This is a genomic window from Nemorincola caseinilytica (assembly GCF_039540515.1).
Classification (GTDB): domain Bacteria; phylum Bacteroidota; class Bacteroidia; order Chitinophagales; family Chitinophagaceae; genus Nemorincola; species Nemorincola caseinilytica.
On the sequence record NZ_BAABFA010000015.1, the window covers coordinates 57,672 to 115,342 of the forward strand.

Consider the following 57,671-nt stretch of genomic DNA (forward strand, 5'->3'; position numbering starts at 1 on the left):
CATTTCTACTGGCAAAAAAACTATCGAAATATGGTGGGGCGCTGAATATCCTGATACATACGGATATATGCGGGCAGAAAATGGAATACGAAAAGCGGGTACTGACCCAACTGAGGGACACGGCCTGGACCACTACTATAGGCGAATACGGCAACTGGTGGCGGCAAAGGAACAAGATAAAGGTGAGCGTGGACCGTGTTGCCGGCCAGCCGGTAGTGAGTATCGATAATGGTGGGGAAAAAGTACAGGGGATAACCATACATGTTCCCGCCGGCTGGCAATTGCACGACAATGCGGGCAATGTGCATCAAACAGCAAATGCGATCGTCATCGATGAGTTGAGCAGCCCTATGATATTGAATTTCAGGGAGAAGAGATAAGGTGATGCTTCTGTACACAGGTGTGCTGCTGGTTATGGCCTTGTCAATATGCCTCATATTTTTGTCAGCATAGCGGAAAATCATTTTTTTTGTGTCGGGATCATGTGAACACTACAATGTCTAATACTATTAAGAAATATGCCATCATAGTAGCCGGTGGAAAGGGCGTAAGGATGGCCAGCTCGATACCTAAACAATTCATGCCGCTGATGGGTATACCGGTATTATGTCATTCTGTACTGGCATTCTCTCATGCCTTTCCCGATATCCGCATCATTCTCGTTACCCCGGCCGACCAGGTGAACGGTGTACACACCATACTGAAGTCGTATATAGGCGACCGGCAGGTGACCTGTGTGGCCGGTGGAGAAACAAGATTCCATAGTGTGCAGAGCGGCCTGAAGGCCATAAAGAACGATGGTGTGGTGTTCGTACACGATGGTGTGCGCCCGCTGGTATCGCAAGAGCTGATATACAGGTGCTACGAAAGCGCCCTGGACCACGGCAGCGCCATACCCGTAATGCCCGTAACAGATAGTATGCGGCTGGTAGACGAGGATGGCGACTCGCACCCCGTGAACCGCGATAACCTGCGCATAGTGCAAACGCCGCAGACCTTTATGAGCCACCTGATATTACCTGCCTTCGACCGTCCGTACGACCCTGCCTTTACCGATGAGGCTACCGTGGTAGAGGCTCATGGGCATAGAGTACGACTGGTAGCCGGCGACAGGGACAATATAAAGATCACCACACCGGGCGATATGGTGATAGCCGAAACATTGCTAAAGACCAGCTCCTGATGCTGCGCCGGGCACACTATATGATATGCCTGTGTATGATGCTGGCATGGGCTCGCCCGGGAAGTGTGTATGCGCAGGCCCAGCCCGTGCCCGACTCGTTAAGTGTGTTCAGCCAGCCTATTTCGCTCGATCCTGTGATGATAAAAAGTTCGTTCGATGTGAATGCCTTCATTCGCCGCGTAAAGAACGACACTACTTTTTACAAGGCCTTTCGCAGCATGCACCTGGTACCGTATACCTCTGTGAACGATATAGCGGTGTACGACAAGAAAGGGCGCGTAACGGCATCGCAGCACAGCAAGGCCCGGCAGGATATAGAGAACAACTGCCGCACCATGACGTTTACCGAGCAGCGTACCACGGGCGACTATTACAAAAAGAACGGCGAGAACAATTACTATACCACCGCCCTGTTCGACTACCTGTTCGTGACCAAAGGCAAGGTGTGCAACGAGGACGATATAGTGGCGGGCAAGATGCATGCCTATGGCGAGGGTCGGATGGAGAAAAGCAAATACGAGCTGAAGCAACTTATCTTCAACCCCGGCAGCAAAGTAGCCGGCATACCCTTTATGGCCGACAGGGCATCGATATTCGACGAGGATGAGGCGCGGAAATACGATTTCAAAATATCGCAGGTGGCACTGGATGGGGTGGACTGCTATATGTTCCGTATAACGCCGAAGAAGGGCTATGAACGTAAGGTGATATACAACGAGCTTACCACCTGGTTCCGCCGGAGCGACCACACCATACTGGCGCGCGACCATTCGCTTTCCTACAGCACATTGGTATACGACTTCGATGTAACGATGAAGGTGCGTACCGTGCAGATAGGCGAAAAAATATATCCCTCCTATATCTCTTACAACGGAGATTGGCATATATTCACCAAAAAAAGAGAAAGGGTAAAGTTCACGGTAGGCATCAGCTACTAGCATACAAGATGATGTTAAATGTTGACACACAGGGTTTGCAGGGCGCAATATCGATCTAACTTTACATCGCAATTCAGTGCAGAGAAGTATGAACAACGATAGATACGAATTCACCGACTATACGGTAGTAGGCTCTTCGCAGACACGCACAGCGCTATCCGTTTCCAAGAGGTTCATGGCAGGCGTTTTCGCCTGGATGTTCGTGGCCCTGGCCGTTTCGGCCATATTCGCCCTGCTATTCGCCGGTAATGCCTCACTGGCCTCTTCACTTGCCGAGGTAACAGAGCATGGCCGGTCGCTGAAACCATTGGGTTTTGCTGTGATGCTGGCGCCGCTCATATTTCCCTTTGTGCTGTTCGCCGGTTTCGAGCGCATGTCGTCGACCACGCTTGTGGGGCTGTTCGTGCTGTTCGCGGCTACTATGGGCATCAGCCTTAGCTTCATATTGCTTACCTATACGGCAGGCTCGGTAGTTACCTGTTTCGCCACTGCGGCCCTTATGTTCGGTGTAATGGCCGTTATGGGCTATACTACGGATAAAGACCTTACCACGTTCGGCTCCCTGCTGTCTATGGTGGCAGTAGGTATCTTTGTAGCCGCCCTTGTGAACTGGGTGCTGCATAGCCCCGCGCTCAACTATATCATCAGTCTGGTAGGTGTGGCCGTGTTCACCGGTCTTACTGCCTTTCATGTGCAGAAACTGAAAAGGATAGGCGCAGGTATAGAGTATGAAGGAACCCGCACTGTAGGTGCCGGCAAGCTGATGCTGCTGGGCGCTGTTACCCTTTACCTCGATTTCATCAATCTCTTCGTGCTGCTGCTGAACCTTTTTGGTGTAAGGCGCAACGACTAAGAGAACGACCTAGAAAGATATTTACAAGGCCCGGTCACTGACCGGGCCTTGTTGTTTCTGAGAAAATTTTAGAGAGGACGGCTCAATAGGTGCTTATCGTCACCATGTCGGGCACTATCATACATGGGCTGAAGAGGGAATTGGCTTCGCGCAGCATGCCCTCGGCATCGCGCTGGGTACGGTAGTCGCCCACCTTTACCCTGAAGGCCGGTGCAACATAGAACAGGTAAGTGCTCACACCCGGGTTGCGCCTCATGAACTCCGACTTTACTGCTATGGCCTTGTTCCTGTCGGGGCCGCTGTATATCTGCACCCTATAGCCCTTGCCGTTATATACCACCCGCGTATCGTGGTGAATAAGGGCTGTAGATGATGGCGGTGGGGTATTGGGAGTAGTAGTTAGCTTAGCAGCGGGGTCTGGAGCTTTGGGGGGCGGCTCGGGAGTAGATAGCCGCACATAGCTATGGTTCTTGCGCACCAGTACCGCCAGGCGGGCATCGCTATGTATCGCTACATCGCCGGGGTCATCGCCCTGGGCCATAGTGGCACAGGGTAAAAGTATAATGGCGGCTATATGCAGGAGCGGTTTCCTCATGGAACGGGCGCAAAAATAACCCATGCCCATGGGAAACGGGCATAACGTGATGTTATTAGCAGGGAATACCGGGGGAGATCAGGCGCCTGTGGCCACTTTGAATTCCTTCATCAGCTGCATACTGGAAGAGCAGCCGAGGCGGTTGGCACCGGCGTCTATAAGCTGGCGCGCGAACTCGTAATCGCGTATGCCGCCCGATGCCTTGATGCCTATACGCGCGGGCAGGAACTCGCGCATCATGCGTACGGCATGTATGGTAGCGCCGGTACCAGAGAAGCCCGTAGACGTTTTCATGAAGTCTATCTCATATTTGCCATATAGCTGGCAGCAGGCTATCAGTTCGCTATCAGTGAGCATGCCGCTCTCCACTATCACCTTCAGTATGCGGCCTGCCTGGTATACAGGGGCCATGCATGCTTCCAACTCGTGGGTCAGGTGTTTCCAGTCGCCGCTTTTCAGGGCGCACAGGTCTATCACCATGTCCAGCTCGTCGGCGCCCATGTGTATGGCTTCTTCTATTTCGCGCACTTTTACCTCGGTAGCATTATATCCCAGCGGGAAACCTATAACGGTGGCTACTTTTACTTTAGACCCGTCGAGGAGCTTTTTGGCGCCTGCTACATAACGGGGGGGTATACATACCGACACAAAGCCGGCCATAGAAGCTTCCACACATACTTTGTCTACCTCGGCTACGGTAGTGGTCTGCTTGAGTATCGTATGATCAATATACGAGGCTAGATTGAATGACATTGTAGTAAAGATCTCGTTTCTTTAAGAATCAGGGTCCGCAAATTTATATTTTTATTTGGTACTGCATATGATCTTACAAGATCTGTTTCGGATATTTTATCAGCCGGTGAAAGACGATATTTTACCGTTATAAACGTTGTGCATACATGTATTTTGTTGTGAATGAAGCGGATGTGTGGATGCTGATAAGCTGTAAAGGGAGCAAAAAATAAATGGGGCCGGTCTTTATGACCGGCCCCATGATGTTTTATTAAGTATGGAAATTATATTAGGAAAGGCTCATGCCACCATTCTTTATGATGTCATCGGCAAATTCGCTTGTCTTCAGCAGGGTAGCATCGTGCATCAGGTTGAAGAAGTCTATGGTCACCCTCTTGCGTTTGATGGTGGTGGCCAGGGAATCTTCTATCAGTTTGGCGGCCTCTGTCCAGCCCATGTACTCCAGCATCATCACACCGCTTAGCAGCAGCGATGACGGGTTCATGGTATTGGTATTGGCAAAACGTGGTGCTGTGCCGTGTGTGGCCTCGAATACCGCATGGCCGGTGAGGTAGTTGATGTTGGCGCCGGGCGATATACCTATGCCGCCCACTGCTGCTGCTGCTGCGTCAGATATATAGTCGCCATTCAGGTTCAGCGTGGCCACTACAGAGTAATCTTGCGGAGCCAGCAGCAACTGCTGCAGGAAGTTGTCGGCTATCACGTCTTTTATGATCAGCTTGCCCAGCGACTCTTCTTTCTTCAGTCTTGCGTTGGCGGCATCTTCGCCCTGTGTCTTCTTGGCGTTCTCCCACTGGCCCCAGGTATATACCCTGTCGCCGAACTCGCGCTCTGCCAGCGCATAGCCCCATACCTTGAAGCCACCCTCGGTGAACTTCATGATGTTGCCCTTGTGTACCAGGGTCACAGATGGCAGCTTATTGTCGAGCGCGTACTGTATGGCAGAGCGTATGAGCCTTTCAGAGCCTTCCTTGGATACAGGCTTTATACCAAAGGCCGAAGATGCAGGGAAGCGTACTTTCTTACCTACACCCAGCTCGTCCTTCATGAAGTTGAACAGTTTTTCGGCCTCGGGTGTGCCGTTCATGAACTCTATACCGGCATATATATCTTCCGTGTTCTCGCGGAAAATGGTCATGTTCACATTCTCGGGATGTACCACTGGCGAGGGCACACCTTTGTACCACTTCACAGGGCGCAGGCACACATACAGGTCCAGCTCCTGGCGCATGGCCACGTTCAGCGAGCGTATGCCACCACCCACGGGCGTAGTGAGCGGCCCTTTTATAGATACCAGGTATTCGCGTGCGGCATCCAGCGTAGCTGCGGGCAGCCATTCGCCGGTGGCGTTAAAGGCCTTCTCACCGGCCAGTACCTCCATCCATTCTATCTTGCGCTTGCCGGTATAGGCGTGGGCCACTGCAGCATCCAGTACTTTTTTACTTGCGCTCCATACATCGGGGCCTATGCCATCGCCCTCTATGAATGGAATGATAGGATTATCAGGTACGTTCAGCTGGCCGTTGGCCCCCATGGTTATCTTCTGTGGTGTCATAGTTGTGTTTGTTTTCGCGGTGCGAAGTTAAGCGATGTATGCTTTCTTGCGTTATATCTTTTTTAGGGTAAAAGAGAGCATGTGCCGGAGTGCGTGCTAGCCGTTGACCCTCAAAAAGTTAAAGTTGTGTTGATGTGGAAATAACCGTAAAATAAATTTCACGCCGTATAAAAAGATCCGTAAATTTACGATAGAGAGTGTTTCGGCCATGTTCGAGGAAAAAATAACCGATCTTCTGCATTACATGAGGTTTGAGAAGCGCTACGCTACCCATACCATTGCCGCATATACCCGCGACCTGACACAGTTTCGCCATCATCTTGCTACAGTATATAATATCGATGACCCGAAGGTGGTCACGCATTTTCATGTGCGTAGCTGGCTGGCGGCCCAGAAGAACGAGCAAAAAGATACTGCGCGTACGCTGAACAGGAAACTATCGAGCGTGAGCGTATTATACAAATACCTGCGCAAGACCGGCCATATAACGCATGACCCCGTGCGCAAGCTGCACGCCCAGCGCCTGCCCGAACGCCTGCCTACCTACATAAAGGAGCATGAGGCAGAACATATGCTGGAAGAGCTGCGATTTGCCGAGGGATATGCGGGCCTTACCGAGAGGCTGATATGCGAGTTGCTGTATGCTACAGGCATGCGCCGTGCCGAGCTGATGCAACTGAAGGAGAAAGATATAGAATGGGGGCTGAAACAGGTGCGTATACTAGGCAAGGGCAACAAGGAAAGGCTGATGCCCGTAAGTGAGGCCCTGCTGGATACTGTGCGCTACTACATACAGGCCAAAAGGGAGCTGCCGGAGTACGATACCACCGTGCTGCTGACGCTGGAGAGCGGCAAGCCCCTGTATGCCAACTATGTGTACCGTGTGGTAAAAAAGTACCTGGCGGCCAGCACCACCCTGGCAAAGAAGAGCCCGCATGTGCTGCGCCACTCATTTGCTACGCACCTGCTGAACAACGGTGCCAATATACAGGCCATAAAAGACCTGCTGGGCCATAGCAGCCTTGCAGCTACACAGATATACACTCATAATAATATAGATAAGCTAAAAGATATACACAGACAAAACCACCCGAGAGGGTGAGATCAATAACCATAAAATGAAAACGTATGAATGTACAGATCAGAACCGTGCATTTCGATGCCGACAGCAAGTTGCTTGAGCATGTGAACGCCAAGATAGAAAAGCTGAGGACCTTCCATGACAAGATAATTTCAGCGGAGGTATACCTGAAACTGGATAACTTCTCACAGCAGGTACGAGACAAGGTAGCGGAGATAAAGGTATATGTACCCAAACACTCTTACTTCGTGAAACACCAGAGCAAGACCTTCGAACAGTCTTTCGACCTTGCTTTCGACTCACTGGTGAACCAGGTGAAACGCCAAAAGGAAAAGCACCTGGTGCACTAAAAAATGTAGGATACAGATATATGAGAAGGCCGCCGGAAAGGGCGGCCTTCCTGATTCATGCCATTTTGTAAGTTCTATTGCAGCAGGTAGTATATGTTGGTGACCCATTTATTGCTATCGGGCTCATTGCCGGGATAGGTGGGATATTCCTCTACCACCAGCCAGTGTGTGCGCCCCATTACGGCCTCGTAGCGCATCAGTGCATCGTGCGCATGGCGCAGGCTGCCATAGCCGCCCTTGTGAACGGCCATATATGCCCGCGATGGCGGCAGTTGGGAGAAGATGATACCATTTACAGGTACCAGGGTGTTGCCCGTCACCACGCCAGCCATCACATCGGCCCGGTGGCGCAGGGTGTCCCACTGGTAGTAGATGCCCACATGCGGGCCTGTGATAGAGCTATCGGGCGTGTGCAGGAAAAGGCTGTAGGCATCGCCAAAGAAGGAGGTAAAATCGGCCCACTGCATACTGTCGCGTATACCGGCCACCATATAGCCGGGATGGTCTACTTCCTTTATGTCCACTATAGGCTCGGCATACTGCTCTATATATGTTTTCAGGTTGGCGAGGCTGTTCTCCAGGTCGCCGCCTATGTACCTGTCCAGATCCAGTACTACAAGGGTGGCATTGGCCAGGAACTCGAAATGCTTATGGAACGTCCAGGTTACGATAGTGTACAGGCCCGAATCTTTGGCCGATATATAGCCATCGGCCAGCATCTCTGCCGGGCGCGATACGGTGAAGGTATAGCGCATCATGGTACCCTCCACACCCTCGTTGCGAATAAGGCCCGCGCCTATCTTGCCATCGTCGCCTATCCAGGCCAGTATGCTGCCGGGCTGGCCCATAGTGCCGCTATAGTTGATCTTTGCCGCACTGTCGGTACGGAACATGGCGTTCCAGGCAGGCCAGCGGGTAAAGTCCACCACGTTGTCGAACACCACTTTGGCCGGGGCCTGTATCACTACGGTGCGGGTCACGGTCACATCGCGCGGCTCCAGGAAGGCCAGGCCCAGCAGCAGCACGCCGATGATGAATATGAGCCAGAACGAGAAACGCAGGAATTTCTTCATGCTGTAAAAATAAAGATACCTGTGGATATGACCTACCGGCACGCTTTTACCTGCCAGTACAATGTATTGGCCGTTTTTTTCGTTATTTGCAGCAGAATGGATGGGTATGGCACCGAAATTGCTCCCGTTCAGTATTGCCGGCGCAAATGATGCATGGCTCAGGCCGCGCCCCCCGATATTATGAAGTTATCTGTCATCGTTGTCAACTATAATGTGAAGTATTTCCTGGAGGTGTGCCTGCACTCTGTGCTGCGTGCCACCCGGAACAAAGCGGCAGAGGTGATAGTGGTAGACAACAACTCTACCGACGATAGCTGTGCCATGGTGCGCGAGCGGTTCCCCACGGTAAAGCTGATAGAGAACAAGGATAACAAGGGTTTTTCAAAGGCCAATAACCAGGCCGTGGCCATGGCGCAGGGCCAGTATATACTGTTCCTGAACCCCGATACGGTAATGCCCGAGCATTTCTTTGAGCATACCATTGCCTATATGGATGCCCACCCCGAGGCTGGTGCGCTGGGGCCCAGGCTCATAGATGGCAAGGGCCAGTTCGCTCCCGATTCCAAGAAGTCCTTCCCCTCGCTGTCGGTGGCCATATTCAAGACCACGGGTATCAACAAGCTGTTCAGCAGGTCGCCCTACATCAATAAATACTATGCGGTGCATATAGGCGAGCGACAGACGGCCGAAGTAGATGTACTATCGGGCTGCTGTATGCTGGTGCGCCGCACTGCTATGGACGAGGCCGGCGGCCCCTTCGATGAGGACTATTTTATGTACTGCGAGGATGTGGATCTTTCTTATCGCATACAGAAGGCAGGGTACAAGAATATCTACTACCCCGAGGTGGACCTGATACACTACAAGGGCGAAAGCACGCGCAAGATGACACTCTCTTATGTGCGCATCTTCAACGAGGCGCTGGTGACCTTTGTGAAGAAACACTATACCAAACGGCAGGCAGGGCTTTTCATACTTTTCATAAATGCGGGTATAGTATTGCGTGCCATACTGGGTACGGTGAAGAGAGGGCTGAAGGTATTGCACATGCCCCTCTTCGATGCCCTCATACTGCTGCTTACGCTATGGGGCATAAAGGAGTTCTGGGTGAGTGAGGTAAAGAACATGGCGCCCATTACGGGCAGTATAGTATATGCTACCTTCCCGGCCTATATACTGCTGTGGCTGTTGTCGCTCTATTTCAATGGCGCCTACGACCAGCCCTACCGTGCGCTGAAGGTGACACGGGGCATGATATTCGGCACTATAGTGATACTGGCGTACTATGGCCTGCTGCCGCCTGAGTACCGTTTTTCGCGCGCCATCATCATATTCTCGGGGTTTGCGGGTACGGTCATACTGCTGGGCCTGCACGAGCTGCTCTATCGCATGGGTGTGCTGCGCTACATACCCTACGATGCCCTGCCGCGCAAGGCCGTGATAGTGGCCGACGAACATGCCTATAAGCAGACCGCCGAGGTGCTGCGGCAGGTGAACTATGCGCCCGAGCTATCGGGCCGTATAAGCCCATCGGCAGATGGCCCGGGTGCGCTGGCCACTATAGGCGAGATGAAGCAACTGCTCTTTGTGACCAATGTGAACGAGGTGATATTCTGTATCAACGGGCTTACCTATGCCGATGTGTTCCGGCAGATGCAGCTTTGCGGTGGCGATTATGAATACAAGATACACCTGCCCGGCGGGCAGAGCTTTGTGGGCAGCAATTCCAGCGCCACATCGGGCGACCTCTATACCATAGACCGCCGTTTCAACCTGGCCGATTTTGCGCAGGTGCGCAATAAGCGTATGATAGATATAGCGGCCTCGGTGGTCTTCCTGCTGCTGTTCCCCATACTGCTGTTCCTGGTAAAAAGGCCGCTCACCTTCCTAGGGCATTGTTTCCGGGTGCTCTTCGGCAAGCTCACCTGGGTGGGGTATGTGCCGGGTGTAGCGGTACAGCACCTGCCGCGGCTGCGCCGGGGGGTCATTTATCCTTACAATATATTGCCGGGGTATGAGCCTGCCGATAAGGTGAAAACAGGTATGAACCTGCTATATGCCCAGCAATACACCCCCGGCACCGATGTGGGCCTGCTGCTGAAGAACTACAGGTACCTGGGCAGTTGATGCGAAAGCGGTATGCGCATATATGTATGAATGTGAACAGTATGCCGTTAAAATTTTGAATTGTAACATACCATTACTAACTTCAACCCGAAATAAGGATACCATACATGAGATCTCGCGGTTCTGTTCTTCTACTATTAGCTGTTTCTGGCATACTCGTAATGAGCTCATGTTCAAAAAAATACATCTGCCAGTGTAAGATACAGTATAGCGGCGTACCCGGTCTGCCCGATAGTTCGGTAAAGGAGTTCGATATATACAATAGCAAGAGCGCTGCAGAGTCGCTGTGCAAAGAAGAGTCTTATGAAAATACAGACCCTGCTACAGGTATAAAGGTAAAAGAGACCTGCGTACTGTATTGATACCGGGGTGCTGAACAAGATATAAAAAGTGAACGGCAGGCTATGTGATATAGCCTGCCGTTCGTGTGTTTGCGGGTATAGTAGGTACGTCACCCTTATCTCTTCCTGTATAGCTTGCTGGTGATGAGGCCCCATTTGTGGAACCTGTGGGTAAGCGATACACGCAGTACGCCACGGCCATACTTCATGCTGCGCTTGAAGTTGATGCTCGATGCCTCGGGGAAATACTTGGTAGGGCAGGTCACCTCGGCTATATCATAACCGTTCATGAATATCTGCGATATCATTTCGTTGTCGAAAACAAAGTCGTCGCTGTTGTGGGTGAAGTCTATGGAGCGTATCACCTCGGCAGAGAAAGCGCGGTAGCCGGTGTGGTACTCGCTCAGCTTCTGGCCCAGCATTATGTTCTCGAACAGGGTGAGCATGCGGTTGAAGACATACTTGTACATGGGCATACCGCCTTTCAGCGCGCCCTTGCCCAATATGCGCGATGCCAGTACCACTGGGTACAGGTCCATAGCTATGATGGACGATATGGCATGTATCAGCTTGGGGGTGTACTGGTAGTCGGGGTGCAGCATTATCACTATATCGGCATTCAGCTCCAGGGCTTTTTTGTAGCAGCTTTTCTGGTTGCCGCCATAGCCTTTGTTCACTTCGTGCTTTATGATGTGCTTTATACCCAGTCTTTTGCCCTCCTGTATGGTGCCATCGGGGCTGTTATCGTCCACCAGTACCACATCGTCCACAATATCGAATGGGATCTCGTTATATGTGCGTTCAAGGGTCTTTTCCGCCTTATAGGCCGGCAGTACGATCACTATTTTCTTACCGTTGAGCATAGCAGGCCGCAAAATTAGCATTTATCACGAAAAAACCCACATATAAAGATATGTGGGTCGAAGTTTATTGTGCTGTTTTATGGTGCTTTAGTGACGTATGCTCACCTTGCCTGTCTGTACCGTTTCGCCCGCAGGGCTAACTATGGTATACAGGTAAAGGCCTGCAGGCTGTGCCGTCAGGTCCAGCTTTTCGGTGCCCTTTACGGTCTGTGTGGCCACAACGCTGCCCGTTACCGAAGATACGGTACATGTATAGCCGCCCAGTGCAGGGCCTTCCAGGTACAGTATGCCTTCAGATGGGTTGGGGTATACCCTTACCACGTTGGCATTGTATGCCACGCCGCCTACCGACTGCGGGTCGCCCAGCATGCTCACATCATCTACATAGAGAATGCTGCTATCCAGGGCTTCGCCCGAAGTGCCGCCGCCACCGCTGGAGAATGTGATGCGGATGGTGTGCACATTATAGTCTGTGGTGGTATAGGTCACATTTGCGGTCACGGAGGTGTAAGACGAGGATGCATCTATGTTAACACCGCCGAGGCCTACTACAGAGTCTGTTTTAGAACCCACAGTGGCCAGCGCCTGTACATTGAAGAGACCTTTATCGTCGCCGCCAAAGGCACCGGTAGTAGCATCTTTACCCGGCATGTAGGCTACCCATGCGGTCACAGAGTTCACACGCAGGTTGGTACTGGTACCACCGGTGAAGGAAAGTGCGCTGGCAGGGTCGCCGCCACCGGCTATCACGCCTGGGTTGAATGTAGGCTCTGCATCCGATACCATACCCGGCATGAAGCCAAGTGTATCCTGTTTTACGGTGATGAGCTTTGCAGCTGCAGCGCCGCCATGTACAAAGGTGTTCTCTTCGAATAGTTGCCTGTTCCAGACGGCGGTCGCCGGGTCTGAACCTATGAATGGACCGAATGCCTGGCCTGCTGCTATGATCAGGGAGTCGAAACCATGCCACGCGTTAGGGGCTGCGATGGGTACAGGTGCTGCAGGAGGGGTGCCGCCCGCAGTGGCACTATGCCACGCTTCCATACCCGGGTTAATGATACCTTGTCCGAAGGACGCGGCAGAGACAAAAAGCGCCGAAAAAATGATAAATATCTTTTTCATTTATATGTATAATGGTTTGGGTGAATGATACTGCAAATTAATTATTTATCTGATCCAAACATTGCATAATGGCATTGAGATCGGGAATTTCTGAGGCATTTTCCAGTACCTCGGCATAGCGTACTATACCCTCTTTATCTATGACGAAGGCCGAACGCTTGGAAACACCATCCATGTCGTTGTAGAAGTGCTCGTAAAGGCTGTCGTAGGCCTTTGATGCGGTCTTATTGAAATCGCTGAGCAGGGTGAAGTTATACTGCTGCTCGGCCTTGAATTTGCCCAGCGAGAACAGGGAGTCTACCGATATGCCGTATACCACTGCATTTACATTGTTGTATGCCGCCATATTGTCGCGTATCATACACAGCTCCTTGGTACATGTATCCGTGAACGCCAGGGGGAAGAACAGCAGCACTACATTCTTGCCACGTTGTTCGCTCAGGGTCACTTTGTTCTTTTCCGTATCGCGCAGCGTAAAATCGGGCGCGGTCTGTCCTACTTGTATGGCCATGATCTTTTTTAGTAAAAGTAAAGGACACCATGTTAAAAACGTTATGATCTGCCCACATGAGGGCAAAAAAAAGCTGCACCGGGGAAGATGCAGCTTTTTTCACCTGGTACGGAATGATCAACCCTTGCCCTCCAGTTCCTTCACAGACTGGTCGGTCTGCTCTACCAGCAGGGTCAGGTTCTCGTACAGGCCATCGGTAGCGTTGTTCATGCATTGCTGTTCTATCATAGATGCCAGCTCTCCGGTACGTTTCATGCCCATTATCAGCCAGTTGGGCTTGAAGGCATGCACGCGCGACTTTATCTCGTTAAGGTCCTTCGAGTCCACGGCCTCCTTCAGCTTGGCCTTGAAGGCAGGTACGCCCTTCAGGTACATGTTTATGTACTTTTTGATGCGCTTCTCATCGCCCTCGCAGAATTTGTGCAGGTATACGGGGTCGGTTATGAGGCTGGCATCGGCCACAGGCTCGGGCGCCACTACCACATCTTCCTGTTTCTTTTCTTTCTTCCTGCCGGGTGGTGGCGGGTTGCCCTTGCGGCCTGTCAGCTCGGCCATGGTATTTATGAGCTGCCATGGTTTGAATGGCTTGGGTACATAGCCGTTCATACCACTGGCCAGGCAGGCATCTATATCGTTGCGCAGCGTACTGGCCGTGAGTGCTATGATGGGTATCTTGTTCTTGGGCGATGGCAGCTCGCGTATGGCGCGGGTAGAGTCGTGGCCGTTCATTACAGGCATTTGCACGTCCATCAGCACCACGTCATAGTCTTTGTCGCGTACGGCATGCCATGCTTCTTCGCCGTTCACCACATTGTCTATCTCTATATCGGCCTTCAGCATCAGGGTCTCGTTCACCACTATGCGGTTATACTCATTGTCATCGGCCACCAGCACCCTCAGTCCGTTCAGTATGCTGCCGTCGGCCTTCTTTTCTGCCGCCACACGGTCGTGCAATTTCTCTGGCGAGCCTATGGGGTAAGAGATGGTGAAATGGAAGGTAGTGCCACTGCCCAGCACACTATCTACCGATATGGTGCCGCCATGCAGCTCTACCAATTGGCGCGATATAGACAGACCCAGACCGGTACCGCCATATTTGCGGGTATCAGAGGCATTCACCTGCGCGAAGTTGCCAAAGAGGCTGCCCACCTTATCGGCAGGTATGCCTATGCCGGTATCTATGATGGCAAAGCGTATAGATACTCTTTCGGCATCTTTATGTACCTGTTTCAGCTCTATCTGTACACTGCCACGCTCTGTGAATTTGATGGCATTGCCGCCTATGTTTATCAGCACCTGGTTCAGGCGGAAGGGGTCGCCTATAACCACGTCGGTGATGTCTTTCTGAATGTCTACCACCAGTTGCAGTCCTTTCTCGTCGGCCTTGTGGGTAAGGGTATCCTTCACCTGGTTCACCATATCGGCAAGGGAGAAGTCTATCTTCTCCAGTTCCATCTTGCCGGCCTCTATCTTAGAGAGGTCCAGTATGTCGTTGATGATGTGGAGCAGTACCTCCGACGATTTGCTGATGGCCTGCAGATAACCTACCTGGTCGGGCCGGGGCGATTTTTGCAGCAGTATATCCGTCATGCCGCCTACGGCGTTCATGGGGGTACGTATCTCGTGGCTCATGTTGGCAAGGAACAATTGCTTGAACTTCTCAGAGTTCTCTGCACGAATGCGCTGCTTGTCGGCATTGTCTTTTTCGGCGGCTATCTGCCTGTTCTTCTCCTCCAGCGCCAGCTTGTTCTTGTGCATCATCTTGTTCCTGTTGTACATGCCGGTAAGCAGGAAACCCAGCATCACCAGCCCGCCCAGGTAGAAGAGGCGTTCTCTTTTTGCGGCCTTCAGTTTTGCGGCGCTCAGCGCATTGCTTTTTTCCAGCTCGGCTTTGGCCAGTGCGGCCTTGGCCTCTATATCGGCCTGCTTGCGCTCGTATTCAAAAGTTATCTGCTTCTGTTTCAGCTCTTCTTCCATGCGCAACTGCTCGCGTTCGCGTTCCGATGTGGCAGCGGCCTGCTTCATCTCGTATTCATGCCGCAGGGCGTTCATCTGCAGCTCTTTCTGAAAAGCCACTTCCTTTTGCTGGCCTTCCTGCCTCATGGTCTCCTGCTTCTTGTTGAAGACATACTGCATATCCTTGCGGGCTATCTCGCTGCTCTTCTCCTGGTTGTACATGCTCTCCAGGTAGGCATTGTGCTGCTTGTAGCTTTCGCGCGAGCCCTCTTTATCGCCCTGCTTGTACTGTACCTGCGACAGGTGCTCATATGCCTCTTGCAGGGCATCGTAGTCGCCTGTCTCTTTCAAAAGGTCTATACCGCGGGAGAGGTAGTAGAATGCACGCTGCAGCTTCACCTCTTCCGATAGCGCATTCAGCGAGTCGGGTATGGGGCCTTTGGTCTTGTTCTCGGCCAGTGCCTGGTAGCATTTGCCTATATATGCCTGGTCGGTACCGGATGCTGCTTTGTCGCCCATTTCATCGGCCAGCTTTAGTGCGCGCATCAGCAGTGGCAGCGCCTGCGAGTGGTTGCCCATGCTTATGTAGGCATCGCCTGCATACTGAAGGTTGTCGGCTATTATATCTTTTTTGCCTGTTTCCTCCGAGAGTTTCAGCGAGCGCAGAAAGCAATCCAGCGCACGCTGGTAGTCCTTTTGGTTGATGTAGATATTACCTGTTTTCTGAAGGGCCAGCGCGATACCGCGTTTATCGTTGATGGCCTCGTAGAATTTCTGCGACTGTAGCGCATAGTCCAGCGCCTGCGGGTAGTTGGCCTGCGCACTGTATACCGAACTGATATTGGTGAGGTTCTCTGCCACTATTCTTTTGTCGCTGGCGGCCTCACCCTTTCCCATGGCCTGTTTGAAGTACTCTATGGCCTTGCCGTGATCGCGGCGCATATGGTAGGTGATACCTATCTCCGATAGCAGCTCGGCCGTTTCGCGGTTGTCGCCCATGCTTTCGGTGATGCGTGTGCAGCGTGTATAATAATCTATAGCTTTCGGATAGTCTTTCAGTTTATACGAATACACATTGCCTATGTTGCGCATGGCTATGGCCTGTCCCTGCCTGTCGCCTGTTTCCTCGGCGGCTTTCAGGCTTCTCAGGTACAGTTCTACGGCCTTGTTATAGTCGCGTTTGTAGCTGTAGCAGTTGCCTACGGTATTGCTCAGTTTTATCACGCCCCTTTTCCAGCCCAGGCGGGCAGCGAGGTCCACGCCCTGTTGTCCGTAGCTGATGGCCCTGTCGGTATTGGATGTAAAGTAGGTATTGGCCAGCTGATATAGGATATTGGCCTTGTTACTGTCTTCCCTGGCCTTGGGTAACGCTTTTACCAGGGAGTCGGTATAAGATGCTCTTTGTGCCCTGGCGGTGATAGAGGCAGCAGCGCAGAGAGCTATGGTGAGCAAATATATGGATATGCGTTTCATGAGTTCGCTCTAAGTCGTTTTTTTGTATGTATTTCCAGAACGGCAATGCCCCTCAAAAAGCGTCTTTATGCTGGTATTACTGCATATAGAGCGGTGTGCGGACAAGGCAGTTCTGTGGATAGTTCGAAACGGTATTATTAGGATAACAAACTTAATATTTATTTGTTGCTTTTTCTCCTGTTTTTAAATATTTGCTAATATAATGGGGAAGGTGTTCGTACTTATAGTAATATCGTAAATGGAGCTTGCGCGCGACGGTCAGGAATGTCATTGGCAAAAAAAGCCGACCATATGTGAAGAAAACACACGATAAACGGCTGTACCTGCGTTATAAGGCATAGATATTGTTATGAACAATAAACAGAATATACTATGAGAACATTCATCGCCGGCACCGTATTTTTCTCTGCCATATTTTTCGGCTCATGCCGCAAGACCGATAGCCCTGAAGCGGGCCGTACATATATGGGCCAGGTAGTAGAGAACATATGCGGCAATATAGCTGTAGAATTTACCGACGGTACCAGGCTGGGGGAGACGTGGACCACATCGACAGGCACAAAGTATAAGAACATCTTTAAGGTGGCCAACCCATGTACATGGCGGCCCGGAGGGGGCAAGAGCCCGTTCGTGAAGTTCGTGTTCGTACCGCAGGTGCCTCAGACCTGTGCCCAATGCCTTTTGGCCGTAGAGATGCCTAGTACAGAGTATCATATACAGGTGGTAGAATGACCTCAGGCATCGTATAGCTGCAGGAATCGCTCCCGCGTCATCACCCATAGGTTCACCGGCTGCTCGAAGTTGAGCCAGCCCGGTGTAGTTATCTCCTGCCGCACGAATTCAAATCCTACTTTCCGAAGTGTGCTATTGGGTGCGGCATTGTGTACATATGGCTGGCAATAGAGCCGTTGCAGGCCATATGTATCGAAGAAATAGGGCAGGGTGAGGCGTACCAGGCCCACGCCCGTGCCCTGCTGCCTTGTGGTGGTATGCCACAGGTGCAGGTGCATATATGCCTCTTCCCCCGGTATTATCTTGTTGATGTTGCTATGGCCTGCGGGTACACCGTTTATGAGCCACACTATGCACCAAGACATCTTGTGCGGGTGCGGTGTAGCCAGTTGCTCTGTGAGCATGGTATGCCATTCGTGTTCCTGCGGCATCTTGTCCAGGTCTACGCCCATGCCCAGCAGAAAGTCGGGCTCGGCCGTGAGCCAGTAGTGGGTGATGAGCGGAATATCGCTTGCCTGTATCTCTCTTACCGATAGGTGCAGTGTGTTCATGGTGCCTTGTTATATGCAAAAATAATACCGACAGCGTTACGGCTGCCGGTATAGTGTATAAGAATGAGTAAGAAGCACATCATCGGTTTATCACCAGCCTTTGGTGTACCTGCCCACGGCTGGTGGTGACAATGGCGTGGTACATGCCATTGGCCAGGTGTGTGGGCAACCATACCATAGGTTCGTTTATCTCGGTGGTGAGCACTACCTGTCCCAACTGGTTCACAAGGCGCAGCACATCGGTGCGCTCTGCACCCGCTATGTATATCTGGTCGCGGGCGGGGTTGGGGTATATAGTGATGTTGGGCCTTTCGTTCACATCGGTGACGAATATGGCCGGTACCACTGTGATGGTGGTACAGAACGTATCGGTACATATGCGCTGGTTGATGCGCTTGGCATATACCGACAGGCAAACGGTATAGGTACCTGCACCGGTGAACACATGCGAGGGATTGTGCGCGGTAGATGTATCGCTGGTGCCCGATGTGGGATTGCCGAAGCGCCACAGCCACTTCACGGTATCGCCTGTGTTGTAAGAGAGCGTATCGAAGAATGATATGTCGTATCCTACGGTGTCATAAGCGAATGCGAATGTAGAATTGAGCTTGCCACATTTTTTAGCCACGAAGGAAAGGTCGCTGATGAGTATGGAACCCGCCGCAGAGCGATCGAAAAGGAATTTTACTTTCCTTACCTTCTTCAGATCTATACCGGTAAAGCTGCTTATGGGTATGCGTATGCTGTTGAACATCACCTTGGGCAGGTAGGTGGCATGTGTACCGGGTGGGTAGTAGAGCGCATAGCTATGGTCGTGTACCTTTTGGCTGCTTACGGCCCCGGCAGAGTCTATGAGCTGTACCGTATAGTCAAGGTCCAGGCCGGTAACGCTCTGGTCGTAGCGTATGGCCGCGCGGAACTGCAGTGCCTCCATGTAGGTAATGTCTTGCTGCGATGCCGGTATGTCGTTCTGGTACTGATCGGTGGCATTGTCCCAGCGCAGGCCCATTTGTGCCAGCCCCTTTTGGCCGGTAGCGCCCTTGTGCGGCTCTTTGTAGAAATTGGTGGCTATACCACATACAGGTATTGCCAGCCCGCCGCCGCATATGCCCGATGATACAAGGCCGCTGCTGGTCACAGCGCCGCCCATGGTATTATTGGTCTCGTTGTAGACAGTATCTATGCGGTTTATATCCCTGCGGTCGGTACGGCCAGGATGGTAGGAGACATATACATTGTCCGTATCCAGCATAGACGATGCCGGGGGTACCAGGTCCCGGGTCTCCAGTATGGGGGCAAAGGTGGTATCGCCACCCACATACATGCGGAAGAATGCGCTGGCGTAAGAGTTGTAAGCGGCTTTTTGCACGGTAGTATCTATACGGCCCGATGTGGCAGAGTTCGATCCGCAGAAGGCATGGGTGCTGCCATACAGGCTATTGGCATCGTCAGAGGTTCCGGCTATATAAGAGCCCGGTGTCCATGTAGTGTTATAGAAATTATGGTTGCCGCCTATCATCACTATGTTGTGCTTGGGCGCCTCGTCGGTAAGGTCGGTATAACGAGCGTCATCATAGAAGTGTACGCCCTGCAGGTCCGATACATCGCCATCGCAGTAGGGGGCTATGTTCAGCATGGGTATGCCGTTCAGTATCTTTCTTTTGAAGTCTACAGGCGCAAGGGTGATGATGGCCTTTATGCCATAGGGACTACCCAAAGACCTGTTGAGCAATGCGCCGAATACCACTCCCTCGCCACCGCGCGAGTGGCCCATCATGCCTACGCGCTGCAGGTCGAATTTGCCCACCAGTGAGGAGCCTATTTCGGCTGTAAGTGGCGATGTAGCGCCGGTATTGTAGGTGTTCAGCAGGTTCAGGTGGTGCTGAACCAGCTGACCGCGCGCAGGCATGCCATTATTGGCCATGGCGCCATCGCGTGCATTTATGGCATTGCATGATATGGATACTACTATGTAGCCATGACTGGCCATGAAGCGTGCATGGTAGTCGTACCCCTGGAAACTCTCTATAGGCAGGCGCCCTGTGGGGCACGGCCATGCCGATGATGCTGCGAGCGAAGTAGTATTGTAGCAAGTAGAATGCCTGCCATGCAGTAGTATGATAACAGGAAAGGGACCGCCCGTAAGGGTGGTAGGGTAGTGTATAGATGCCCGTGCTTCGGCAGGTATGGGCAGGCTATCCAGCGGTGCGACCGCATCGCCCAGGTCGTACTCTACCTTGGTGACGGCAAGCGGGCCCAGTATACCGGGGTCTGGTGTGGTCTGTGCCAGGGTGTGGAAGTGTACGCCCAAAAGCAGGACAATAGCGTACAGGCATCCGTAAAAGGAAATTATTTTTCTGCTGGTCATTCTGTTTGTTTTTGGAGAGAACAGGAACTATTGTTGGTATCTCGGTCTACTTCTGTGTTCTTTTATTGAGTTTCCCCAGAGACCAGCAGGGGCAAAGGTCTTGCTTACATACATCTCCGGCGGTCTCGCCATCTTCTATGTAGAGTTCGCCATAAGATAGGTATACAGGGGCGCCATTGGGGAGTGCTTTGTAGGCTGTGGCAGGTATGTGGAACCGCAGTGTGCCTTTGCCTTCTTCGTTCTCCTGGTCATACAGGTCGAACAGTTGATTGCCTATATAGAGTATGTGCTTGTTATTGCCCATGTAGAACTCCTTTGCCGAGGTGACCGTGACGTACACCATATTGCCCTTTTGTTTCACCGAGCTGATCTTGGCATTCTGTTTTGCCTGCGCGGCGGCATCGCCTTGCAGGAACAGCAGCAATATAGGAAGGAGGATGAAGTAGAATGTTCTTTTCATATTTGTAGAAGTATATCTAACAAATATAATAAAAACGAGCTATTGATATATTGTTCCCGGATATTTATTTGTGAACTGCGGTAGTAGTATCGCTCTCACTATCCTCTTCTTCAAAGCTCTCTTCTTCCAACGGAGCATTTGCCGCAGCGGCCCTTCGCAGTATCTGCCATTCTTCCTCTGTAAGTACAGGGGTATAGCTGCCGTTCTCCTTTATCAGGTCGCGTATGGCCACAACCCTGTTGCGCGAGTCGGGGTGAGAGCTTATCCATTCCATTTGCTTCGGAATGTCCTCCTGCATCTTTGCCATCTTGTTCATGAACACGGCAAAGCCTTCGGGGCTCACACGCGCTTTTTGCAGGCAGTTCACGGCAAAGGCATCGGCCTCGCTTTCCTGCCCCCGCTCGAAGGCGCTGGAAGATAATGTTTTGATGACCTGTGCCACGGTAGCGGTATTACCGCCCGAGGCCATAGATGCCAGCACACTGATGCCCAGCTCGCTGCCCAGGCGTTTTATCACATGGTCCAGCGTTATGTGCCCAATCTCGTGGGCCATCACGCCGCATAGCTCTTCTGCGCTGTCGCAGCGGGTTATAAGGCCTGTGTATATTATGAGATGGTTGCCGGGCAGGGCAAAGGCATTCACATCGCCCTTGCGCACCAGGTGTACCTGTATATTGGTAGGGGCATTGCTGCCACTGCTTATGCGGTCTCTTATCTTGTTCAGTATCACTTGTGTGCTATCGTCCTTTATCACATCTTCGGTACGCTCTATGGTGCGCATCACCAGTTCGCCTATCTTCTTCTCGGTGCGCTTGCTCATGTTCTGCAGGCGAAAGATGCGTACATAGTCTACCTTGCTGAGGCCGAACCACACCATCAGGAATATGGCCACGATGGCCATGAACTGGAATAAGGCTTTTTCCATCAGTAAGGGTTTTGCGGGGTTAATGGGCGCTCGTCATTGCGCCAGCGTGGCGGTGGGCATACCACATTGGTAAGAGAGCCCCAGAACCACAGTTCCACATGCTCTCCGCGGCGTGTACGCACGGCAGCAGATATAGTGGCTATGAATTCTACTATGTTAAAGGCCACCATGGTCATCATATAGGCTATATAGTCGTTGGTAAGTACCGTACTGCCGAAGATGAGCGATATGGTCCATGAGAAGCCTATGCTGTTGATGACCAGTACAGTGAGCTGCGAAAGCAGTGTCTGTGTGCAGTGCCAGCGAACGAACCATGTGCTGTTGCGGTTGCCGAAGTAGAACAGCAGGCTGGCCAGCAGGTTGATGATGGGCAGCGGCATACCCACCATTACCGCTATCAGCGACATCAGGTAGCCGTTCGATGCCTTTTCCAGTTCCATTTCCGAAGGGGTGTAGCCCGGTATCCTGCTCATAGGGTGTGTTTATAGATGTTCCATATCCAGTTGGCGGTCACAAGGGCCACCAACGGCAGCGCTACCCAGCGCCTGCACACAAATGCCTCTGCCTGTATGTAGCGATCGTAGAATGTGCTTTTCTTCTTTACCACATCATACAGCAGCCATACCGGCAGTATTATGAGGCCTGCGGCCAGTATGAAGCCCACCGGGTTGTCGTAGAGCGCTCCCTGCCAGTTCAGCGAAAATACCTTTATAACGGCATGTGTGCTGCCGCATGCCGGGCATGGCAGCCCTGTTGCGGCCCTGAAGGGACATACTATCACAGAGCCCATAGCATGTGGTGCGGCCACATTGGCCACTACCCATGCTATACCGGCTACAGAGGCCAGCAGCAGAAAGATGTATGAACGTTCCCTGTTCATAAGCGGTCATTACATCATTACCCGCTGCACCTTCTGAAAGTTCAGCTCGCGTGTGCGGCCCTGTATCAGGAACCAGTCCACTATCGTCCATATACCGAAACCGCCACAGGTAAGCAACTTGCCTATACCCATGCCGGTATCGCCTATCATGAACCTGTCTATGCCCAGGCTGCCGCACAGAATGGATATGATGAGTATAGTAGTGGGGTCTTTAAGACCCATGGATTGCAATACTATATACCTTGAATCATCCATACGGGCCAGCGATTCGCTGATATGCGGTATAAGGTGGCTTTCAAAATACTTTGCATTGGTCACCAGGTACATGTCTATTTTCTGCTGTTCCATTATGTCGGTTTTTGTGGTATGGAGTTCGGGCTTGTTAAGCCATCGTTGATCATGCTAATATACGGTAGTATCTTATACGTTGCGCTTTTTTTTACATACCTGTGCAATGAGAAAGGCCACCTGCAATGGGTGGCCTTACGGAAAGTATCTTTCTGTTAATGCTTACCAGCGCCTGTAGTATGCGCGGTGCCTGTGAGGGCGGTGGCAAGATGCATAATACCTGGGGCGTGCGGCCCAGCGCCTGCCATAGTATACTACACGCGGCGGTGGTGGGCAGTAGGCAGGGGCATAGTAGCCGGGCGGTGGGGGCGGGGGCGGACAGTAATTGCGGGTACGGTAGCCATACCGGCTGCCGCATTGTGCGGCGGCATCTCCGGCGGGTGCCATTGCAAGAAATAGGGCTATCAGCGCCATCACAACGATCTTCATGTTCATAGTAATTTTGTTTTGGTACTGCATGGTTCGACAGCCGCAGACCGCTATGGTTTAGATCGGCGGCAAAAAAATATTTTATCCACCTTTTGGCCGGTCGTTTTGGGCGCCGTTCAAATATGCCTTATCTTGACCCGGTATATACCCAATGTATATTGTATGAAGGTTTCGTTGCCGCTGCAAAGGATATTCCTCGTAGCTCTCATCTGCATAGTGACATTCGTTTGTTTCCGCTACACATTGGGCAACCAGTTCACCAATTGGGACGACGACTACTATGTGTCCAACAATAAGTACATCACCGCATTCACGCCCGAAAATCTAAAGGTGATCTTCACCGAGGATATCACCCGCAACAACTATCACCCGTTGTGCATCCTTTCGCTGGCGGTCAATTACCATTTCGCGGGGCTGGAGCCGTGGTCCTACTATTTTACCAATGTGCTTATACATATGGCCAATGTAGTGCTGGTCTTCCTGCTGTTCGTAGCGCTGTGCAGGCGCCTGCAACTGAGCGAGGGCGCGGCTACGTTCATGGCTTCCTTCGGAGCATTGTGGTTCGGCATACATCCTATGCATGTAGAGTCGGTAGCATGGATAGCAGAGCGCAAAGATGTGATGTATGCCTTCTTTTATGTGGCGGGCGTGTTCACCTACCTGCGCTATACCGACGGCGCAGGTAAAAAGTGGTATTGGGGCACGTTCGCGCTCTTTGTGGCCTCCTGCCTTTCCAAGCCTATGGCGGTGGTTTTCCCCATGTCCTTGTTGTGCATGGATGTACTGCTACAGCGAAAGGATATGAAAAAGCTGCTGGTAGAGAAGGTGGTCTTCTTCCTGTTCTCGCTCATCATAGGCGGGGCGGCATTCTACACACAGCACCGTACTGGCGCGGTGGCCTCGTTCAGTACGCTGTCGGTGGGTGAGCGCATCATGTATGCCGGCTATGGCTTCATCATGTACATTGCCAAGTTGTTCTACCCGGCACATCTGTCCACCTTTTATCCCTACCCATACCGCTATATAAGTGGTTCACTTCCGTTCATCTATTATGCTGCGCCCTTTGTAGCATTGGGTATGGCGCTGCTACCTGGCTGGCTGCTGTACAGGCGCAAAAGCCCATGGTTCAGGATATATGTTTTCGGTATGGGCTTTTTTATTGCCAATGTCATTTTTGTACTGCAGTTCATATCGGTAGGCGCGGCCATAATGGCCGACAGGTATTCTTATGTGGCCTATATAGGTCTGCTGTTCCTGGTGGCCTATGCTTTGCAAAAGCTCATCGAGTATAGGCCTTCGTTGCGGGGGGCTGTGGTAGGCATATCGCTCGTTGCATCGTCGGCGCTGGCATATGCCTGTGCAGAGCGCACCAAGGTATGGCACAACTCGCGCACCCTGCTTACCGATGCTATAGAGAAATATCCCTACCGGGCATTGCTGTCCTACAAATGGCGGGGGCACTATTACCTCAGTATAGGCGAGCTGGATAGCGCCATGATGGATTACGAGCTACTGCGCTCTATAAATATGGCCGATGCCAAGGTGCTGAACAATATAGAGCGTATAAAGGCACTAAAGGCCATACAGGGTGGTGTACCTATGCTACCCGAAAATGTGAGCGATACAGCCTACAGGCCCTATATGGATAGCGTGGTCATGTGCATGGCTGCGGGCGATACCCTGGGCGCACTGCGCAAATATGTATCGGCCCTGCGCATGAACCCGCAGATGGCCGAGAAGACACTGGCCGAAAGCAGCAACGAACTGGTACAGAGCCAGCACTACCAGCAGGCCATATGGCAGTACAACCTGCTAATGAAGATAACCAATACCAACCCGTTCTATTATTTTCTGCGGGGCTGTGCGCTGTTCGGTGCGGGTAGAATAAAGGCAGCGGTGCAGGATTGGGAGTTCGCTGCAAAGATGAACTCGAAAGATGTGCAACGGTCGGCCTCGTACAACCTAAGCGTAGCCTATGATACATTGGGTGAGCCGGAGAAGGCCTACTACCACATGAACCGTGCGCTGGAGCTGGGCTACAAACCATCGCCCGACTATGTAGAGAAACTACGAAAGAAAAGCGACGGGCGCACCCGATAAATACCAAACACTATGGAACCACTGAAGAACATGTACGATACGGCCGCCCTGCAGGGCATAGCCGATATAGCCGCTGCAAGCGTACAACCCTTCGACAGGCAGGTATTCCTGCAAGGTGTCTTTGCGCAGGGCTGGGAAGAGCTGGAACTGAAACAGCGTATGCGCCGTATAGCCACGGTGCTCAATAGCATGCTCAGTGGCAATTATAAGAACGATATAGAACAGGTATTGAAGTTCACCAATGCCGTTATCAAGGCTCAACCTGCCAATACGTTCATCTACATGTTCATCCCCGATATGGTGGAGCAGTACGGACAGGCACACCCGGCCATATCGCTGCAGGCTATGGAGCGCATCACACAGCTTATCAGTTGCGAGTTCGCCATCAGGCCATACCTCATCAGCGATCTGCAGGGTACATTGCAGCAAATGCTGGCGTGGGCCGAGCATCCACATGCATCGGTACGCAGACTGGCCAGCGAGGGCTGCAGGCCGCGCCTGCCATGGGGAATGGCCCTGCCCGCGCTGAAGAAGGACCCATCGCCCATATTGCCCATACTGGAACGGCTGAAGGATGATCCCTCGGAATTCGTACGCAGAAGTGTGGCCAATAACCTGAACGATATAACAAAGGATAACCCGCAGGTAGCACTGGATATAGCCCGTCGCTGGATGGGCCATAGCACCCATACCGACAAGATAGTGAAGCATGGCTGCCGCACGCTACTGAAGCGTGGCGATACTGCTGCCCTCGGCCTCTTCGGCCTGGCCCACGAGCCTGAGTGCAGTGTTACCGGCCTGCAGTTGCTAAAGAAAAGGATCAGCATAGGCGATCACCTGCATTTCTCGTTCTCATTAGTGAATGAGGGCACTGCTACAGTACCCCTCAGGGTAGAATATGCCATCACCTATGCCAAGGCCAACAATAAGCAGGGCAGAAAGGTCTTCAAGATAACAGAGAATACCTATGTGCCGGGAGCTGTGGTATCATTCAGCCGCAAGCAGTCCTTTGCCGATATGACCACCCGGAAACACTATGCGGGAAAGCACACCATAGAGATATTGGTGAACGGGAAACGCAAGGCCAGCGCCGAGCTTGTAGTAATGGGATGACGGCAGGCCGTTTATTTGCCCCTGCCCTGGAAAAGCACCATCATGGTGTACATCATTATCTTCACATCAAGCGCCAGGGAGCAGTTCTCTATGTACAGCAGGTCGTACTTCATGCGCTCTATCATCTCGCCCACGTTCTCGGCATAGCCGAACTGCACCATGCCCCAAGATGTGAGGCCGGGCTTTACTTTGTGCAGGTACTTGTATTGCGGGTGCGTTTCGCCTATGATGTCTATATAGTGCCTGCGCTCGGGGCGTGGCCCTACCAGCGACATATCGCCCTTCAGTATGTTCAGGAACTGGGGCAGCTCGTCCACACGCCATTTGCGCATGAAGCGGCCCCATGGTGTTATGCGCGGATCGTGCTTGCTCGATAATGCAGGACCTGCCTTCTCGGCCTCTACATACATAGACCTGAACTTGTAGATGTAGAATGGCCTGCCGAAGAGCCCTATACGCTCCTGCTTGTAAATGATACCGCCCTTTGATGACAGTTTCACCATTATGGCTGTGAAGATGAGGAAGGGCGACAGTATGATGAGCGCGAACGCAGACATGATGATGTCTATGAAGCGTTTCCATACCCGCTGCCAGTCGGGCATCAGGTCGGGGTGAATGTGTATCAGAACGGCATCGTACACATTGCTCGTCTTTACCGATCCCGATAGTATGTCGTAATAGTCTGGCAGTACCTTTACCACCACCGGCCTGTACGAGAGGCGGGTAAGGATGTTCTCCAGCAGATGGTGCTCCGATGAGTCCACTGCCACTATCACTTCCTCTATCTGGTGCTTGTCTATTATATCCTCCAGCTCAGATATGTGGCCCAGTTGCTGCAGGTATTTGCTCATACCATTGCTCGATTCCTTGTTCGAGTATATGAAGCCTGCAAAGATGTTGCCCAGTACTTTGGGGTTATCCAGCACCTGTTTGTATATATTTATGGCCTGCTGGTTGCCCCCTATTATCAGTGTTCGGAACCCTACCTTGCCTTTTACAAGGTTGCGCTTTACCCGGTACAGTATCCACATCCTGAAGGTGAGCGCGAACGTGGTATGTATGAGCAGGTAGCGGCTTATCGTATTCATGAAGTAATAGTAGTCGCCCGTATCGTTGCCGAAAACGATGACAGATACCACTATGCAGCCTAGTATAGAGGATATGAGCGTACGGTTCACCTCGTTCAGCCTCGATTTCCTGTACAGGTCGAAGTAGGTGCCGGATAGCAGGTAGGCCAGCAGCCAGCCCATAGGTATCACCACCAGCACATTCAGCAGATCGCGTGTGTGCAGCATCTTCAGGGTGTCGGTGTAGCTTGCCCCTGTGAGGAAGTGTTGCCTGTACATCCAGAAACACAGCCATGCCAGCGCTGCCGCTGCATAGTCCAGCGCAGCCAGTTGCCTGATGGCGTTCCGTTTCATTTTGTCTAGGCGCATGCTGTTAGAAGGTCACAAGTTTTATGTTGTCTATCAGCAGCCTGCCGCTCGTTCGCCCGTCCAGCGCGGCTTTTATGTACATGTTATAGCTGTCGGCCGGGTACTGGCTCACAAAGCCGGTCACGTTCAGGTAGAATTTATGCCAGCCGTCGCTGGGGTATATACCTGCCATGTAGGCGATGCCCGATGTGTAGGTAGTGCCCAGCTTGGCCTGCAGGCCAATGGCAAAGGGTGTGCTGGACCTGTAATCGAACTCTATGAATGCAGCCCCGGTGCGAATGGGAAATGCATGTATGGTGCTGTCTATAGAGCTGTCGGAGAACGTATTGAGGAATACTGCGCCGCTGGCGGTCCCCTCCAGTTTCAGCGAATCGGCTGTAACGGCCACCAGGCTGGTAGTACCACCCCATTTGGCGAATTTGGTGATACCTGCCTCGAAATCGGATATCACGGTCACCTTTACCGAATCGTAATAGCTGGTGCTGGGGGTGAGATATACTATTTTACCCGGTTGTTCGTTAAGGGTAGATATAGCCATTTTGTAGAAGGGGTAGGTGAGGGGGCGGTCGTTGCGGCCGTTCACCAGTATGCCGGGCGCCAGTTCCAGCTTGCCCGTAGGGCCGGTGGTGATCACCGGTATGGTGCATGGCAGGTCGAAGCTGCCTACCGACCGCCCGTCATAGTATACGGTCACATTGTTTATGTCATGCAGCTTTCCTCCATCCAGTACGAAGGAGTCTATATGTATGTATGTGGGTATCTTCTCCTGCGGGTTTATGATGTTACAACCCCAAGAGGCAGATATGACAAATGCAATAAGTAATATATATACAGATCTACGGTAGAACTCGAACATGGCAACTCATTCAAAGAGTATAACGTAATATTTTGTTAAACATTGTGTAGCTGGTTGTGCAAACTCATTTTTTTCAGCACCTGGTGGGCTACATCCATGGCCTGGTAGCCATCGTATACCGATACGCGCACAGGCCTGTCCTGCAATACAGCCGTTGTGAACTCGGAAAGTTCGGCATGTATGGCATTGAGGGGGGATATTTGGGGGGATTCTATGGAGAGTATCTTTTTTTCGCCATTCCCGAGGTCTATAGGCAGGTCCGTCAGCGATGAGGCATCTTCTTCGCCCTCTTTCAGCCTTATGATCTCGGTCTTTTTCTCCAGCAGGTCTATGCCTATGTATGCATCGCGCTGAAAGAGGCGCATCTTGCGCATCTTCTTCAGCGATATCCTGCTCGATGTGAGGTTGGCCACGCAGCCGTTGTCGAATTCGATACGGGCATTGGCTATATCGGCGGTCTCGCTCAGTACGGCCACGCCGCTGGCAGATATGCGCCTTACCGGTGAGCGTACCAAACACAATATAATGTCTATATCGTGTATCATGAGGTCCAGTATCACCGATACATCTGTACCACGGGGGTTGAACTGGGCCAGCCTGTGCGCCTCTATGAACATGGGATGTACCGTTTGGTCACCCAGCGCCAGGAACGCGGGATTGTACCGCTCTACATGGCCCACCTGGCACTTCACATTTGCCTCTTTTACAAGGTCTACCAGCTCACGGCCTTCCTCCAGTGTGTTGGCCAGTGGTTTTTCTATGAATACATGCTTGCCACCCAGCAGGCATTTCTTCGCTATCTCGTAGTGGGTGGTGGTGGTAGATATCACGTCAAGCGCGTCGCTGTCGGCTATCAGCTTGTCGGCATCGGTATACCTTTTTATACCGAAGCGGGCCTCTGTGGCAGCGGCCTGTGCGTCATCCGGATCGTAGAATCCCGTTATTTGCGCTTGTTCTATCTTTTGCCACTGTTCTATGTGTATCTTACCCAGGTGGCCGGCTCCGAATATCCCAGTTCTTAACATTTTTTCTATCGGGAGAGGTGACTGTATCTTCGCTTTTCTGAAAAGCTGCCGCGCAAGATAATAATAATAGTGTTCAGTTGTTCCCTTCATAACAATGTGCCCCATTTCACTACCATTTCAGTGCATAGAATGCATATATTTCGATGCATAGGCAGGGTTGCATTATATATATTTACACCGTGTTTATCTTCTAATATATTTTATAATAGGCAGATCCGGATGGTGCGGGGTTTTTTCGGATAGAAAAAGGGTGATATTCCCGTTCCGGAGCATTGTACAGATCTGTATTTTGCACCCTGATAGTAGCGTAATTAACCGATAGCAATATTTTTTGGCCAACGGAAGAATATATGATGGCCGATCGTTCAAAGAAATATTTTACAATTAAGAATAAATGACAATATTTGTCATTGTAACTTACAGGCATGGCTTTTTTTCGAATGATTTTTGCTTTTTCAATAACTTGGTTATCTTTACGCTGGCTAAAAGTGTGTAGTGTGTGCTCTGCTTGGACAAGTAGGCTTAAATGGTCGTCCTACCAGGCTTTTTCGTGAGGGAATTTTGTTGTCAATTATTTAGCATAGAGATATGCTGAGTGTATGATTATAGTATATATTTGCACAGCGATCCACTGTACAGATAGTGTGTAGTTTTTGCTGTTTTGGACCGAAGCATATTTTTAAATTAATAAAAGTTATACGTATGTACATAAAGAGACATCTGTTATTTGCCGTAGCTTTAGTTGCCGCAGCATCCTCTTTATCAACAAACTCTTTCGCGCAGGCCAATCCTAATTACCATAGGTCTCGCACCCGTCCTGTGATACCATTTAGGCACCTTACACTGGCTGCTCCTCCCGGCATGGTCTACATTCCAGGTGGTTCTGTTACTATCAAGTACAGCCAGTCGTCTACAGATACCAACAGCAAGAAAAGAGTGAGCCTTAGTTCGTTCTACATGGACAAGACCGAGATCACCAATCAGCAATACCGTATGTTCACAGAATGGGTGATAGACTCTATAGCCGTAGTGAACTACCTGAAGGATGACTGGTACTTCCTCGATCCCCCTCCTGTAAAGCCTGAGGACCAGAAGAAGATGGCCGCTTCGGATACCGTAGCTACTCCTGCAAAAGATACTGTACTGTCGGCGCTGGGTGGCGATATACCTACCGCAGCCCCTGTAGCTACCGATACTAATGCTGCCAAAACACCGGCCGTTGCTACATCTACCACCACTACAGCTACGGTTCCCGATACTTCGGGTCCCGTACGCAGGCGCATCAACTGGGCCAGGGTGAACCACAAGGATATCTTCGAGAACAATGATGACGAGATCAAGTCGAAGATAGCACCGATGTTCGATCCTGCTACAGGCAAGATAAAGGAAGAGCTGTATGTATACAACTTCACTTACCTGAGGGCCACCGGTACCAACAAGAACGTGAAGGTAGGCGAGTACAACACAGAGCCTATCAATATATTCCCCGATGAGAAGATCTGGTTCAAAGACCTGAACAACTCGCAGGTAGAGATACTGGTAGAGAACTACTTCACACAGCCGCCATTCGATGACTACCCTGTAGTAGGTGTGTCGTGGAAGCAGGCCCGCGCATTCGCAGCATGGAGAAGCCATACCAACAACGAGTATGCCGACATAGCCGAATACCTGAAATACTACCGCCTTCAGTACAGCCTGCCTTCTGAGGCCCAGTGGGTATATGCTGCCGGCAAAGACATAAAGAACTCTAACGAGCCCGTGGTAACACCCGAGCCCGAACCAGAAGCTACCAAGGTAGATAGCGCTGCAACCGCAGTAGCAGTAGACAGCACAGGAGCACCTATAGTAGCAGCACCTGTAGTAGATACTACTACTGTGGCCTCTACCGATGGCATACCTACTTCCAGCGAAGATGGTGACGAGCCTAAGGAGAAGAAAAAGAAGAAGAAAAAGAAAAAGGACGAGCCAAGCGAGGATGAAGTAGCTGAGATAACAATGTCTAAGAGCGAAAAAGATGGCCCCGCCCTGGTAGACCGCGACCGTGATGGCAACCTGCTGGTGAACTTCAAACAGGAAGAAGGTGACTACTCTGAGGATGGCGCCAACTTCACACTGCCTGTAATGTCTTACGCCCCCAACGAGTTCGGGGTATATAATATGGTAGGTAACGTATCGGAGTGGGTACTGGATGCATACAGCCCGTCGGCCTTCGCCTTCGTATCGGATGTGAACCCTGTACTGCTGTATGATGCCGATCCTAAAGATGCCGATGCGATGAAGCGTAAGGTAGTGCGTGGCGGTTCTTTCGTGAGCAACGCCAAGGCGCTGAGCCCCTTCACCCGCGACTTCGAACTGCAGGATAATGTACACTGCTACATAGGTTTCCGCTGCGTGATGTCTGCCCCCGAGATACTTACAAAGAAAGTGGCCACCCGCCGCAAGCTCACTGGCACTACAAGGCCTACGGCATCGCAGTCTGCACCTGCCGGCAAGACCACATCTACCAGCAAGGCCACGACCACTGCTAAGCCCGCTAACAAAAAGTAATTACCCCTAAATAGTTCAACCCCCGCATTAAAGGAACACATCGATCAAAATTCACAAAACACCAAACAAACAATCATCACTCACAAATCCAACAAGTATGAGCAATCAAAATTCAAAGAAGAAAATCGGGCTCAATTCCATCATCTCTTTCGGAGCCAGCGTCGTGATCCTCGGTCTTATGTTCAAGATCCTCCACTGGAAAGGTGGTGAAATAATGATCGGCCTTGGTCTTGCAACAGAGGCTTTGCTGTTCGCCATACTCGGTTGGGCTGCCAGGGAATCGGCAGATGATAAAAAAGAAGAAGCAGCAAACGGTGCTAACCTCAATGAACTGCTGTCTTCGGCCGTTACCCCTAAAGTAGTAGAAGGTCTTACAAAAGGTTTCCAGCAGTTCACGCAGACAGTACAGTCTGTGAACTCTATAGTTGGCTCTGCAGGTACTGCTACCAACTTCGTAAAAGAAATAGAAGTAGCTACCGGCGATGTGAAGAAATTCCGCGACAACATGACATCTGTATCTACAGGTTTCGATGCTTTCAACAAGTCGCTGCAGGCTGTTAGCCAAATGTCAGGTATATCTGTTACTATGATGAAAGAATTCGAAACTGCTGGTGCAGGTATGAAATCTTTCTCTAAGAACATAGGTGATATGAACGCCAATTTCGATCAGTTCAACAAGACGCTGTCTGCCATCAACCAGATGACAGCTGCTTCTCAGAACATGATGAAGGAGTTCGAAGCTGCCACGAACGGTATCAAGGCGTACAACAAGAATCTGTCTGATCTGGCCCGTATCTACCAGGCCCAGGTGGAGGCTTTCAGGAAGAACTAATTCTTCCCTGTTAGCAGGTTCTTATTTATCACTATTTTTTGTTCTAAAAAAACAGAGCTATTATTAAGATCATTTTAAAATATTAAAACTCATGGCAGGAGTAAATGAAACCCCCAGGCAGAAGATGATGGGTATATTATACCTCGTACTGTTGGGCCTTGCAGCTACAACGGTTACGGACCACGTCCTCGATGCCTTCAGAAATCTTACGGTAAGCCTTAAAACATCCTCTGAGAATGTACAGGTGAACGTAGACCAGGCTATGTCGGCCTTTGAGGCTGGCAAGCTGAAGAACGAACCAGACCGCGCAAGGCCGGTATGGGAAAAAGCACAAAAAGTAAAAGCGTCGATAGAGTCTCTGAATAAAATGATAGAAGAGATAAAGAACGAGCTTACTACAGCAGGCGGCGGCCTTGATGAGCAGGGTGATATCAAAGCCAGGGCAGATATAGATATCTCTCCCCGTATGATGGTGCGCAAAGGCCGTGCAAAAGAACTGCGCGCAAAGATAGAAGCTACCCGTAAAGAGATAATAGCACAGCTTCCTCCCTCGAAAGACGGAAAAGAGCCACAGCTGGCCCTCGATGCAAAAGATCCTGAAAGGGGTAAAGGTGGCGTGAAAAGCTCTTGGGAAGAGACCAACTTCGGTGACGGTATTCCCCTGACAGCGTCTATAACAGCACTTACGAAGATACAGGCAGACATGCGCAACACTGAAGCTGAGGCCGTAAAAAAGATCCTCGGTGAGGTGGACAAAGCGGTGATCAACCTTGACCAGTTCGATGCGGTTGCGATAGCTCCTACATCTTATGTGCTTGTAGGCCAGCAGTATACTGCCGAGGTGTTCCTTACAGCGTCTGACTCTAAGTCTAACCCCGAAGTTTCGGTAGGCGGCAGCCCGCTGAAGGTGCTTAACGGTAAAGGCCAGTATACTGTGTCTGCATCAAGGGAAGGCGAATTCAAATGGTCTGGTACCGTAAAGGTAAAGATGGCCAATGGCGAAATGAAGGAATACAAGACCAAAGAACAGACCTACACTGTAGCCCGTCCTTCTGCGGTAGTATCTCCCGATAAGATGAACGTGTTCTACATAGGTGTTCCTAACCCAGTATCGGTATCTGCTCCGGGCTTCTCTAAAGACAAGATAAAAGTGAGCATGAGCGCAGGTGAGATATCTGGTACCGGTGGCAACTACACTGTGAAGGTGAGCAGCCCGGGTAAAGTTACTGTTACCGTATCAGGTGTTCTGGATGGTGGTAAAACAGCCGTGCTGGGTACTACAGAATTCCGTATCAAGCGTATACCTCCTCCCCGTGTTAAGTTCAGCGGTAAGGCCGGTGGTCGCCTGTCTGTAGGCGAAGCGAAAGTTCAGAACAGGATATTCGCTGTACTGGAAGATTTCGACTTCGAAGCAGCATTCAACATACAGCACTTCAAGCTGTATATAGTGAAGCCTCGTGCCGATGCCCAGGTGTTCGAATCTACCAACAATGCCTTCACTCCTGCTATGACAGCAGCTATGGCCGGTGTAGTTTCAGGTACACGTCTTATCTTTGACGACGTATTCGCGACAGGTCCTGATGGCGTTAAACGCCCGCTCGATCCTATCACATTCAATATTCAATAGTGTTGTATAATATATTCGTGTTTCTATGAAAAAAAGTATCTTATATGTTTTGCTTGTCTTCCTGGCAGTAGGAGCAACCAGCACATACCTCGAGGCTCAGACTTCTCCGAAGAAGAAGAAGAAGAAAAAGGAGAACACGGTGAATCAGGACAGCCTGAGAGCCGCGCGTACTGCTGACAGTCTAGCCCAGATAGCCGCTGCTGCACCACCGCCTGCCCCACCGGCAGAGGAGGAGAATCCCTTTGCAGACCTGGTATCTGACGATACCGGCTTCCATGCCGATTTTTCGTTGGACTCTACCAAGCCTGTAGATGGTTATTACAAGCAGACCAACCTGAGGGGTGCCAAGCCTTTCGCTTTCCCTAAAGAGAACAAGAATAACATCAAGTTCTACAAACGTATATGGAGAGAGATAGACCTGACAGACTCATCGAATAAGATATTTGCCACTCCGGGTGAAACACTTATATCGCTGATAATGGACGCTCTGAAGTACAAGAAACTGATAGCTTACCAGGACGAAGGCTTCAAAAAGCAGCTTAGCTATGCTAAGGTGGTGAAGGCCTTCTCAGATAGCGCCCTTGTACCTGTGCTGGACTCTATAACAGGTGATGTACTTGGTTACAAGACCGTGTTCAACGACTTCAACCCCGACTCTGTTACCAAGTTCGAGATAAAAGAAGATATTTATTTCGACAAGACAAGGGGCCGTGTTATCACGCAGGTAATAGGTCTTTCTCCTGTTATAAAGCTGAAGTCGAGCCAGGGCGATTACATTGGCGATATGCACCCCTTCTGGTTGTACTATCCTCAGTGCCGCAACCTGTTCGCGGCCAGGGAAGTGATAGATCCGCAGCGCGATATCTACAACGAAAGCTATGACGATATGTTCGTTCAGCGCAGGTTCGTTTCCCGTATCGTGAAGGAGTCGAACCCTGCCGATCTCCGCATCAAGGATAAATATCCCAGCGATCTGGAAAGGCAGAAGAAAGAGTCTGACAGGATAGAAAGGGAAATAAATAATTATAAGAAGAATCTCTGGAAGTACTAAATTTGCCGGGACGAATAAACCATGGTGCGCATGAGAACTACTTTCCGAATATTACTAACAGCGTTGCTGCTTGCTTCCATATCATCGTATGGGCAGGTGAGAACGGACATCAGTTTGCGGGAACGCAACAATAGCCAGTATGGCCTTGGTGAGGACGGTTACAACGGCCGCAACTTCAGCATCGGTTTTGGCATTGGCTCCAGCAAGATGTACGGTGATTGGGCATATTCCAATCCGCAGCCTGTATACCTGGCATATTTCGAAAAGAATGCGACACCTACCATAAGCCTGGGCTGGACCATCTCCGTAGGTGACCTTTCCACGCGCGATCCCTTCACTTCGTACAGGAGCTTCAACCATTTTACGTCGGTCGATCAGCATATCACGTTCGAACTGGGTAGCCTTTTCGGTCTCGTATACCGCGACTTCAATGACTATTTCATGTTGAAACTGTTCGGGGGCCTGTATACAGGTGTAGGTCTGGGTATCATCAACAGTGATGTAAAGAGGATAGCCAACTTCAACACCAATATCCCGGGTTCTATACAGTCGGACAATCCTACCATGCTTACCAACAGTACAGCATTGTATGTGCCGTTCAACTTTGGTTACAACTTCTACATACCAAGGCTGTGGATATTCAAGGGTTGTGTGTTCAACGTGAACTACCAGTACACTATGACCATGTCTGATTACATAGATGGATACAAGCCGAACCTCGCGGCCAACAAGAAGAACGATATCTATTCCGTTGCATCTGTTGGTTTCAGGTTCTTCATCTTTCACCCGGCAGAGTTCTAGTAAAAAAATAGTGAACATCATATGGCAGCCGCTCCACCCGGGGCGGCTGTTCTGTTAAAATGTAGTGGGTAGCACCACTCTTTTGTATCGTAAAAATTATAAAAGTTATCTTTGCACCATGAAAAATCTGCGTGAGATAGCATTGCCCGAACTGGAAAGCATGATGGCCACCATTGGTGAGCCGAAGTTCAGGGCAAAGCAAGTGCACGAATGGGTATGGCAGAAATTCGCGGCCGACATAAATGATATGACCAACCTCCCTAAGACGTTGAGGGAGAAGCTGGCAGAACAGTACTTTATACCTAAGGTAAGGATAAACCACAGCCAGTACAGCAGCGATGGCACCATTAAGAACCGCCTGCAACTGCACGATGGCTACTATGTGGAAAGCGTACTGATACCTACCGACAAACGCATGACGGCTTGTGTATCGTCGCAGGTGGGTTGTTCGCTATCGTGCAAGTTCTGCGCTACCGGTTTCCTTACCCGCAAGCGCAATCTCGATTTCGATGAAATAGTAGATGAGGTGACCCTCCTCAACGAGCTTTCGCAGAAGCACTACAACAAAAAGCTATCGAACATAGTGTTCATGGGTATGGGTGAGCCATTGCTCAATTATAAGAACACACTGAAGGCCATAGAGCGCATCACCTCTCCCGAAGGACTGGGCATGAGCCCCAGGCGAATAACGGTATCTACCGCAGGTGTGGCCAAAATGATACGCCAGCTGGGCGACGACCAGGTCCGTTTCAAGCTGGCCCTGTCGCTGCATGCCCCTACGGATGCCAAGCGCAACGAGATAATGCCCATCAACGAGACCAACAACCTGAAAGCCCTCATAGATGCGCTTAATTACTTCTACAAGGCCACCGGCAGCGAGATAACGCTGGAATATATACTCTTCAAAGACTTCAACGACAGCCAGCGCGATGCCGAGGACCTCGTAAAGGTGTTCAGGCAGATACCGGCCGACCTTGTGAACATCATAGAGTACAACCCGATAGAGAACGCCCAGTTCGAAAAGCCTGATGAAGAACGTGTGGATGCCTTCATGCGCCACCTCACTGCAAATAAGGTGAATGTGCGCCTGCGCCGCAGCAGGGGGAAGGATATAGATGCCGCCTGTGGCCAGCTGGCCAACATCGATCATTAAGATAGGTATTATGTGTGCCTGCGCATGAATAAGACCCACTAACTGATTATTTTTACACGGTATGAATGCTGTTGCCAACATCCTCGATATACTGAAATACATATTGCCCTCGCTGGTAGTGCTTATAGCAGCTACTGCCATAGTGCGCCGCTTCCTTACCGCAGAGAACCAGAAAAGACAGATAGCCATATTCGGCGAATCGCAGGACATAACACTGCGCCTGCGCCTGCAGGCATATGAGCGCCTGGTAATGTTCCTGGAGCGAATGTCGCCGCGCCAGCTCATACCCCGGGTGTACGATCCCTCTATGTCGGTACGCGACCTGCAAACGGCAATGACCATCACCATCCGTTCGGAGTTCGAGCATAATCTGTCTCAGCAGATATACGTTTCGCGCAATGCGTGGGAAACAGTGAAAAGCGTGAAGGAGCAGGAGCTGGGCATGATAAATAAAGTGGCAGAGACACTGAACCCCGATGCCCCTGCCAAAGAGCTGCATATACGCATACTGGAGGTGATAGCTCATGCAAATACAGAGCTGCCATCGGAGATGGCACTGCAGATACTGAATACCGAGGTAAGAACAGTATTACAGTATGGTTCTGTCTGATAAGCATTTCTCATAGGCCTGTGCGCCTTTTCGTTGCGGCAGGTCGTAAATTTGAAAATAGTTCCGCTGTCGTTATGAAGATCGTTACCACTATATTACTGGCCATCCTTTCGCTCACCGCAGTACATGCACAGGTAAAGAACGACCTAAAAAGGCTGAAGCTACGAGGTGATGTAAAGACCGTTACAGAATATGAATATGCCGTGCCTGCCGATAGTAAGGAAGCAATAAAAGGCGACCTGAGGAGCAAGAGCATCAGCAAGTTCAGCAATGGGTATCGTACCGAGTTCGCTACCTATTCGCCTAAGGGCGACCTGCTTTCACGATCGGTATACAACTACAACGATAGTGGCCGCCTGGTAGATGTAAAACGTTACCGTGGCGATGGTGGACTGAACGTGACCACAGTATATACCTACGATAAGGCAGGCAATGAGACGGAGGAAAGCAATTACGATCCCTCGGGTATGCTGTTCATGACCGGCAAAAGCACTTACGACCTCAATGGTAACCGTATAGTGTATAACCGTTACAACCAGTTCGGGCACCTGTTCCTGCGGTCGAACATAAAATATGACAAGAAGGGTAACGAGGTACAGGAACGCGAATTCGACTCGCACGAGAGCCTGCAGTTCGTTACTACTTATGGATACGATGGTTATGACAAGCAGGGCAACTGGCTGCAGCGGGTAACGCTGAAGAACGATGTGCCACGCACCATTATAGAACGAGAGCTGACCTACTGACGGCACTATGTACCCGGTACGAATACATATCACTAGAGCGTTGACATTGCTGTGCTTATGCCTTCTTGTGCGTAATGTGCATGCACAGGATACCGTCTTTACCAATGGCCTTTACGGCCGAATAAAACAACTGACCGAATACAGCAATAGCGAAGGTGGCGACAATGGGGTAGAGGCCGGTGAGCGCGCCCATAAAGTGACCACGCTATTCGATGAAGAAGGAAATAGGACCGAAGAGCTGAGGTATGGGCATGACGGCATGCTCATATCGCGCCTGGTGTTCAAGTACAGCCCCAGTGGCAAACTGGCCGAGGAAAGGAACTATAACGAAAGCGGTAAATACCTGTATTCTAACATCTATCGCTACGATACGCGAGGCAACGAGATAATACGCAAGAACTACAAGGCAGGCAAGGAGTTGTTTCTGAAGGTGAGCATGACCTACGACGACCACAACAATGTGATAGAGGAGCTGACGCAAAGCCCGGGCGGCAGGACTCTGAGTAAGGCTATATGGCGATACGATACCGCCAACAATCCTGTGGCCGAGATCACTTTCGATGCCGATGAGGGAGTTACACGGAACTCTGTCTATGTCTACGATGCGCATGGGCATCTGATAGAGGACAAAAGCACCTACTATGGCATTATGCTGCGTACCACATATGCATACGATAGTACGGGCAACATAGTGGAGGAGTGCAGCTACAATGCCGAAGGTGTACCGGATAAAAAGATACGTTACAGCTACAACGATAGGGGGCATGAAACACAGCAGCTTATCTATTCTGCCAGTGGTGATCTGCAAAAGACCATCACTCTTAGAAATGACTATGACGCGCGGGGGAATATGGTGAAAAAAGTGCAGGTGGACGGTGGTAAAGAGACCATCGTAATGGTACGGGCGATAGTCTACTATTGAGGCTGGGCGCGGGTTTCGGCACTCTGCTGTATATGAGTGCAGGCGTGTTTTCGTCTATTTTTTAAAAAAATTTCCACAAAAGAAAATATTCCTTCCTCATTATCCCAAAAAGTATATTTTTGCAGCATAAAATTTTAAACGCATTAACTATGTCTGAAATTGCAAATCGCGTTAAGAAGATCATCGTGGACAAACTGGGTGTTGACGAATCTGAAGTGAATAATGAAGCTAGCTTCACCAACGACCTCGGAGCTGACTCTCTCGACACTGTGGAACTGATCATGGAATTCGAAAAAGAATTCAATATCTCTATCCCCGATGAGCAGGCTGAGACCATCACCACTGTGGGCCAGGCCATCACTTACCTGGAAGAGCACGTTAAGTAATTTTTTAGTACACACTTCACTGTAACAAGGATCGTTAGAATGAGCTTACCGTTAAAACGAGTTGTCGTTACGGGCCTGGGAGCCCTGACGCCATTAGGCAATGACATACCCTCATATTGGGATGGATTGGTTAATGGCGTTTCAGGTGCGGGCTTTATCAAGCAGTTCGACGTTACCAAGTTCAAAACGAAGTTCGCCTGCGAGCTAAAGGATTTCAATCCCGAAAATTACTTCGAACGCAAAGAGGCCAGGAAACTGGACCGCTTCTCACAGATAGCGCTCGTAGCTGCCGATGAGGCCGTACGTCATGCCAGGCTCACCGAGCCCGGCATAGACCACGATAGGGTAGGTGTTATATGGGGTTCGGGTATAGGCGGTATGATCACCTTCATCGAAGAGATGAAGAACTTCGCCAATGGCGATGGTACCCCCCGTTTCAATCCCTTCTTCATTCCTAAGCTCATACTGGATATAGCCTCAGGCCATATCTCTATGAAGTATGGTTTCCGCGGCCCCAACTTCGCTACGGTGAGCGCTTGTGCCTCCTCTACCAATGCACTCATAGATGCCCTCAACTATCTGCGCCTCGGCAAAGCCGATGCCATAGTGTGTGGTGGCTCTGAGGCCGTGGTGACAGAGGCCGGTATAGGTGGTTTTAACGCCATGAAGGCCCTCTCTGAGCGCAATGACGAACCCCATACGGCCAGCCGCCCGTTCGATCTGAACAGGGATGGCTTTGTACTGGGCGAAGGTGCAGGCGCTATAGTGCTGGAAGAGTATGAGCATGCCAAACGCCGCGGCGCTACCATAATAGCCGAGCTGGCAGGTGGCGGCCTCAGCGCCGATGCCTATCACCTTACGGCTCCGCATCCTGAAGGCCTGGGTGCATACAACGTAATGAAGAATGCCTTGGCCGATGCCGATATGAAACCCGAAGACATCGATTATATCAATGTTCACGGTACATCCACTCCGCTTGGCGATATCAGCGAGATAGCCGCTATACAGCGTGTGTTCGGCGAGCATGCATACAACATCAACATCAGTTCTACCAAGTCTATGACCGGACACCTGCTGGGTGCCGCCGGGGCTATAGAGGCCATAGCCAGCATACTGTCTACGGTACACGACATCATTCCGCCTACCATCAACCACTTTACCGATGATCCGGCATTCGACCCGAGGCTGAACTTCACGTTCAACAAGGCACAGAAGCGTGTGGTAAATGTAGCGCTTAGCAACACTTTCGGTTTTGGAGGACACAATGCTTCTGTCATCTTCAAAAAATTCTCGGAATAATTGAGGCGCTTCATCGATCGCATCTTAAAGAACTCCTCCTCTTCCGACAAGCAGTTGTTGCTGCAATTAGAGCACCTTGTTGGCTTTACCCCCAAGCACATAGAGTACTACAGGCTTGCACTCATGCATCGTTCACGTCCCGATGATGTGACCGATAGCAATGAACGTCTTGAGTTCCTTGGCGATGCCATCCTTGGCGCTATCATAGCCGAATACCTTTTCAAAAAATATCCCTACCAGCCCGAAGGGTACCTTACCGAGCTGCGCTCGCGTATAGTGCGCCGCGAGACCATGAACAATGTGGCCCTGCGCATGGGCCTCAACAAGCTGGTACAGTACAATCAGAACGACCGAGGCCTCAGCCGCAGCCATATCTTCGGCAATGCGCTGGAGGCGCTTATCGGCGCTGTCTACCTCGACCAGGGTTTTGCCAAGACACGCACCTTTATCCTGAAGCAGATCATCCGTGCCTACATAGACCTGGACACTATGGAAAGCACCGATACCAATTACAAGAACCAGCTCCTTAGCTGGGCACAGCGCAGCAATAAACAGCTTGTCTTTGAGACCGTGGACGAGCGTAATGAGGGCACCCGCAAGCTCTTTACCGTAGCCGTAGTGATAGACGGCGCACAGGTGGCCACAGGCACAGGCTTCAACAAGAAGGAGGCCGGCCAGGTGGCCGCACGCAATGCCATGGAAGCGCTGGGGGTATAGTGTTGTTTCTCATTGTCTTTCTTCCCGTTCCCCTGTATTTATCGGGTGTTAATTCTGTGTTGGTTAAAGTATACATAAAACGCACACCCTCATATATGCTATGTGTGTTTTTAATTACATTTGCTTTATCCCAAAAAATGCACATGACGTTACTCTCCATTTTGCTGCAGGTAGATACGGCGCTGAACACAGCGGCCGCTGCAGCCCCCCCGGCTCCCGAGAAAATATCGCTTTTCAACCTGCTGATGGAAGGTGGCGCGCTGATGATACCGCTGCTCCTCTGCTCGGGTATAATGGTCTATGTGTTCGTAGAGCGTCTCATGGTCATCCGCAAGGCATCAGCCATCGATCCTACCCTTATGGTGCGCATACAGCAGGCTGTTGCTACCGGCGATACATCGGGTGCGCTGGCTGCCTGCCGCAACAATGCCACCCCCGCTGCGCGTGTGCTGGAAAAAGGCATCAGCCGCTTGGGTAAACCGGTGGACCAGATAGAACGCTCTATGGAGAACACAGGCCGCCTGGAGGTGTACAAGCTGGAGAAGAATGTTTCTGTACTCTCTACCATAGCAGGTATAGCACCCATATTCGGGTTCCTGGGTACCATAGCCGGTATGATCATCCTGTTCTTCAATGTGCAGCACCAGGGTTTTTCATTAGAGACCATAGCGGGCGGTATCTATACCAAGATGGTCACATCTGCGGCCGGTCTTATCATTGGTCTGCTCTCCTATGTAGGCTATGCCTACCTCAATGCGCAGATCAATAAGGCCGTGCATGGCATAGAGGCCACATCGGTAGAGTTCCTGGACAGTATACAGCAAACCAACCACTAAGCCACAGCTACATGAACATAAAGAGACGTTTGGCGCACGACCCGATGGGGCACTCATCTGCCCTCAACGATATATTGTTCATACTGCTGCTGTTCTTCCTCATCATATCTACACTGGCCAACCCCAATGTGGTGAAGCTGAGCATACCCAAGGCCAAGAGCGACACAAAGGCCAAGCAGACCGTAGTAGTATCGGTGAACGATAAGCAGGAGTTCTTCGTAGGCACCAAGCCTGTGATAGTAGATTCCCTGAAGCCTGTTATAGCCGCTGCTATAGCCAAGTCGCAGGATGCAGAGCCTACCGTGGTGATAAATGCCGACAAAGCCGCCACTGCCGACAATATAGTGGCCATCATGCGTGCCGCTCACGAGCTGAAGCTACGCACTGTACTTGCTGTAGAGAACAATAGCAGGTAAACCCGTACCATTACCGTTTTTCAGTAGGGTAGAAGACGTTCTATGCCAGCGCCTTGTCGAAGAGTGCGATGGCATCGCCTACTATAAAGAAGCTGCCCGTTATGAGCAGTGCGTCCCCTTCTGCCATGGTCGCCTGTGCAGCTTCGGTAGCTGCTGCTACATCGGGGTATGCCTCGCCTGTTAGTCCGGCCAGCTCTGCTGCGGCTCTTAGTTCTGCCGCGGGCAAGGCGCGCTCTATCTGCGCATTGGTAAAGTAGTAGGTCGCATTTTTCGGGAAGAACGATAGGGCCTCTGCCACATCCTTATCCTTCACAAAGCCCAACACTATATGCTTGCGACCGGCATTCACCTGCGCGAACTGTGCCAGTGTTTCCTGCACGCCTGCGGGGTTATGTGCCACATCGCACACCACCAGGGGCTCTTGCTGCAATACATCCCAGCGACCACGCAGGCCGGTAAGGCGTTTCACATTTGCCAGTGCGGCTATAGCGCCCGGTATGCTCACTTTATACCCCTGGTGCGATAGCAGTTCTACACTCGTCAGCACCGTCTTTATGTTGTGCTGCTGGTAGTGGCCCAGCAGGTCGGTATGCAGGTCGTACATCTCGCGGCGGGCATTGTGTATAGCTTTGTAGTATTGGTACCGGGCATCCTGCCTTACACGCACCATACCCCATAGGGAGGACGCATGGTGCAGCACGCTCTGCCTATGCACCGAATGCTCGAAGAACACACGTTCTGTCTCTGGGTGTTGCTCGCCTATCACTGTAGGCACACCTCGCTTTATGATGCCTGCTTTCTCTGCGGCTATCTCTGCCAGTGTATTTCCCAGCAGGTCCTTATGGTCGTAGCTTATATTGGTGATGATGGATAGTATGGAGGTTATCACATTCGTACTATCCAGCCTGCCGCCCAGGCCTGTTTCTATCACTGCTATATCTACCTTTTCTTCGGCAAAGTAGGCAAATGCCATGGCCACCGTTATCTCGAAGAATGATGGCTGTATCTCTTCTATACTGTCTTTTATGCGGTCTGTGAATGCTACCACCCATTCTTTGCTCACTGGCAGGCCGTTCACACGAATGCGTTCGCGAAAGTCTACCAGGTGGGGCGATGTGTATAGCCCCGTCTTGTAACCTGCCTGCTGCAGCACTGCCGCCAGCGAGTGGCTCACACTGCCCTTGCCGTTGGTGCCGGCTATGTGTATGGCTTTGAAGGTGTGGTGAGGGTCGCCCAGCGCTGCGCATAGCTTTATGGTATTGGTAAGGTCGGGCTTGAGGGCCGCCTTGCCTATGCGCGAGAACATGGGCAGGCGTTCGTACAGATATCGGAGTGTGTCACCGTAGCCGGTATTGTCCATAAGAAAGATCAGTGGCGTGTTTTGAAGATGATGGTCACATCGCCGAACTGTTGCGGCTCGGAGCCATCGCTTTTGCTGAATTTCGCGGCCGATAGTTTTTCCAGCGCTATGCGCGTAAGGTGTGCGCCCGATGAGCTTTTTACACGCTTGTCCACTATGTTGCCATTGCGGTCTACGGTCACATGTATCACCACCTTGCCGCTCTCGCTGAATTCCGCTTCGAATTTATCGGGGTATATATGCCTGCCCGACAGGGTATGGCCTATGCCTCCCGTGCCATTGCCGGGTGTACCTGTATAGTTCTCGGCCCCGGGTGTGCCACTTGGTACACCCCTGTCGCCGGAGCCGGTGGTATTGCCTTCGCTTTTACCGGCCATATCCTGCTGTGCGCTGTTGCCGCCCTCACCCCTGTCCCCGGCATAGGTATAGCGTGGCGACTGCCTGGCCGCTCCCGCCTCGGTAGCATTGTCCCTGCCGTTCTTCTTGCTCATGTTCTCTACGGCGGGGGCATCGCCCTGGTCGGTCTGCATTATGTTCTGCGGCACACTGCTGCGTGCGGCAGTGGTCTTGTATACCACTGTTGCCTGGTACTCGGCAGGGTCTTTGCGCGACATTGGCTGGTCTGTGCCGCTGCCGTCCTCGCTCGTGCCCAGGTTCACCTCCAGGCCACCGCCTATATCGGTCGTCTGCACGGTGGGTATGGTATAGCTGAAGAAGAAGAAAAGCAGCAGCAGCAAGGCATGTATGCCTATGCTCCATGCCAGGGCCTTGTTGTTCACCGCCGGTTGCTTGGTATGTTGCAATGATATCTGCATCAGAAGTTGTGGATCTGTAGACAAAAATAGCGGAAAATGAATATAACTGGTGGTACAACGGCGCCAGGCCGGGTATATTAACAAAATGTGGCGACGAACCCTATGTTATTGGTTGCTCCGGCCATTCTTTTTTCTCTCCCTTTCCGGCCTATGTTCCCTATATTTGCACTCCGCATAAGATAAGGTCAGAAAAATATCTTTGATACTTTTTTGAAATAATAAAATTTACCTTACCTTTGCACTCCATTTTAATTTTATTACGAACGTAAGCAATGCCTACAATACAGCAATTAGTACGCAAAGGCCGTGAGCAGATACGGACAAAATCAAAATCACGCGCGTTGGACGCATGCCCGCAGCGCCGCGGTGTATGTACCCGTGTGTACACTACCACTCCCAAGAAGCCGAACTCGGCCCTCCGTAAGGTAGCCAAGGTGCGCCTTACCAACAAGGTAGAGGTGATAGCATACATACCAGGTGAGGGTCACAACCTGCAGGAGCACTCGATAGTGCTTATCCGCGGTGGTCGTGTGAAGGACCTTCCGGGTGTACGTTACCACATCGTACGCGGTGCGCTCGATACTGCCGGTGTAAAAGACCGCAAGCAGAGCCGCTCTAAGTACGGTACCAAGAAAGACAAAGGCAAGGGTGGCGCAAAACCAGCAGGTAAAAAATAATTATTAACTATATTTAATACTATCTGATCGTCAGATGAGAAAGGCACAAGCAAAAAAACTTCCGTTAGCTCCGGATCCGAAATTCAACGATAAGAACGTAACACGTTTCGTTAACTGCCTCATGTGGGGTGGCAACAAAACAGTTGTGCTCAGCGCGTTCTACGATTCTCTCGAGAAAGTGTCGAAAATGACCAACGAAGATGGTTACGAGGTGTGGAAGAAAGCCCTTACCAATGTGACCCCAGCTGTAGAGGTGCGCAGCCGCAGGATAGGTGGCGCTACTTTCCAGATACCTTCTGAAGTTCGCCCCGACCGCAAGATATCGCTGAGCATGAAATGGCTCATCCGTTTCTCTCGCGAGCGCAACGGTAAGACCATCGCCGACAAGCTGGCCAACGAGATAGTTGCAGCTTCTAAGGGTGAAGGCGGCGCTTTCAAGAAGAAAGAAGATACGCACCGTATGGCCGAGGCCAACAAGGCGTTCTCGCACTTCAAGATCTAACAGTATAACCAGATCATATTATCAAGGTCCCCGCTTTCTGCGGGGTTCTTTGTTTTTGTATACATAGCCTTGCATTACCGACCGATCTTTTATTTACTTTTGTTAGATGCGCTTACTCACCGCTATTTTACTTGCCCTTCTATTATCGTTCGGCCCTGCCATGGCGCAGCAACGCACCCCAGGCAACGTTTGGACCCTTCAGCAATGTGTGCGATATGCCATAGACCACAACATCACTATTCGCCAGGATTCGCTCAATGCCCGCCTTGCCCGCTACGCACTGCGGCAGAGCGAACTGTCGCAGATACCCTCGCTGAATGCCAGTGCATCGTATGGCCGCAGCTTCGGTCGTTCCATCAACCCTACTACCAACCAGTTCGTAGAATCTACCTACGACTTCCTGGGTCCATCGGCCAGCAGCAATGTGCTGCTCTTCGGCTGGATGCAGGTGCGCAACACCATAGCCCGCAACAAATACAGCCTGGAGGCCGCCCTTGCCGACCTGGACCAGCGACGCGATGATATAGCCCTCAATGTGGCCAATGGCTACCTGGCGGCCCTGCTGGCGCAGGAACAGATAAATGTGGCCCGCAGCCAGGTAGACCTCTCCATGGCCCTGCTGGACCAGACACGCGCATTTGCCGGTGCAGGCCGCCTGCCCGAGCTGAACGTGGCCCAGCAGGAATCGCAACTGGCTACCGACAGCGCTAACCTTATCAATGCGATAGCCAGCTATAACTCTTCTATACTAGACCTGAAGACCCTGCTGAACCTGGACTTTGGCGAGCCCATGGTGCTGCAGGCACCGGAAGTAGCTGCCGACGACCAGTTGCGGATAACCGTGACCCAGCCCGAGGAGATATTCCTTACCGCCCGTTCGCACTTCGGCTCTATAAGGGGCAACCAATTGCGTGTGGCGGCTGCCGAAAAGGGGCTTGCTGCAGCCAAAAGCGGCCTTTACCCACAGCTCAGCCTGTCTTACCAGGTAGGTACTAACTTCGCCAGCAATTTTCAGCGTATAGCAGGATATGGCGATACCCTGGTAGCACCTACTGCCAACTTCCTGCAGTTCAACAACGACCGAATACCCATTTTTCAATACATACAGATGCCAACTGTAGAGAACACTCCCTTCGGCGACCAGATCAAGAACAACGTTCGCCAGTCTGTGGTGCTGAACCTGAACGTACCCATCTTCAATGGCTGGCAAACACGCTATGGTGTAAAGCAGGCACAGGTGAACCTTGCCAGCGCCCAACTGGCAGAGTACAATGCCGAGCTGGTACTGAAACAGAGCGTATACAAGGCCCATAACGATGCCTTCAATGCAGTACAGCGCTACAATGCTGCCAGGCGTGCCGATGATGCCGCAAAACGTGCCCTCGATTTTGCTAAGAAACGGTACGACCTGGGCCTCACCAGCACCGTAGACCTGCTGGTGACCAAGAACTCTGAATTTGCCGCTGCATCTAACCTGGTAGGGGCAAAATATCAGTTGCTGTTCAGGCTGAAGGTGATAGAGTATTACCAGGGCAAAGAGCTAAAATTGTGATACTATGGAAGAACTGAAGTATGTATTGCTGAACGCTACCAGCGAGGCCGGGAAGATAATACTGAGCTATTTCAACGGTATCTTCCGCATCGATCATAAGGATGGTATCAACAACCTTGTTACCGAGGTGGATAAGCTCGCCGAGTCGCGCATCATAGACATCATTCGTGCTTCCTTTCCCGACCATAGTATCATAGGCGAAGAGTCCGGCTCCTTCATTCAAGAGGCGTCCGAATACCAATGGATCATAGACCCCATAGATGGCACTGTGAACTTTGCACATGGCATACCGCTGTGCTGCGTGAGCATAGGCCTGCTGCACAAGGGTAGCGTAATAATGGGTGCAGTATATAACCCCATGATGAACGAGCTCTTCTTTGCTGAAAAAGGCAAGGGCGCTTCGCTGAACGGCCAGCCGATAAAGGTATCGGGGAAGAAGGACTTCAGGACCGCTTTCCTTGTTACAGGTTTCCCCTACAAATGGCCCGAGACCACGCTGGAACATCCCGTAAAGGTATTCGAGCGGCTGGTGCTTGAGGGGCTTCCCATACGCCGCCTGGGCTCTGCCGCTATAGACCTGTGCTGGGTGGCTTGTGGCCGGTTCGATGGTTTTTGGGAGTACAACCTAAGTGCCTGGGATGTGGCCGCAGGCTACCTCATAGTGCTGGAGGCCGGTGGAACCATCACCGACTTCGATGGCAAGATAGGCGATGTCTTCGACCGGCAGACCCTTGCCACCAACGGCCATATCCACAACGATCTGCTCAGTGCCATAAGAAGGGGTGGGCAATGACCGCATTGGTCTATTATGCTAAGTTGTGATTACTTTTACTACCAAATTCTTAGTTATTACTAATCATAAAAGATGAGTGTTCCACAGATAAGAATAAAAGTTGAAGATTTTAGGGCTGTATCTAATGCCGATATCATTATAGATGGTATAACGATCGTGGCAGGAGAGAATGGCAGCGGGAAAAGTACTTTATCAAAGTTGTTGTATTATTTATTTAAAACAGCATGTAATTATGAAGTATTAGTAACCGGAGAGTTGAACCGTAATTTGAGGGATATTTTTAGATTTGTCGAGATAGCTATCTCAGAACTGCATATTTCAAATAATAAAGTACTGCGTAATGAGCTTAGGAAGGAACTTCATGATCTATACGACATAGAGCGTTTTTCTGAAGAGCAAATGGAAAGATGGAGCCATTTGATCAACTCTGTCAAAAATTCTTATGTTTCTATAGTTGACGAGAAAGAGAAAATACTATCAGAACGACCAAGAAGGTTACTTTATATTATAAATGATATTTTAGAAAGAGAAAGTGGAGAAAAAGAAAATAAAAAGATAGAAAGTCTATCATCTTCATTTGAGAAAATCGATGAAATTCTAAGATCTCATTTTAAAAAGGCATTGGGGAAGGTCAAATCTCGACCAACTTCGTTATTTGCAGAGGCATTATCAGGCGTTTTCTCAGAAGGAATACTACCCAAACATCTAGAAGTACTAGAGTATAACGAGCCTATCTTCTCAAAAGATAAGAGTAATTTATCAATACCGTTCTCTATACAGAATGTGATCTATACAGATACACCAATGGTCATTGGAATGGAGGATGCAGAGGTTGAATATTGGAATGATCTTAATGATTTGTTGAGAAAAAGAGGCAAGTCAATATCTTCTGACTTGTCGCAAATAATTAGTAAGGAAGTTATAAAAGGAGAGGTCTCATTAGACGAGAGCCCATCGGGAAGAGATTTTATATACAAACGCACCGATGGCATAACTTATGATCTATTGGATTGTGCTACTGGTATCAAGTCCTTCGCAATATTGCAGCTTTTATTAAAGAATGGGGCGTTGAATGATAAAACCCTACTTATTATAGACGAGCCGGAAGTTCATTTACATCCGCAATGGATCGTAGAGTATGCCAGAATGATTGTTTTGCTTAATAAGCAACTTGGTGTAAAATTCTTCATTGCCAGTCACGATCCAGATTTCGTTGGTGCAATAAGATACATATCTGAAAAGCAGGGAAATTTGGATAAGGTCAATTATTACTTTGCAGACAAAAAAGGCGGTAACTATGTATATGATTATATGCATCTAGGTATAGATATCGAACCAATCTTTAAGTCATTCAATAGAGCTATTGAGCGTATAGATCAATATGGAGCATAGGTTCAAGTATTGCCCAAAAACCACTTCAGAATCTTTTTTAGTGGTCGCCTTATCAAGATGTCTATTATCATTTGATGATGCTATATCTAAGAACGATGAAAATAATAAGATCGCGTTACCACAATTTATAAAGGGTGAAACTGTAATAGATATGGATCTTGTTGAAGCAGATCAGGCATTTCAGCAAGGACGAGACCGTAATAGATCAATGGATCTGGCTTTTGCGGTTGAAGATGTTGATAGTAGTGAAAGATGTTTGGTATTAGTTGAGCTTAAGTTGAACCATATTGATGTTAGGCGAAACTTAAAACAAATCGAACTGGAGAATAAAATAGCAGGGTCACTACTTGTTTTGAAGAATGGTATTGCTATATATCCTACTTTCTTTTTCATCTTTGCAGATGATCTTATTCAGCAAGCAATTAATAAGTTGTTTAGATTTTACCCTGATCCCGCCGTTCGACAAACCCGAAAAGCAGAAACGATCCAAGGGTTGAAAAAGTTATTTTTCGACTATTGATATTTTAAAGTTCAATTTGCACTTTTACGCCTCATTCACTCCCACGATGCGCGATAAACTGGTTGCCTTTTTGCTGAAGCCGCAGACATTGCTTGTCGTATTCATAGGGCTGGCCGTCATAGCGGGTGTGCAGCAGATACTGCTGGGTACACATCCCTTCATCATGCCCAAACCGGGTACATTTCCCGAGGACATCATGAACAAGCCAGAGTATATGAACCAGTTCATAGGGCGGCAAATGACCGAGTACAACAACTACCTTATCTTCAAGTACTCTTACTTCCACCTGCTGGATGGTACGAACCTTTATGGCCTTTACCCCGACCGGCATTGGGATTTTTATAAGTACAGCCCCACTTTTGCCATGCTCATGGGTACTATGGCCTACCTGCCCGATGTCATAGGCATTTGCATATGGGATATCCTCAATGCCATAGCGGTGTTCTTCGCTATACGCATGCTTCCCTTCAAGACACGCACACAGAGCCTGCTGCTATGGTTCGTGGCGCTGGAGCTGCTCACCTGCCTGCAGAACACGCAGAGCAATGGCCTGATGTGCGGCCTGATGATAGCAGGCTATGCCTGTATGCACCGTGGCAAACCCCTGTGGGCCACGCTATGGCTGGTGCTGGCGGCCTACATCAAGGTTTATAGCCTCATAGGTTTCTCCTTCTTCCTGCTGTACCCGGGCAGGGTGCGCTTTGCGCTCTATGCAGCTATGTGGATGGTAGTACTGTGGGCATTGCCGCTACTGGTCACTCCTTTCAATACCCTCTTATGGCAGTACCAGAACTGGAAGGACCTGATAGCTGCCGATGCAGTTGCCGCCACAGGCATTTCGGTGGCCGGCTGGCTGGAGACATGGTTCGGTATGAGGGATGTGAAGACCATGGTGAGCATAGCGGGTATAGTACTATACATGGTGCAGTTCATAAGGTGGGATGTGTATCGCAACGAGGCCTACCGCCTGCTCATACTCGCATCTATGCTGGTATGGGTGGTCATCTTCAACCACAAGGCCGAATCGCCTACTTTCATCATTACTGTGGCAGGTGTGGGTATCTGGTTCTTCACGCAGCCGCGTACCATGTGGCGTACCGTTGTATTTGCCCTGGTGTTCATCTTCACCAGCCTCGGTACTACCGATATCTTCCCGCCCGTAGTGCGCAACAATTTCATTTATCCCTACGATATAAAGGTGGTGCCCTGCATCATAGCATGGGTGGCTATATTGGTAGATATTCTTCGCCTGCGCAAAGATGCCATGGTAAGAAGCTGGGCTGAATAGATATTACTCGGCGCATGTCTGCCGTATCATTATTGCTGCATGCCACCATCGCCCTCAGAGAGGGTAGGGGAGATGCCCCCATCGGGTAGTAGGTTCAGGTCCACATCCATGCCGGCTATACCTTCTATCGAGCCCTTTATGTGTGCTGCGTTCAGCAATACCTTTTCCAGTTGTTTCTCTCGCGCCTTCCATAGTTTTTCCATCTGGTCGCGCTCGCGCTGTATAGAGTTGCGCATACTTACAAAACCCTCGCTTATGGCATGCCACTGCTGGGCGAATTCGCCGCTGGTAAGGTAGTTGTACAGCAGGGTCATCTTATCGCCCTTGTTCTCCTGGCTTTTGCTGGCGCCATATACTTTCATCACCAGCTCGCGCAGTATGGTCACCATTATCACCGCATCGCGGAAGGTGCATATCCAGATGCCCTCTTTCTGGCCAAAACTCGTAATGCCGTCGGGCATGGCCTGGCTCACTATCACGCCTATCTCTGCACCCTCCGATCGCATGTCTGCCTTCAGCTTCTCTATCCAGTCCTTGCCAAAGTCCTTTGTGCGCTTGCTCTCGAAAATGATCTTGCCGCACTCCTGCCCATAGTTGTTGCGCACCGTCAGTATGCAGTCGGCGCCGCGTTTACCCTTGCCTACTTCGCTTACTACATCAAAGGGGAATGCACTGCGCAGCAACTCTTCCAGCGCCAGTTCCTGTACCTCGCCCTGCAGCTGCATCGATCCCTGTTCGCTCTTGCGTTTCATCTCCTCTATCAGCCTGCGCTGGTCCTCCAGTTGCTTGTCGCGCTCCTTCAGCTTCATTTCGAATTCTGTGACATGCAGGCGGTTCCTTTCTTCCTCTTCTTTCTTTACGGCCTCTGTCAGTCGCTCGCGTTCCTCGGCCAGGCGGCGCTGCATATTCAGTTCCAGTTCCTGCTCTTTGGCCCGCAGTTCTTCCATTTTTTTCAGAAAGCCTAGTTCCTTTTCCCGCGCCTCGGCCAGCTTATTTTCCTTGTTCCTGTTCTCTTCTTCCAGCAGGCGCATCTGTACCTCGTGGTCGGCAGCTATCTTTTTTTCCAGCTCGCTGCGCAGGGTAGTGGCCAGCGCTTTTTTCTCCTCTTCTGCCTTTCTTGCCTGCTCCTGCTGCTCATTTTGCCATTGTAGTTCTTTTTGCCTGTATTGCTCATCCTTTTGACGCGATAGGTCCTGCCATTTCTGGTTATACTCGCGTGTTAGCTCATCTTTTACCGATTGGGCTATGGCCGCTGTGGGCTCGAACTGGTGACTGCAATTGGGGCAAACTACTAATGTGGACATGATAACCTCAAAAGTAAACAGGAAATGGCTAAAAACGTGGGTGGCATGAGTGCCGTTGCAGGTGGAATATCCCTAATTTACCGGCCACAGGTATATGCCTGTATCGTTTTTGCTGTATTTTAGAGGCAAATGCGCCTTTCCCGGTTATTCATACTTGTACTCCTGTGTCTCTGCCATGCTGCTACCGCTCAGTCAGAGAAAAAAGCCGTCCTGTATTTCGGCAAGGCGCTGGATCTGCATGCAAAGAAAAAATATCCCGAAGCATGTGCGGTACTGGAGCAGAGCCTGGAGAACGACCCTGTAAATGCCGATGCATACAGCCTGCTGGGCCAATGGTACTTCGAGGCGCACGACTTCGAGCGGGCGGTGGGTACATTTCGCAAGGCATCGGGCAAATGCAGGGACGGCCGTTCGCGTTTTGCCAAGCCACTGGCCAAAAGTCTCATCTATTCCGGCAGGCCTGACGAGGCCATGCCACTCATAGACAACTTCGCCACCATTCGCGACAGTACCGACTGGAACCAGCTTCGCACACAGGCCATATTCGTACGCTCGGCCATGCTGCGGTCGTGGGGTGTATGGCCGCAGAACCTGGGTATACGCATCAATACCGATGCTCCCGAGCTGTTTCCCTCTATGGCGGTAGATACGCAGAGCCTTTTCTTCACCCGCCGTATGAACAACATGGACGAGGACCTCTACTTTACCATGGCCGATTCCTGCGGCGGATGGTTCAGAGCATACAATGCAGGCTCACCGCCCAATAGTACCAGCCAGGAGTCGTCGCAGTTCATATCGGCCGACGGACACTACCTGTTCTTTACCCGATGCGAGAACCGGAGTGAGAACGGCTGGGCCGAGGGTGGTTGTGATATGTTCATGGCCTATCGTGTAGCGTTCGATTCGCCCTGGACACAGCCACAGCCCTTTGGCAAGACCATCAATACCCCCGACTATGAAGGCATGCCCTCTGTATCGCCCGATAACCGGGAACTCTACTTTGTAAGCGACAGGCGCGGCGGCTATGGCGGCTACGACATATGGATATCGCGTTTTGAGAACGGCTTGTGGCAACTGCCGGTGAATGCAGGCCCCGGAGTGAACACTGTCGGCAATGAGATAACCCCCTACATAGCTACAGATAACAGCACCCTTTTCTTTGCCAGTGACAGCAGGCCGGGTTTCGGAGGGGCGGACATCTTTGTATCGCGCAGGAAGGGCACCGGTAAATGGGGCCCTGCCGAGAACCTGGGCCATCCCATAAATACGGCGCATGATGAGAAGAGCCAGTTCGTATCGCTGAACGGAAGGACGCTTTTCTTCGCGTCCGACCGTAACGGGCCTTCGGGCAACTATGATATCTACCACACGCAGTTACCGGCTATTATGGGGCCCACACCCATGAGCTACCTGCAGGGTATAGTTGTAGACAGCATCACCCGCGACAGGCTGAACTCTGCCGCCATACTGGTATGCAATGCCGCGACAGGAGATACCCTATATGAACTGCGCAGCAATCGGGGCGATGCCAGCTATGTGATAACGCTGGAGCCGCTGAAACGGTATGCGCTGCATACTGCGCGTACAGGCTATCAGCCGGTAAGCGATACCGTGATGCTGGACTCGGCGCATATAGCCCAGCCGCTTACCTATAACATAGCTATGCTGGTGATAGGGTACAACCCGCTGAAACCGATAAATGACAGCGTTGTAGGGTCTGTGCATTTCGATGTGATGGTGACAGAGCTGAACCCGGCGGATAAAGCCACGCTGAAAGGTGTGATGGAGCCGTGGATGGAAGAAAAGGAGATAACCATACTGGTGAATGCCTATACCGATAATACGGGTACACCAATGATAAATGAGGGCCTATCGTACAAGCGGGCCAACATCATAGCGCAGGAGATAGTAGCATTGGGATTCGATGCTTCCACCGTGTCGGCAAAAGGGTGGGGAGAGGCCAATGCCATAGCTCCCAATGATACCGAGGAGGGCAGACGGCAGAACCGAAGAGTAGAGATAGTGATAAGGCGTTGAGTGCCCTGTAAGAATGTGTGCCGATAGTTGTTTTTAATTTCTTAATAACAAGTCATTTATCCCATTTCTTTTGATAACTTAGCCTAATAAGTATACTTTCACGGTCGCAACCTTCCTCCGGCATTTTTTGAGAATAAGGATAGTATATATCATATCGGTCATTTGGATCGCAGGTCTTGTGGCCTGTAAGGGTACCGGCGATACAAAGCAGGTAGGGCTTAGCCAGTTCGACAGCGTCTGTACGGCAGCAGAAAAGCTCTCAGATTCGGGCCGGAGCGAGCAGGGGATGATAATGATACAGGAGGCGTATAAGACCCTGAACGACCTTTCGATAGAAGATCATATCAAGTATTTCACTACCAGCAATGTTTATTACAACCACTTCAGCCAGCACGACCGGTCTATAGAGATAGCTGATAGTATGCTGGCCGTACTGAACCGGGCCGAAGAGTCGCGTGCGGTGGCCATGGCCCGTATAGTGGCCTACAATATAAAAGCCGATGCGCTCTTTGCCAAAGGCATGTACAACGATGCCTACAACTACTATTTTGTAGCACAGAAGCTGGCACTGGACAGTAAGGACTCCTGCTCGCTGCGTACATATACCTACAGCCTGGCGATGACCCTCTACCGCCAGCAGCGTTTTCAGCAATCGGCAATGCGCTTTAAGGAGGCATATGCACAGTCGCAGCCATGCGCCGAAGATTTCAATCTCTTCTATTTCAAACAGGAAGTGTTGGATAATACCGGGCTTTGCTATAATGCCCTGGGCAAATACGATAGTGCGCTGGTATATTATCGCATGGCATTGCAGTACATAGATACATCGCGGGGGAAATATACTTTCAAATTGCCGGTAGTATTCGAAGCTGCTAAGGCAGTAGTGTACGGCAATATGGCCGAAGTATATGTGCATCAAGGCAAATACGATTCTGCCAAGACATTGTACAAGTATAGTATCAATATAAACCTGCAGAAAGGTTATACCAATTCGGATGCGCTCATAGACCAGGTGAAGCTGGCCGACCTTTACTTCAAAACAGGAGATGTGCGTGGCTCGAAGGATGTGATGGATATGATAGCGACCGAGCTGGATACCATACCCAATGCCCGCGTAGAGATGCTGTGGCACAAGCTGATGTGGCGATACAGCGAGCATGTGCGCGACTCCCTGAACGGCTTCAGGCACCTGCGCATGTATACCATAAAGAACGAGGAGTATATAAATGCGCATAAGGACCTGATGGAGACCGACCTGGACATGCGCGTGAAGGACCTGGAGAAACAGTACCGGATAAACCTGCTGACCAAAGACAAGAAACAGCAACGCACCTATATGGTGATAGTGACCGCGCTGGCCATTACCTTCATAGCCCTGGTACTGCTGGTATGGCGCAATGCGCGCCGGTCTCGCAGGAACCTAAAGCTGCTGACCGAGCTGAACAACAAGATAAATGAGCAGAAAGAGCAGCTGGAAGATGCACTGGAAGA

55 protein-coding genes and 1 pseudogene (2 of these 56 cut by a window edge) are annotated in these 57,671 nt (G+C 50.8%); 34 read left to right on the forward strand and 22 right to left on the reverse strand.

The window, feature by feature from the left end; all coding sequences use genetic code 11:
- The 4 genes from ABD843_RS11430 to ABD843_RS11445 all read left to right on the forward strand — a co-directional run.
- Positions 1 to 380 carry the end of a polysaccharide deacetylase family protein gene (locus ABD843_RS11430; protein WP_345083228.1) on the forward strand. Its footprint begins 1,519 nt before the window's first position, so 380 of the gene's 1,899 nt are visible here — the last part of the coding sequence; its start codon lies beyond the left edge, outside the window; it ends in the stop codon at positions 378 to 380.
- 116 nt (positions 381 to 496) lie between these two features.
- Positions 497 to 1,183: a 2-C-methyl-D-erythritol 4-phosphate cytidylyltransferase gene (locus ABD843_RS11435; RefSeq protein WP_345083230.1), complete on the forward strand. Its 687-nt coding sequence runs from the start codon at positions 497 to 499 to the stop codon at positions 1,181 to 1,183.
- Positions 1,183 to 2,121 carry a hypothetical protein gene (locus ABD843_RS11440; RefSeq protein WP_345083233.1) on the forward strand — a complete coding sequence of 313 codons (939 nt, stop codon included), beginning with the start codon at positions 1,183 to 1,185 and terminating at the stop codon, positions 2,119 to 2,121. The genes ABD843_RS11435 and ABD843_RS11440 overlap by 1 nt, the downstream gene beginning before the upstream one ends.
- A gap of 88 nt (positions 2,122 to 2,209) precedes the next feature.
- Positions 2,210 to 2,974, forward strand: coding sequence for a Bax inhibitor-1/YccA family protein (locus ABD843_RS11445; protein WP_345083235.1), 765 nt, complete (start codon positions 2,210 to 2,212; stop codon positions 2,972 to 2,974).
- An 82-nt stretch (positions 2,975 to 3,056) separates the two neighbouring features.
- Here ABD843_RS11445 and ABD843_RS11450 read toward each other — a convergent pair whose 3' ends face one another.
- The 3 genes and pseudogenes from ABD843_RS11450 to icd all read right to left on the reverse strand — a co-directional run.
- A complete protein-coding gene (locus ABD843_RS11450) occupies positions 3,057 to 3,569 on the reverse strand; it encodes an SPOR domain-containing protein (RefSeq protein ID WP_345083237.1) in 513 nt (170 codons plus the stop codon).
- Between the two features lie 78 nt (positions 3,570 to 3,647).
- The gene (deoC, locus tag ABD843_RS11455; RefSeq protein WP_345083239.1) at positions 3,648 to 4,322 is read right to left on the reverse strand and encodes a deoxyribose-phosphate aldolase; all 675 of its coding nucleotides are present in this window, start codon (positions 4,320 to 4,322) and stop codon (positions 3,648 to 3,650) included.
- A 268-nt stretch (positions 4,323 to 4,590) separates the two neighbouring features.
- A pseudogene (icd, locus tag ABD843_RS11460) lies at positions 4,591 to 5,880 on the reverse strand (NADP-dependent isocitrate dehydrogenase); the annotation flags it as partial.
- Positions 5,881 to 6,085: 205 nt separating this feature from the next.
- Here icd and ABD843_RS11465 point away from each other — a divergent pair.
- Both ABD843_RS11465 and ABD843_RS11470 read left to right on the forward strand, forming a co-directional pair.
- Entirely contained in the window at positions 6,086 to 6,979 is an 894-nt protein-coding gene (locus tag ABD843_RS11465; protein ID WP_345083241.1) for a tyrosine-type recombinase/integrase, read from the forward strand.
- A gap of 26 nt (positions 6,980 to 7,005) precedes the next feature.
- Positions 7,006 to 7,308: an HPF/RaiA family ribosome-associated protein gene (locus ABD843_RS11470; protein ID WP_345083243.1), complete on the forward strand. Its 303-nt coding sequence runs from the start codon at positions 7,006 to 7,008 to the stop codon at positions 7,306 to 7,308.
- Positions 7,309 to 7,382: 74 nt separating this feature from the next.
- Here ABD843_RS11470 and ABD843_RS11475 read toward each other — a convergent pair whose 3' ends face one another.
- The gene (locus tag ABD843_RS11475; RefSeq protein ID WP_345083244.1) at positions 7,383 to 8,381 is read right to left on the reverse strand and encodes an SRPBCC family protein; all 999 of its coding nucleotides are present in this window, start codon (positions 8,379 to 8,381) and stop codon (positions 7,383 to 7,385) included.
- 180 nt (positions 8,382 to 8,561) lie between these two features.
- Between ABD843_RS11475 and ABD843_RS11480 the strand changes: the two genes are divergently transcribed.
- On the forward strand, positions 8,562 to 10,508 hold the full coding sequence (locus ABD843_RS11480; RefSeq protein ID WP_345083246.1) for a glycosyltransferase family 2 protein: 1,947 nt from the start codon (positions 8,562 to 8,564) through the stop codon (positions 10,506 to 10,508).
- Between the two features lie 161 nt (positions 10,509 to 10,669).
- A complete protein-coding gene (locus ABD843_RS11485; RefSeq protein ID WP_345083248.1) occupies positions 10,670 to 10,870 on the forward strand; it encodes a hypothetical protein in 201 nt (66 codons plus the stop codon).
- A gap of 95 nt (positions 10,871 to 10,965) precedes the next feature.
- On the opposite strand, the gene ABD843_RS11490 is transcribed toward ABD843_RS11485, so the two are convergent.
- The 4 genes from ABD843_RS11490 to ABD843_RS11505 all read right to left on the reverse strand — a co-directional run bounded on the left by ABD843_RS11490 (position 10,966) and on the right by ABD843_RS11505 (position 16,774).
- Positions 10,966 to 11,712 (reverse strand): glycosyltransferase family 2 protein, encoded by a 747-nt coding sequence (locus tag ABD843_RS11490; protein WP_345083250.1) that lies wholly within the window; start codon positions 11,710 to 11,712, stop codon positions 10,966 to 10,968.
- Positions 11,713 to 11,799: 87 nt separating this feature from the next.
- Entirely contained in the window at positions 11,800 to 12,834 is a 1,035-nt protein-coding gene (locus ABD843_RS11495) for a T9SS type A sorting domain-containing protein (RefSeq protein ID WP_345083252.1), read from the reverse strand.
- Between the two features lie 37 nt (positions 12,835 to 12,871).
- Positions 12,872 to 13,345, reverse strand: coding sequence for a redoxin domain-containing protein (locus ABD843_RS11500; RefSeq protein WP_345083254.1), 474 nt, complete (start codon positions 13,343 to 13,345; stop codon positions 12,872 to 12,874).
- Positions 13,346 to 13,462: 117 nt separating this feature from the next.
- Positions 13,463 to 16,774: a tetratricopeptide repeat protein gene (locus ABD843_RS11505; protein WP_345083256.1), complete on the reverse strand. Its 3,312-nt coding sequence runs from the start codon at positions 16,772 to 16,774 to the stop codon at positions 13,463 to 13,465.
- Positions 16,775 to 17,146: 372 nt separating this feature from the next.
- Here ABD843_RS11505 and ABD843_RS11510 point away from each other — a divergent pair, with 372 nt between their 5' ends.
- Positions 17,147 to 17,506, forward strand: coding sequence for a hypothetical protein (locus ABD843_RS11510; protein WP_345083258.1), 360 nt, complete (start codon positions 17,147 to 17,149; stop codon positions 17,504 to 17,506).
- Positions 17,507 to 17,508: 2 nt separating this feature from the next.
- On the opposite strand, the gene ABD843_RS11515 is transcribed toward ABD843_RS11510, so the two are convergent.
- The 8 genes from ABD843_RS11515 to ABD843_RS11550 form a co-directional block, all read right to left on the reverse strand.
- Entirely contained in the window at positions 17,509 to 18,057 is a 549-nt protein-coding gene (locus ABD843_RS11515; RefSeq protein ID WP_345083260.1) for a GNAT family N-acetyltransferase, read from the reverse strand.
- A 79-nt stretch (positions 18,058 to 18,136) separates the two neighbouring features.
- Positions 18,137 to 20,425, reverse strand: a complete 2,289-nt coding sequence (locus tag ABD843_RS11520) for a T9SS type A sorting domain-containing protein (RefSeq protein ID WP_345083262.1) — start codon at positions 20,423 to 20,425, stop codon at positions 18,137 to 18,139.
- Positions 20,426 to 20,471: 46 nt separating this feature from the next.
- Positions 20,472 to 20,885, reverse strand: a complete 414-nt coding sequence (locus ABD843_RS11525) for a hypothetical protein (RefSeq protein ID WP_345083264.1) — start codon at positions 20,883 to 20,885, stop codon at positions 20,472 to 20,474.
- A gap of 64 nt (positions 20,886 to 20,949) precedes the next feature.
- A complete protein-coding gene (locus ABD843_RS11530) occupies positions 20,950 to 21,810 on the reverse strand; it encodes a M48 family metallopeptidase (RefSeq protein WP_345083266.1) in 861 nt (286 codons plus the stop codon).
- Positions 21,810 to 22,283, reverse strand: a complete 474-nt coding sequence (locus tag ABD843_RS11535; RefSeq protein WP_345083268.1) for a magnetosome magnetite crystal formation protein family — start codon at positions 22,281 to 22,283, stop codon at positions 21,810 to 21,812. The genes ABD843_RS11530 and ABD843_RS11535 overlap by 1 nt, the downstream gene beginning before the upstream one ends.
- Entirely contained in the window at positions 22,280 to 22,690 is a 411-nt protein-coding gene (locus ABD843_RS11540) for a DUF2752 domain-containing protein (protein ID WP_345083270.1), read from the reverse strand. Before ABD843_RS11540 ends, ABD843_RS11535 begins: the two co-directional genes overlap by 4 nt.
- Before the next feature lie 9 nt (positions 22,691 to 22,699).
- Positions 22,700 to 23,038 carry a TM2 domain-containing protein gene (locus ABD843_RS11545; protein WP_345083272.1) on the reverse strand — a complete coding sequence of 113 codons (339 nt, stop codon included), beginning with the start codon at positions 23,036 to 23,038 and terminating at the stop codon, positions 22,700 to 22,702.
- Positions 23,039 to 23,200: 162 nt separating this feature from the next.
- Positions 23,201 to 23,473 carry a hypothetical protein gene (locus ABD843_RS11550; protein ID WP_345083274.1) on the reverse strand — a complete coding sequence of 91 codons (273 nt, stop codon included), beginning with the start codon at positions 23,471 to 23,473 and terminating at the stop codon, positions 23,201 to 23,203.
- Positions 23,474 to 23,629: 156 nt separating this feature from the next.
- Between ABD843_RS11550 and ABD843_RS11555 the strand changes: the two genes are divergently transcribed.
- Both ABD843_RS11555 and ABD843_RS11560 read left to right on the forward strand, forming a co-directional pair.
- Complete coding sequence (locus tag ABD843_RS11555; RefSeq protein WP_345083276.1) at positions 23,630 to 25,567, forward strand: hypothetical protein; 1,938 nt, start codon at positions 23,630 to 23,632, stop codon at positions 25,565 to 25,567.
- A 12-nt stretch (positions 25,568 to 25,579) separates the two neighbouring features.
- Complete coding sequence (locus ABD843_RS11560; RefSeq protein WP_345083278.1) at positions 25,580 to 26,680, forward strand: DNA alkylation repair protein; 1,101 nt, start codon at positions 25,580 to 25,582, stop codon at positions 26,678 to 26,680.
- Positions 26,681 to 26,691: 11 nt separating this feature from the next.
- Here ABD843_RS11560 and ABD843_RS11565 read toward each other — a convergent pair whose 3' ends face one another.
- Genes ABD843_RS11565 through ABD843_RS11575 form a run of 3 tightly spaced genes read right to left on the reverse strand, consistent with a single transcriptional unit; the run spans position 26,692 to position 29,997 of the window.
- Positions 26,692 to 28,116, reverse strand: a complete 1,425-nt coding sequence (locus tag ABD843_RS11565) for a sugar transferase (protein WP_345083280.1) — start codon at positions 28,114 to 28,116, stop codon at positions 26,692 to 26,694.
- A gap of 4 nt (positions 28,117 to 28,120) precedes the next feature.
- A complete protein-coding gene (locus tag ABD843_RS11570) occupies positions 28,121 to 28,972 on the reverse strand; it encodes a hypothetical protein (protein WP_345083282.1) in 852 nt (283 codons plus the stop codon).
- 35 nt (positions 28,973 to 29,007) lie between these two features.
- Positions 29,008 to 29,997 carry a Gfo/Idh/MocA family protein gene (locus ABD843_RS11575; RefSeq protein ID WP_345083284.1) on the reverse strand — a complete coding sequence of 330 codons (990 nt, stop codon included), beginning with the start codon at positions 29,995 to 29,997 and terminating at the stop codon, positions 29,008 to 29,010.
- A gap of 819 nt (positions 29,998 to 30,816) precedes the next feature.
- On the opposite strand from ABD843_RS11575, the gene ABD843_RS11580 reads away from it, so the two are divergent.
- The 14 genes from ABD843_RS11580 (at position 30,817) to ABD843_RS11645 (ending at position 43,940) form a co-directional block, all read left to right on the forward strand.
- Complete coding sequence (locus ABD843_RS11580) at positions 30,817 to 32,544, forward strand: SUMF1/EgtB/PvdO family nonheme iron enzyme (RefSeq protein WP_345083286.1); 1,728 nt, start codon at positions 30,817 to 30,819, stop codon at positions 32,542 to 32,544.
- A gap of 97 nt (positions 32,545 to 32,641) precedes the next feature.
- The gene (locus tag ABD843_RS11585; RefSeq protein WP_425575740.1) at positions 32,642 to 33,376 is read left to right on the forward strand and encodes a GldL-related protein; all 735 of its coding nucleotides are present in this window, start codon (positions 32,642 to 32,644) and stop codon (positions 33,374 to 33,376) included.
- A 91-nt stretch (positions 33,377 to 33,467) separates the two neighbouring features.
- Positions 33,468 to 35,003, forward strand: coding sequence for a type IX secretion system motor protein PorM/GldM (gene porM / locus ABD843_RS11590; RefSeq protein ID WP_345083290.1), 1,536 nt, complete (start codon positions 33,468 to 33,470; stop codon positions 35,001 to 35,003).
- A 25-nt stretch (positions 35,004 to 35,028) separates the two neighbouring features.
- Positions 35,029 to 36,054, forward strand: a complete 1,026-nt coding sequence (gene porN, locus ABD843_RS11595) for a type IX secretion system ring subunit PorN/GldN (RefSeq protein WP_345083292.1) — start codon at positions 35,029 to 35,031, stop codon at positions 36,052 to 36,054.
- Between the two features lie 30 nt (positions 36,055 to 36,084).
- On the forward strand, positions 36,085 to 36,855 hold the full coding sequence (locus ABD843_RS11600) for a hypothetical protein (protein ID WP_345083294.1): 771 nt from the start codon (positions 36,085 to 36,087) through the stop codon (positions 36,853 to 36,855).
- Positions 36,856 to 36,973: 118 nt separating this feature from the next.
- Positions 36,974 to 38,008 (forward strand): dual-specificity RNA methyltransferase RlmN, encoded by a 1,035-nt coding sequence (gene rlmN / locus ABD843_RS11605; RefSeq protein WP_345083296.1) that lies wholly within the window; start codon positions 36,974 to 36,976, stop codon positions 38,006 to 38,008.
- A gap of 61 nt (positions 38,009 to 38,069) precedes the next feature.
- Positions 38,070 to 38,618 (forward strand): DUF7935 family protein, encoded by a 549-nt coding sequence (locus tag ABD843_RS11610; RefSeq protein WP_345083298.1) that lies wholly within the window; start codon positions 38,070 to 38,072, stop codon positions 38,616 to 38,618.
- 74 nt (positions 38,619 to 38,692) lie between these two features.
- A complete protein-coding gene (locus tag ABD843_RS11615) occupies positions 38,693 to 39,364 on the forward strand; it encodes a hypothetical protein (RefSeq protein ID WP_345083300.1) in 672 nt (223 codons plus the stop codon).
- Between the two features lie 67 nt (positions 39,365 to 39,431).
- Complete coding sequence (locus ABD843_RS11620) at positions 39,432 to 40,286, forward strand: RHS repeat domain-containing protein (protein ID WP_345083302.1); 855 nt, start codon at positions 39,432 to 39,434, stop codon at positions 40,284 to 40,286.
- Positions 40,287 to 40,435: 149 nt separating this feature from the next.
- The gene (locus ABD843_RS11625; protein WP_345083304.1) at positions 40,436 to 40,672 is read left to right on the forward strand and encodes an acyl carrier protein; all 237 of its coding nucleotides are present in this window, start codon (positions 40,436 to 40,438) and stop codon (positions 40,670 to 40,672) included.
- Between the two features lie 39 nt (positions 40,673 to 40,711).
- Positions 40,712 to 41,971 carry a beta-ketoacyl-ACP synthase II gene (fabF, locus tag ABD843_RS11630; protein ID WP_345083306.1) on the forward strand — a complete coding sequence of 420 codons (1,260 nt, stop codon included), beginning with the start codon at positions 40,712 to 40,714 and terminating at the stop codon, positions 41,969 to 41,971.
- Positions 41,972 to 42,688, forward strand: a complete 717-nt coding sequence (gene rnc, locus ABD843_RS11635; protein ID WP_345083308.1) for a ribonuclease III — start codon at positions 41,972 to 41,974, stop codon at positions 42,686 to 42,688.
- 143 nt (positions 42,689 to 42,831) lie between these two features.
- Complete coding sequence (locus ABD843_RS11640) at positions 42,832 to 43,524, forward strand: MotA/TolQ/ExbB proton channel family protein (RefSeq protein ID WP_345083310.1); 693 nt, start codon at positions 42,832 to 42,834, stop codon at positions 43,522 to 43,524.
- A gap of 11 nt (positions 43,525 to 43,535) precedes the next feature.
- Positions 43,536 to 43,940, forward strand: coding sequence for an ExbD/TolR family protein (locus tag ABD843_RS11645; RefSeq protein WP_345083312.1), 405 nt, complete (start codon positions 43,536 to 43,538; stop codon positions 43,938 to 43,940).
- A gap of 40 nt (positions 43,941 to 43,980) precedes the next feature.
- Here ABD843_RS11645 and ABD843_RS11650 read toward each other — a convergent pair whose 3' ends face one another.
- Positions 43,981 to 45,300: a bifunctional folylpolyglutamate synthase/dihydrofolate synthase gene (locus ABD843_RS11650; protein ID WP_345083314.1), complete on the reverse strand. Its 1,320-nt coding sequence runs from the start codon at positions 45,298 to 45,300 to the stop codon at positions 43,981 to 43,983.
- An 8-nt stretch (positions 45,301 to 45,308) separates the two neighbouring features.
- Positions 45,309 to 46,115: an energy transducer TonB gene (locus ABD843_RS11655; RefSeq protein ID WP_345083316.1), complete on the reverse strand. Its 807-nt coding sequence runs from the start codon at positions 46,113 to 46,115 to the stop codon at positions 45,309 to 45,311.
- A 272-nt stretch (positions 46,116 to 46,387) separates the two neighbouring features.
- On the opposite strand from ABD843_RS11655, the gene rpsL reads away from it, so the two are divergent.
- From rpsL to ABD843_RS11690, 7 genes are all read left to right on the forward strand, one after another.
- Positions 46,388 to 46,792 carry a 30S ribosomal protein S12 gene (gene rpsL / locus ABD843_RS11660; protein WP_345083318.1) on the forward strand — a complete coding sequence of 135 codons (405 nt, stop codon included), beginning with the start codon at positions 46,388 to 46,390 and terminating at the stop codon, positions 46,790 to 46,792.
- A 34-nt stretch (positions 46,793 to 46,826) separates the two neighbouring features.
- Positions 46,827 to 47,294 carry a 30S ribosomal protein S7 gene (gene rpsG, locus ABD843_RS11665; protein ID WP_345083320.1) on the forward strand — a complete coding sequence of 156 codons (468 nt, stop codon included), beginning with the start codon at positions 46,827 to 46,829 and terminating at the stop codon, positions 47,292 to 47,294.
- Positions 47,295 to 47,400: 106 nt separating this feature from the next.
- Complete coding sequence (locus ABD843_RS11670; RefSeq protein ID WP_345083322.1) at positions 47,401 to 48,846, forward strand: TolC family protein; 1,446 nt, start codon at positions 47,401 to 47,403, stop codon at positions 48,844 to 48,846.
- A 4-nt stretch (positions 48,847 to 48,850) separates the two neighbouring features.
- Complete coding sequence (locus ABD843_RS11675; RefSeq protein ID WP_345083324.1) at positions 48,851 to 49,639, forward strand: inositol monophosphatase family protein; 789 nt, start codon at positions 48,851 to 48,853, stop codon at positions 49,637 to 49,639.
- A 72-nt stretch (positions 49,640 to 49,711) separates the two neighbouring features.
- Entirely contained in the window at positions 49,712 to 51,031 is a 1,320-nt protein-coding gene (locus ABD843_RS11680) for an AAA family ATPase (RefSeq protein WP_345083326.1), read from the forward strand.
- Entirely contained in the window at positions 51,021 to 51,551 is a 531-nt protein-coding gene (locus tag ABD843_RS11685) for a hypothetical protein (RefSeq protein WP_345083328.1), read from the forward strand. Before ABD843_RS11680 ends, ABD843_RS11685 begins: the two co-directional genes overlap by 11 nt.
- Positions 51,552 to 51,597: 46 nt before the next feature.
- Positions 51,598 to 52,839, forward strand: coding sequence for a glycosyltransferase family 87 protein (locus ABD843_RS11690; protein WP_345083330.1), 1,242 nt, complete (start codon positions 51,598 to 51,600; stop codon positions 52,837 to 52,839).
- Positions 52,840 to 52,868: 29 nt separating this feature from the next.
- On the opposite strand, the gene ABD843_RS11695 is transcribed toward ABD843_RS11690, so the two are convergent.
- The gene (locus tag ABD843_RS11695; RefSeq protein ID WP_345083332.1) at positions 52,869 to 54,143 is read right to left on the reverse strand and encodes a DUF2130 domain-containing protein; all 1,275 of its coding nucleotides are present in this window, start codon (positions 54,141 to 54,143) and stop codon (positions 52,869 to 52,871) included.
- Between the two features lie 129 nt (positions 54,144 to 54,272).
- On the opposite strand from ABD843_RS11695, the gene ABD843_RS11700 reads away from it, so the two are divergent.
- Positions 54,273 to 56,180 carry an OmpA family protein gene (locus ABD843_RS11700; protein WP_345083334.1) on the forward strand — a complete coding sequence of 636 codons (1,908 nt, stop codon included), beginning with the start codon at positions 54,273 to 54,275 and terminating at the stop codon, positions 56,178 to 56,180.
- Positions 56,181 to 56,307: 127 nt separating this feature from the next.
- Positions 56,308 to 57,671 carry the 5' portion of an ATP-binding protein gene (locus ABD843_RS11705; RefSeq protein WP_345083336.1) on the forward strand. It continues 700 nt past the right edge of the window, so the window shows 1,364 of its 2,064 coding nt (coding positions 1-1,364); it begins with the start codon at positions 56,308 to 56,310; its stop codon lies beyond the right edge, outside the window.

Coding starts and splice junctions, on each gene's coding strand:
- ABD843_RS11435 (WP_345083230.1), top strand. CDS start 497: ATGTCTAATACTATTAAGAAATATGCCATCATAGTAGCCGGTGGAAAG.
- ABD843_RS11440 (WP_345083233.1), top strand. CDS start 1,183: ATGCTGCGCCGGGCACACTATATGATATGCCTGTGTATGATGCTGGCA.
- ABD843_RS11445 (WP_345083235.1), top strand. CDS start 2,210: ATGAACAACGATAGATACGAATTCACCGACTATACGGTAGTAGGCTCT.
- ABD843_RS11450 (WP_345083237.1), bottom strand. CDS start 3,569: ATGAGGAAACCGCTCCTGCATATAGCCGCCATTATACTTTTACCCTGT.
- deoC (WP_345083239.1), bottom strand. CDS start 4,322: ATGTCATTCAATCTAGCCTCGTATATTGATCATACGATACTCAAGCAG.
- ABD843_RS11465 (WP_345083241.1), top strand. CDS start 6,086: ATGTTCGAGGAAAAAATAACCGATCTTCTGCATTACATGAGGTTTGAG.
- ABD843_RS11470 (WP_345083243.1), top strand. CDS start 7,006: ATGAATGTACAGATCAGAACCGTGCATTTCGATGCCGACAGCAAGTTG.
- ABD843_RS11475 (WP_345083244.1), bottom strand. CDS start 8,381: ATGAAGAAATTCCTGCGTTTCTCGTTCTGGCTCATATTCATCATCGGC.
- ABD843_RS11480 (WP_345083246.1), top strand. CDS start 8,562: ATGAAGTTATCTGTCATCGTTGTCAACTATAATGTGAAGTATTTCCTG.
- ABD843_RS11485 (WP_345083248.1), top strand. CDS start 10,670: ATGAGCTCATGTTCAAAAAAATACATCTGCCAGTGTAAGATACAGTAT.
- ABD843_RS11490 (WP_345083250.1), bottom strand. CDS start 11,712: ATGCTCAACGGTAAGAAAATAGTGATCGTACTGCCGGCCTATAAGGCG.
- ABD843_RS11495 (WP_345083252.1), bottom strand. CDS start 12,834: ATGAAAAAGATATTTATCATTTTTTCGGCGCTTTTTGTCTCTGCCGCG.
- ABD843_RS11500 (WP_345083254.1), bottom strand. CDS start 13,345: ATGGCCATACAAGTAGGACAGACCGCGCCCGATTTTACGCTGCGCGAT.
- ABD843_RS11505 (WP_345083256.1), bottom strand. CDS start 16,774: ATGAAACGCATATCCATATATTTGCTCACCATAGCTCTCTGCGCTGCT.
- ABD843_RS11510 (WP_345083258.1), top strand. CDS start 17,147: ATGAGAACATTCATCGCCGGCACCGTATTTTTCTCTGCCATATTTTTC.
- ABD843_RS11515 (WP_345083260.1), bottom strand. CDS start 18,057: ATGAACACACTGCACCTATCGGTAAGAGAGATACAGGCAAGCGATATT.
- ABD843_RS11520 (WP_345083262.1), bottom strand. CDS start 20,425: ATGACCAGCAGAAAAATAATTTCCTTTTACGGATGCCTGTACGCTATT.
- ABD843_RS11525 (WP_345083264.1), bottom strand. CDS start 20,885: ATGAAAAGAACATTCTACTTCATCCTCCTTCCTATATTGCTGCTGTTC.
- ABD843_RS11530 (WP_345083266.1), bottom strand. CDS start 21,810: ATGGAAAAAGCCTTATTCCAGTTCATGGCCATCGTGGCCATATTCCTG.
- ABD843_RS11535 (WP_345083268.1), bottom strand. CDS start 22,283: ATGAGCAGGATACCGGGCTACACCCCTTCGGAAATGGAACTGGAAAAG.
- ABD843_RS11540 (WP_345083270.1), bottom strand. CDS start 22,690: ATGAACAGGGAACGTTCATACATCTTTCTGCTGCTGGCCTCTGTAGCC.
- ABD843_RS11545 (WP_345083272.1), bottom strand. CDS start 23,038: ATGGAACAGCAGAAAATAGACATGTACCTGGTGACCAATGCAAAGTAT.
- ABD843_RS11550 (WP_345083274.1), bottom strand. CDS start 23,473: ATGAACATGAAGATCGTTGTGATGGCGCTGATAGCCCTATTTCTTGCA.
- ABD843_RS11555 (WP_345083276.1), top strand. CDS start 23,630: ATGAAGGTTTCGTTGCCGCTGCAAAGGATATTCCTCGTAGCTCTCATC.
- ABD843_RS11560 (WP_345083278.1), top strand. CDS start 25,580: ATGGAACCACTGAAGAACATGTACGATACGGCCGCCCTGCAGGGCATA.
- ABD843_RS11565 (WP_345083280.1), bottom strand. CDS start 28,116: ATGCGCCTAGACAAAATGAAACGGAACGCCATCAGGCAACTGGCTGCG.
- ABD843_RS11570 (WP_345083282.1), bottom strand. CDS start 28,972: ATGTTCGAGTTCTACCGTAGATCTGTATATATATTACTTATTGCATTT.
- ABD843_RS11575 (WP_345083284.1), bottom strand. CDS start 29,997: ATGTTAAGAACTGGGATATTCGGAGCCGGCCACCTGGGTAAGATACAC.
- ABD843_RS11585 (WP_425575740.1), top strand. CDS start 32,642: ATGAGCAATCAAAATTCAAAGAAGAAAATCGGGCTCAATTCCATCATC.
- porM (WP_345083290.1), top strand. CDS start 33,468: ATGGCAGGAGTAAATGAAACCCCCAGGCAGAAGATGATGGGTATATTA.
- porN (WP_345083292.1), top strand. CDS start 35,029: ATGAAAAAAAGTATCTTATATGTTTTGCTTGTCTTCCTGGCAGTAGGA.
- ABD843_RS11600 (WP_345083294.1), top strand. CDS start 36,085: ATGAGAACTACTTTCCGAATATTACTAACAGCGTTGCTGCTTGCTTCC.
- rlmN (WP_345083296.1), top strand. CDS start 36,974: ATGAAAAATCTGCGTGAGATAGCATTGCCCGAACTGGAAAGCATGATG.
- ABD843_RS11610 (WP_345083298.1), top strand. CDS start 38,070: ATGAATGCTGTTGCCAACATCCTCGATATACTGAAATACATATTGCCC.
- ABD843_RS11615 (WP_345083300.1), top strand. CDS start 38,693: ATGAAGATCGTTACCACTATATTACTGGCCATCCTTTCGCTCACCGCA.
- ABD843_RS11625 (WP_345083304.1), top strand. CDS start 40,436: ATGTCTGAAATTGCAAATCGCGTTAAGAAGATCATCGTGGACAAACTG.
- fabF (WP_345083306.1), top strand. CDS start 40,712: ATGAGCTTACCGTTAAAACGAGTTGTCGTTACGGGCCTGGGAGCCCTG.
- ABD843_RS11640 (WP_345083310.1), top strand. CDS start 42,832: ATGACGTTACTCTCCATTTTGCTGCAGGTAGATACGGCGCTGAACACA.
- ABD843_RS11645 (WP_345083312.1), top strand. CDS start 43,536: ATGAACATAAAGAGACGTTTGGCGCACGACCCGATGGGGCACTCATCT.
- ABD843_RS11650 (WP_345083314.1), bottom strand. CDS start 45,300: ATGGACAATACCGGCTACGGTGACACACTCCGATATCTGTACGAACGC.
- ABD843_RS11655 (WP_345083316.1), bottom strand. CDS start 46,115: ATGCAGATATCATTGCAACATACCAAGCAACCGGCGGTGAACAACAAG.
- rpsL (WP_345083318.1), top strand. CDS start 46,388: ATGCCTACAATACAGCAATTAGTACGCAAAGGCCGTGAGCAGATACGG.
- rpsG (WP_345083320.1), top strand. CDS start 46,827: ATGAGAAAGGCACAAGCAAAAAAACTTCCGTTAGCTCCGGATCCGAAA.
- ABD843_RS11670 (WP_345083322.1), top strand. CDS start 47,401: ATGCGCTTACTCACCGCTATTTTACTTGCCCTTCTATTATCGTTCGGC.
- ABD843_RS11675 (WP_345083324.1), top strand. CDS start 48,851: ATGGAAGAACTGAAGTATGTATTGCTGAACGCTACCAGCGAGGCCGGG.
- ABD843_RS11680 (WP_345083326.1), top strand. CDS start 49,712: ATGAGTGTTCCACAGATAAGAATAAAAGTTGAAGATTTTAGGGCTGTA.
- ABD843_RS11685 (WP_345083328.1), top strand. CDS start 51,021: ATGGAGCATAGGTTCAAGTATTGCCCAAAAACCACTTCAGAATCTTTT.
- ABD843_RS11690 (WP_345083330.1), top strand. CDS start 51,598: ATGCGCGATAAACTGGTTGCCTTTTTGCTGAAGCCGCAGACATTGCTT.
- ABD843_RS11695 (WP_345083332.1), bottom strand. CDS start 54,143: ATGTCCACATTAGTAGTTTGCCCCAATTGCAGTCACCAGTTCGAGCCC.
- ABD843_RS11700 (WP_345083334.1), top strand. CDS start 54,273: ATGCGCCTTTCCCGGTTATTCATACTTGTACTCCTGTGTCTCTGCCAT.